At 41.0% G+C, this 57,671-nt stretch carries 53 protein-coding genes, 4 tRNA genes and 2 pseudogenes (2 of these 59 only partly in view); 37 read left to right on the top strand and 22 right to left on the bottom strand.

The genetic code is table 11. The annotated features are described in order from the left end of the window. Window positions 1-1,263, top strand: the 3' portion of a protein-coding gene (locus tag F896_RS17570) for a hypothetical protein (protein ID WP_016162382.1). It extends 450 nt beyond the left edge of the window; the window shows 1,263 of its 1,713 coding nt (coding positions 451-1,713); its start codon lies beyond the left edge, outside the window; the stop codon is at window positions 1,261-1,263. A 69-nt stretch (window positions 1,264-1,332) separates the two neighbouring features. Here the strand turns inward: F896_RS17570 and uvrA are convergent, their stop codons facing one another. Continuing rightward, window positions 1,333-4,164, bottom strand: coding sequence for an excinuclease ABC subunit UvrA (gene uvrA / locus F896_RS17575; protein WP_016162381.1), 2,832 nt, complete (start codon window positions 4,162-4,164; stop codon window positions 1,333-1,335). A gap of 244 nt (window positions 4,165-4,408) precedes the next feature. On the opposite strand from uvrA, the gene F896_RS17580 reads away from it, so the two are divergent. From F896_RS17580 to F896_RS17595, 4 genes are all read left to right on the top strand, one after another. Beyond that, window positions 4,409-5,011, top strand: a complete 603-nt coding sequence (locus F896_RS17580) for a TetR/AcrR family transcriptional regulator (RefSeq protein WP_016162380.1) — start codon at window positions 4,409-4,411, stop codon at window positions 5,009-5,011. Between the two features lie 3 nt (window positions 5,012-5,014). Then, the gene (locus tag F896_RS17585) at window positions 5,015-5,998 is read left to right on the top strand and encodes a zinc-binding dehydrogenase (protein WP_016162379.1); all 984 of its coding nucleotides are present in this window, start codon (window positions 5,015-5,017) and stop codon (window positions 5,996-5,998) included. 67 nt (window positions 5,999-6,065) lie between these two features. After that, window positions 6,066-6,419, top strand: coding sequence for a DUF1304 domain-containing protein (locus F896_RS17590; protein WP_016162378.1), 354 nt, complete (start codon window positions 6,066-6,068; stop codon window positions 6,417-6,419). 307 nt (window positions 6,420-6,726) lie between these two features. Continuing rightward, entirely contained in the window at window positions 6,727-7,461 is a 735-nt protein-coding gene (locus tag F896_RS17595) for a hypothetical protein (protein WP_016162377.1), read from the top strand. Between the two features lie 79 nt (window positions 7,462-7,540). On the opposite strand, the gene tenA is transcribed toward F896_RS17595, so the two are convergent. Then, window positions 7,541-8,209: a thiaminase II gene (gene tenA / locus F896_RS17600; RefSeq protein WP_016162376.1), complete on the bottom strand. Its 669-nt coding sequence runs from the start codon at window positions 8,207-8,209 to the stop codon at window positions 7,541-7,543. A gap of 172 nt (window positions 8,210-8,381) precedes the next feature. On the opposite strand from tenA, the gene F896_RS17605 reads away from it, so the two are divergent. The 3 genes from F896_RS17605 to ssb all read left to right on the top strand — a co-directional run bounded on the left by F896_RS17605 (window position 8,382) and on the right by ssb (window position 11,619). Then, a complete protein-coding gene (locus F896_RS17605; RefSeq protein ID WP_016162375.1) occupies window positions 8,382-9,464 on the top strand; it encodes a DUF475 domain-containing protein in 1,083 nt (360 codons plus the stop codon). A gap of 157 nt (window positions 9,465-9,621) precedes the next feature. After that, window positions 9,622-10,983: an MFS transporter gene (locus tag F896_RS17610; protein ID WP_016162374.1), complete on the top strand. Its 1,362-nt coding sequence runs from the start codon at window positions 9,622-9,624 to the stop codon at window positions 10,981-10,983. Between the two features lie 51 nt (window positions 10,984-11,034). Next, a complete protein-coding gene (ssb, locus tag F896_RS17615) occupies window positions 11,035-11,619 on the top strand; it encodes a single-stranded DNA-binding protein (RefSeq protein ID WP_016162373.1) in 585 nt (194 codons plus the stop codon). 67 nt (window positions 11,620-11,686) lie between these two features. Here the strand turns inward: ssb and F896_RS17620 are convergent, their stop codons facing one another. Beyond that, window positions 11,687-12,364: a hydrolase gene (locus F896_RS17620; protein WP_004657237.1), complete on the bottom strand. Its 678-nt coding sequence runs from the start codon at window positions 12,362-12,364 to the stop codon at window positions 11,687-11,689. A 136-nt stretch (window positions 12,365-12,500) separates the two neighbouring features. Here F896_RS17620 and F896_RS17625 point away from each other — a divergent pair, with 136 nt between their 5' ends. Further along, entirely contained in the window at window positions 12,501-13,421 is a 921-nt protein-coding gene (locus F896_RS17625) for a LysR substrate-binding domain-containing protein (protein ID WP_032882018.1), read from the top strand. Between the two features lie 7 nt (window positions 13,422-13,428). Here the strand turns inward: F896_RS17625 and F896_RS17630 are convergent, their stop codons facing one another. Both F896_RS17630 and ycaC read right to left on the bottom strand, forming a co-directional pair. After that, window positions 13,429-14,355: a LysR substrate-binding domain-containing protein gene (locus F896_RS17630; RefSeq protein WP_016162371.1), complete on the bottom strand. Its 927-nt coding sequence runs from the start codon at window positions 14,353-14,355 to the stop codon at window positions 13,429-13,431. Window positions 14,356-14,424: 69 nt separating this feature from the next. Beyond that, window positions 14,425-15,051, bottom strand: coding sequence for an isochorismate family cysteine hydrolase YcaC (gene ycaC, locus F896_RS17635; RefSeq protein WP_016162370.1), 627 nt, complete (start codon window positions 15,049-15,051; stop codon window positions 14,425-14,427). Between the two features lie 284 nt (window positions 15,052-15,335). Between ycaC and F896_RS17640 the strand changes: the two genes are divergently transcribed. From F896_RS17640 to F896_RS17655, 4 genes are all read left to right on the top strand, one after another. Continuing rightward, window positions 15,336-16,202 carry a pirin family protein gene (locus F896_RS17640; RefSeq protein WP_016162369.1) on the top strand — a complete coding sequence of 289 codons (867 nt, stop codon included), beginning with the start codon at window positions 15,336-15,338 and terminating at the stop codon, window positions 16,200-16,202. 433 nt (window positions 16,203-16,635) lie between these two features. Continuing rightward, window positions 16,636-17,934 carry an FAD-dependent oxidoreductase gene (locus F896_RS17645; protein WP_016162368.1) on the top strand — a complete coding sequence of 433 codons (1,299 nt, stop codon included), beginning with the start codon at window positions 16,636-16,638 and terminating at the stop codon, window positions 17,932-17,934. A 2-nt stretch (window positions 17,935-17,936) separates the two neighbouring features. Further along, complete coding sequence (locus tag F896_RS17650) at window positions 17,937-18,764, top strand: SAM-dependent methyltransferase (RefSeq protein ID WP_016162367.1); 828 nt, start codon at window positions 17,937-17,939, stop codon at window positions 18,762-18,764. A 7-nt stretch (window positions 18,765-18,771) separates the two neighbouring features. After that, complete coding sequence (locus F896_RS17655) at window positions 18,772-19,194, top strand: GFA family protein (protein ID WP_005201535.1); 423 nt, start codon at window positions 18,772-18,774, stop codon at window positions 19,192-19,194. A 9-nt stretch (window positions 19,195-19,203) separates the two neighbouring features. Here the strand turns inward: F896_RS17655 and F896_RS17660 are convergent. Then, window positions 19,204-19,279: transfer RNA gene (locus tag F896_RS17660), tRNA-Thr, on the bottom strand. Window positions 19,280-19,379: 100 nt separating this feature from the next. Then, on the bottom strand, window positions 19,380-19,706 hold the full coding sequence (locus F896_RS17665; protein ID WP_016162366.1) for a gamma-glutamylcyclotransferase family protein: 327 nt from the start codon (window positions 19,704-19,706) through the stop codon (window positions 19,380-19,382). 348 nt (window positions 19,707-20,054) lie between these two features. Between F896_RS17665 and F896_RS17670 the strand changes: the two genes are divergently transcribed. From F896_RS17670 to F896_RS17705, 9 genes and pseudogenes are all read left to right on the top strand, one after another. Beyond that, on the top strand, window positions 20,055-21,626 hold the full coding sequence (locus F896_RS17670; protein ID WP_016162365.1) for a type I restriction-modification system subunit M: 1,572 nt from the start codon (window positions 20,055-20,057) through the stop codon (window positions 21,624-21,626). Beyond that, window positions 21,626-22,117: pseudogene (locus tag F896_RS21425) on the top strand (restriction endonuclease subunit S); the annotation flags it as partial. The gene F896_RS17670 and the pseudogene F896_RS21425, both read left to right, overlap by 1 nt. Next, window positions 22,106-22,831, top strand: a pseudogene (locus tag F896_RS21420) (restriction endonuclease subunit S); the annotation flags it as partial. The pseudogenes F896_RS21425 and F896_RS21420, both read left to right, overlap by 12 nt. Before the next feature lie 71 nt (window positions 22,832-22,902). Continuing rightward, the gene (locus tag F896_RS17680) at window positions 22,903-23,361 is read left to right on the top strand and encodes a hypothetical protein (RefSeq protein ID WP_016162363.1); all 459 of its coding nucleotides are present in this window, start codon (window positions 22,903-22,905) and stop codon (window positions 23,359-23,361) included. A gap of 125 nt (window positions 23,362-23,486) precedes the next feature. Further along, window positions 23,487-24,605 (top strand): PD-(D/E)XK nuclease family protein, encoded by a 1,119-nt coding sequence (locus F896_RS17685; RefSeq protein ID WP_016162362.1) that lies wholly within the window; start codon window positions 23,487-23,489, stop codon window positions 24,603-24,605. 142 nt (window positions 24,606-24,747) lie between these two features. Continuing rightward, window positions 24,748-25,173, top strand: a complete 426-nt coding sequence (locus tag F896_RS17690) for a hypothetical protein (RefSeq protein WP_016162361.1) — start codon at window positions 24,748-24,750, stop codon at window positions 25,171-25,173. Between the two features lie 67 nt (window positions 25,174-25,240). After that, window positions 25,241-26,152, top strand: a complete 912-nt coding sequence (locus F896_RS17695) for a DUF5655 domain-containing protein (protein WP_016162360.1) — start codon at window positions 25,241-25,243, stop codon at window positions 26,150-26,152. 123 nt (window positions 26,153-26,275) lie between these two features. Then, on the top strand, window positions 26,276-29,191 hold the full coding sequence (locus F896_RS17700) for a type I restriction endonuclease subunit R (protein WP_016162359.1): 2,916 nt from the start codon (window positions 26,276-26,278) through the stop codon (window positions 29,189-29,191). Window positions 29,192-29,376: 185 nt separating this feature from the next. Then, window positions 29,377-30,330, top strand: coding sequence for a hypothetical protein (locus F896_RS17705; protein ID WP_016162358.1), 954 nt, complete (start codon window positions 29,377-29,379; stop codon window positions 30,328-30,330). 157 nt (window positions 30,331-30,487) lie between these two features. Here the strand turns inward: F896_RS17705 and F896_RS17710 are convergent. Next, window positions 30,488-30,577, bottom strand: a tRNA-Ser gene (locus F896_RS17710). 125 nt (window positions 30,578-30,702) lie between these two features. Here F896_RS17710 and F896_RS17715 point away from each other — a divergent pair. The 3 genes from F896_RS17715 (at window position 30,703) to F896_RS17725 (ending at window position 34,125) form a co-directional block, all read left to right on the top strand. Continuing rightward, the gene (locus F896_RS17715) at window positions 30,703-32,583 is read left to right on the top strand and encodes a potassium transporter Kup (protein WP_005209331.1); all 1,881 of its coding nucleotides are present in this window, start codon (window positions 30,703-30,705) and stop codon (window positions 32,581-32,583) included. A 157-nt stretch (window positions 32,584-32,740) separates the two neighbouring features. Beyond that, window positions 32,741-33,814 carry a DNA/RNA non-specific endonuclease gene (locus F896_RS17720; protein ID WP_032881988.1) on the top strand — a complete coding sequence of 358 codons (1,074 nt, stop codon included), beginning with the start codon at window positions 32,741-32,743 and terminating at the stop codon, window positions 33,812-33,814. A gap of 68 nt (window positions 33,815-33,882) precedes the next feature. Further along, window positions 33,883-34,125, top strand: a complete 243-nt coding sequence (locus tag F896_RS17725) for a hypothetical protein (RefSeq protein WP_016162356.1) — start codon at window positions 33,883-33,885, stop codon at window positions 34,123-34,125. A gap of 50 nt (window positions 34,126-34,175) precedes the next feature. On the opposite strand, the gene aqpZ is transcribed toward F896_RS17725, so the two are convergent. Beyond that, window positions 34,176-34,865 (bottom strand): aquaporin Z, encoded by a 690-nt coding sequence (aqpZ, locus tag F896_RS17730; RefSeq protein ID WP_016162355.1) that lies wholly within the window; start codon window positions 34,863-34,865, stop codon window positions 34,176-34,178. Window positions 34,866-35,041: 176 nt separating this feature from the next. Further along, entirely contained in the window at window positions 35,042-36,049 is a 1,008-nt protein-coding gene (locus F896_RS17735; protein ID WP_016162354.1) for an AraC family transcriptional regulator, read from the bottom strand. Window positions 36,050-36,164: 115 nt separating this feature from the next. On the opposite strand from F896_RS17735, the gene F896_RS17740 reads away from it, so the two are divergent. Then, window positions 36,165-36,818 carry a sterol desaturase family protein gene (locus F896_RS17740; RefSeq protein WP_016162353.1) on the top strand — a complete coding sequence of 218 codons (654 nt, stop codon included), beginning with the start codon at window positions 36,165-36,167 and terminating at the stop codon, window positions 36,816-36,818. 304 nt (window positions 36,819-37,122) lie between these two features. Here the strand turns inward: F896_RS17740 and hisF are convergent, their stop codons facing one another. Beyond that, window positions 37,123-37,881, bottom strand: a complete 759-nt coding sequence (gene hisF, locus F896_RS17745) for an imidazole glycerol phosphate synthase subunit HisF (protein ID WP_016162352.1) — start codon at window positions 37,879-37,881, stop codon at window positions 37,123-37,125. 101 nt (window positions 37,882-37,982) lie between these two features. On the opposite strand from hisF, the gene F896_RS17750 reads away from it, so the two are divergent. Genes F896_RS17750 through F896_RS17760 form a run of 3 tightly spaced genes read left to right on the top strand, consistent with a single transcriptional unit; the run spans window position 37,983 to window position 39,989 of the window. Next, window positions 37,983-38,933, top strand: a complete 951-nt coding sequence (locus F896_RS17750) for a homoserine kinase (RefSeq protein ID WP_016162351.1) — start codon at window positions 37,983-37,985, stop codon at window positions 38,931-38,933. A 9-nt stretch (window positions 38,934-38,942) separates the two neighbouring features. Then, window positions 38,943-39,560 (top strand): DUF1294 domain-containing protein, encoded by a 618-nt coding sequence (locus F896_RS17755; RefSeq protein ID WP_016162350.1) that lies wholly within the window; start codon window positions 38,943-38,945, stop codon window positions 39,558-39,560. Between the two features lie 33 nt (window positions 39,561-39,593). Beyond that, window positions 39,594-39,989 (top strand): DUF4870 family protein, encoded by a 396-nt coding sequence (locus F896_RS17760; protein ID WP_004657312.1) that lies wholly within the window; start codon window positions 39,594-39,596, stop codon window positions 39,987-39,989. A gap of 31 nt (window positions 39,990-40,020) precedes the next feature. Here the strand turns inward: F896_RS17760 and F896_RS17765 are convergent, their stop codons facing one another. After that, window positions 40,021-41,421 (bottom strand): LLM class flavin-dependent oxidoreductase, encoded by a 1,401-nt coding sequence (locus F896_RS17765; protein WP_016162349.1) that lies wholly within the window; start codon window positions 41,419-41,421, stop codon window positions 40,021-40,023. A 348-nt stretch (window positions 41,422-41,769) separates the two neighbouring features. Between F896_RS17765 and F896_RS17770 the strand changes: the two genes are divergently transcribed. Further along, window positions 41,770-43,020: an SfnB family sulfur acquisition oxidoreductase gene (locus F896_RS17770; RefSeq protein ID WP_016162348.1), complete on the top strand. Its 1,251-nt coding sequence runs from the start codon at window positions 41,770-41,772 to the stop codon at window positions 43,018-43,020. Between the two features lie 12 nt (window positions 43,021-43,032). After that, entirely contained in the window at window positions 43,033-44,292 is a 1,260-nt protein-coding gene (locus F896_RS17775; RefSeq protein WP_016162347.1) for an acyl-CoA dehydrogenase family protein, read from the top strand. 58 nt (window positions 44,293-44,350) lie between these two features. On the opposite strand, the gene F896_RS17780 is transcribed toward F896_RS17775, so the two are convergent. Next, a complete protein-coding gene (locus F896_RS17780) occupies window positions 44,351-45,259 on the bottom strand; it encodes a DMT family transporter (protein ID WP_032881986.1) in 909 nt (302 codons plus the stop codon). Between the two features lie 95 nt (window positions 45,260-45,354). On the opposite strand from F896_RS17780, the gene F896_RS17785 reads away from it, so the two are divergent. Then, window positions 45,355-45,906, top strand: coding sequence for a helix-turn-helix domain-containing protein (locus F896_RS17785; RefSeq protein ID WP_016162345.1), 552 nt, complete (start codon window positions 45,355-45,357; stop codon window positions 45,904-45,906). A gap of 65 nt (window positions 45,907-45,971) precedes the next feature. On the opposite strand, the gene F896_RS17790 is transcribed toward F896_RS17785, so the two are convergent. The 6 genes from F896_RS17790 to hisB all read right to left on the bottom strand — a co-directional run bounded on the left by F896_RS17790 (window position 45,972) and on the right by hisB (window position 51,122). Beyond that, a complete protein-coding gene (locus tag F896_RS17790) occupies window positions 45,972-47,429 on the bottom strand; it encodes a SulP family inorganic anion transporter (RefSeq protein ID WP_016162344.1) in 1,458 nt (485 codons plus the stop codon). A 227-nt stretch (window positions 47,430-47,656) separates the two neighbouring features. After that, complete coding sequence (hisA, locus tag F896_RS17795; RefSeq protein WP_005317559.1) at window positions 47,657-48,388, bottom strand: 1-(5-phosphoribosyl)-5-[(5-phosphoribosylamino)methylideneamino]imidazole-4-carboxamide isomerase; 732 nt, start codon at window positions 48,386-48,388, stop codon at window positions 47,657-47,659. A gap of 66 nt (window positions 48,389-48,454) precedes the next feature. Next, window positions 48,455-49,123 (bottom strand): 3'-5' exonuclease, encoded by a 669-nt coding sequence (locus F896_RS17800; protein ID WP_016162343.1) that lies wholly within the window; start codon window positions 49,121-49,123, stop codon window positions 48,455-48,457. A gap of 91 nt (window positions 49,124-49,214) precedes the next feature. Next, window positions 49,215-49,757, bottom strand: a complete 543-nt coding sequence (locus tag F896_RS17805) for a DUF805 domain-containing protein (RefSeq protein WP_016162342.1) — start codon at window positions 49,755-49,757, stop codon at window positions 49,215-49,217. 154 nt (window positions 49,758-49,911) lie between these two features. Next, entirely contained in the window at window positions 49,912-50,529 is a 618-nt protein-coding gene (hisH, locus tag F896_RS17810) for an imidazole glycerol phosphate synthase subunit HisH (protein WP_016162341.1), read from the bottom strand. After that, on the bottom strand, window positions 50,529-51,122 hold the full coding sequence (gene hisB / locus F896_RS17815) for an imidazoleglycerol-phosphate dehydratase HisB (RefSeq protein WP_004803817.1): 594 nt from the start codon (window positions 51,120-51,122) through the stop codon (window positions 50,529-50,531). The genes hisH and hisB overlap by 1 nt, the downstream gene beginning before the upstream one ends. A 104-nt stretch (window positions 51,123-51,226) precedes the next feature. Between hisB and F896_RS17820 the strand changes: the two genes are divergently transcribed. The 4 genes from F896_RS17820 (at window position 51,227) to F896_RS17835 (ending at window position 52,831) form a co-directional block, all read left to right on the top strand. After that, window positions 51,227-51,604, top strand: coding sequence for a GNAT family N-acetyltransferase (locus F896_RS17820; RefSeq protein ID WP_005147436.1), 378 nt, complete (start codon window positions 51,227-51,229; stop codon window positions 51,602-51,604). Window positions 51,605-51,704: 100 nt separating this feature from the next. Further along, window positions 51,705-51,780: transfer RNA gene (locus F896_RS17825), tRNA-Phe, on the top strand. Window positions 51,781-51,920: 140 nt separating this feature from the next. Further along, window positions 51,921-51,996 (top strand) — tRNA-Phe (locus F896_RS17830). A 97-nt stretch (window positions 51,997-52,093) separates the two neighbouring features. Continuing rightward, window positions 52,094-52,831 (top strand): class I SAM-dependent methyltransferase, encoded by a 738-nt coding sequence (locus F896_RS17835; protein WP_016162340.1) that lies wholly within the window; start codon window positions 52,094-52,096, stop codon window positions 52,829-52,831. A gap of 51 nt (window positions 52,832-52,882) precedes the next feature. Here F896_RS17835 and F896_RS17840 read toward each other — a convergent pair whose 3' ends face one another. The 3 genes from F896_RS17840 to ompR all read right to left on the bottom strand — a co-directional run bounded on the left by F896_RS17840 (window position 52,883) and on the right by ompR (window position 56,936). Further along, window positions 52,883-54,397, bottom strand: coding sequence for an acetyl-CoA hydrolase/transferase family protein (locus F896_RS17840; RefSeq protein WP_016162339.1), 1,515 nt, complete (start codon window positions 54,395-54,397; stop codon window positions 52,883-52,885). A gap of 302 nt (window positions 54,398-54,699) precedes the next feature. After that, a complete protein-coding gene (locus tag F896_RS17845) occupies window positions 54,700-56,154 on the bottom strand; it encodes an ATP-binding protein (protein ID WP_016162338.1) in 1,455 nt (484 codons plus the stop codon). Between the two features lie 17 nt (window positions 56,155-56,171). Further along, window positions 56,172-56,936: an osmolarity response regulator transcription factor OmpR gene (ompR, locus tag F896_RS17850; RefSeq protein WP_004657337.1), complete on the bottom strand. Its 765-nt coding sequence runs from the start codon at window positions 56,934-56,936 to the stop codon at window positions 56,172-56,174. A gap of 339 nt (window positions 56,937-57,275) precedes the next feature. On the opposite strand from ompR, the gene F896_RS17855 reads away from it, so the two are divergent. Next, window positions 57,276-57,671, top strand: partial view of a Tex family protein gene (locus F896_RS17855; RefSeq protein ID WP_016162337.1) — the beginning only. Its footprint extends 1,959 nt past the window's final position; the window shows 396 of its 2,355 coding nt (coding positions 1-396); it begins with the start codon at window positions 57,276-57,278; its stop codon lies off the right edge, out of view.

Genomic DNA, 57,671 nt, shown 5'->3' with positions numbered 1-57,671 from the left:
ATCAAAGATGTCATGGGTTTAGCCAATTACTTAAAATTAGAAAAAAATTGTCAGATCATTTTAATTTTGGATGAAGATAAAGCTGAAGGAGACAATAAGAAAAATTATGCTCAGTACAAGGAAAAGTTAATTGATGAAACGATTATTCTCAATTCTGTTGAGCCTTTAATTCGAGAGAATACAAAAGAATTTAAAGAGGATGAAGCTCTTGTGGAGCTTATGATTGAGTTCTCCGAAAAGCTAGAAATTCATAATTTCCGATTTTTTCAAAAAGTAATTAGGTTGTACCGAGATTTTAGAAAGTCCTTACCTAAAGTGGTTGCTGACTCAACGAAAGAAATTATTTTGATAAGAATTCTTCAAGGTTACTTAGTTCATGAATTTAGCCATTTAGAATATGGATGGGATGATTGTCAGTATTTTATAGAGAAGAAAAGAGAAAATTGGTCAGACAGGAAAAAGCAAACTTATGAAAGTTTACAAAAGGTATCTGATTCATTCAATCGTGAGGATGAGTGGTTAATTGAATTTAAGAAATGGTTTGAACAACGAGATAATATTAATTTTAAAGAATTAAGTAAGTTAGCGAATTCTGAATTAATTTCTAATGAAAATCAAAATATTAGAAATGAGCTTTGGAGAATTTTTGAGAAACGGCATGATTTGAAGTTGGAAGAGCAGGATCTCGAGTACATTGCGTCTTTGGGTCAAAAATGCATAGTGCTTGAAAGCTTTCACAATACTGCATTTATGTATGAGATTCTGCGAAAATATCTACCAGATGAAGTGCGAGCTGAGAAGTTTAAAGTAGAAATCATAGATTATATTGACTCTGACCCAACCAGATCGATTGTACGTGCGAATAAAGAGCGCCAATTATGGGGAAATAAAAATAATATTTTTTATACTTATGTTGATGATTTAGCTAGAGATCATGTTGAAGAAAAATCCTTAAAAAATATGGTATCCCACTTTTTACACTATGGTAATTTTGAGGGTGACAGTGATAAAGATCAATTACGAGCATTTCCATTAGATGAATGGTTTAAGTATTTGACAGAAGAAATTTATCAGGAATCTTTCTTTGTAGAGGAAAATGATAGCTTGATACAGTATTTAAAAAGGTTATATTTAATTCCAGTAGAAGATGATTCTATACGCTCAATAGTTGTAAGTGTTTTACAAAAAATTGGTGAAGAATCTGAATTTAAAAAACGGTATATGCAGGATATTATTGAAAATAATTTGCTAGAAAAAGCTTAAAATTTTAGATCATTTATTACTTCTAACCTCACCTTAGAAAATGAGGTTAGAAGAATTAGAGTTAGAAAATTACTTCAACAAAGGTTTTAAGAACTTCGCTGTATGTGAAATTTTAGATTTCACTACTTGCTCAGGGGTTCCTTCGGCAATAATTTGACCACCACCCGAACCGCCTTCAGGGCCAAGATCAATCACCCAATCGGCAGTCTTGATCACATCCAGATTATGCTCAATCACCACGATGGTATTCCCCTTATTGCGTAGCTCGTACAAAATGTCGAGTAATTTGGCAATATCATGGAAATGCAGACCTGTAGTCGGTTCATCCAAGATATATAAGGTTCGACCTGTATCGCGTTTTGCCAACTCACGTGCTAGCTTCACCCGTTGTGCTTCACCACCTGAAAGGGTTGTCGCTGCTTGTCCTAAACGAATATAACCAAGCCCGACTTGGGTCAAGGTATCTAAACGACGATGAATCACAGGAATGGCACTAAAGAATTCCGCTGCATCTTCCACGGTCATTTCCAGTACATCAGAAATGTTCTTACCTTTATAACCGACTTCTAAGGTTTCACGGTTATAACGCTTGCCGTGGCAGGCATCGCATGGCACATACATATCAGGTAAGAAGTGCATCGCGACCTTAATCATGCCATCGCCTTCACAGGCTTCACAACGACCACCTTTCACGTTAAACGAGAAACGACCTGCACTATAACCACGGGCTTTGGCTTCAGGTGTTTGTGCAAATAATTCACGAATAGGCGTGAATAAACCGGTATAGGTTGCAGGGTTTGAACGTGGGGTACGGCCAATAGGACTTTGGTCAATATCAACCACTTTATCCAAATGCTGTAAACCATCGATTGAATCAAATTTTTCCGCAGTCAGTGTAGTTGCACCATTCAGTTGAGTCGCAGCTAAAGGCAATAAGGTACGGTTAATCAGCGTAGATTTACCTGAACCTGAAACCCCTGTGACACAGGTCATGATGCCCAATGGGATAGTCAAATCCACATTCTGTAAGTTATGTCCGCTTGCGCCAGATAATTTGATGACTTCATCTGGACGCGGTGAGATGGTACGTTGTTTCGGTACTTCAATTTTGAGCTTGCCTGATAGGTATTGACCTGTGAGTGAGTCAGGATGACTGGCCAACTCATCATAAGTACCTTCAGCAATCACCGCGCCGCCATGGATCCCCGCACCTGGTCCGATATCAATAATATGGTCAGCCGCACGAATTGCATCTTCATCATGCTCAACCACCAATACGGTATTGCCCAGATCACGTAAACGAATCAGGGTTTGTAATAGGCGATCATTATCACGTTGATGTAGACCAATTGATGGTTCATCCAGCACATACATCACGCCCATTAAACCTGCACCGATCTGTGATGCAAGACGGATACGTTGTGCTTCACCCCCTGAAAGGGTTTCAGCTGAACGTGCCAAGCTGAGATAATTCAGGCCAACGCTGACTAGGAAATGTAAACGCTCACGAATCTCTTTAAAGATTTTATCGGCGATTTCACCTTTAGCCCCTTCAAGATTTAGGTCTTGATAATAGTGTTCAGCATCACCAATCGACATTTTGGTGATTTGGGCAATGGTCTTGTCTTTAACCCGAACATGACGAGAAATTTCATTCAGACGTGAACCACCACAGGCATCACATGCTGCATTGGATAGGTATTGAGCTAAATCATCACGTACATAATTTGATTCAGTTTCGCGGTAGCGACGTTCTAAATGTGGCAAAATCCCTTCAAATGCTTGCACACGGCTATGTTTACGACCACGTTCATCAATATAACTGAGATCGATTTTCTCTTTACCTGAGCCTTGTAAGAATTTCTTTTGCGTGTCTTTATCTAGTGTGTTCCACGGTTGATCAAGGTCAATATTGAAATGATCAGCCACTTTTTGCAGCATGGTGTAGTAATAAGGACGTTGTCGATCCCAACCACGAATTGCACCTTGGCTAATTGAAACTTCAGGATTTGGAATGAGTTTATCGGAACTGAAATGGCTGCGTGTACCCAGACCATCGCAGACAGGGCAGGCACCGAACGGGTTATTAAACGAGAATAGACGTGGTTCAAGTTCAGCCACGGCACGATCACATTCAGGACAAGAATGTTTTGCTGAGAACACTCGTTCAGGGTGCTCACCGTTCATCCACGATAGCACTGCAATATCACCACCTAAACGTAATGCGGTCTCAAACGATTCTGCAATACGGTTACCGAGATCGTCACGCACTTTAAAACGGTCCACCACCACTTCAATGGTATGTTTTTTCTTTTTGTCCAGCTCAGGTGGGGTATCGATATCAATGATTTCACCATCGACACGGGCACGCACAAAACCTTGGCCTTGTAGCTGTTCAAACAGTTGGGTGTATTCACCCTTACGCTCACGCACCACAGGAGCGAGCAACATCAGTGCAGTGCCTTCTTCAAGGCTTTTTACTGCATCGACCATTTCAGAAATGGTTTGTGCCACCATCGGTAGATCATGTTCAGGGCAGTAAGGTGTACCTACGCGCGCATAGAGCAAACGTAAATAGTCATAAATTTCAGTAATGGTACCCACGGTTGAACGTGGATTGTGACTGGTTGACTTTTGCTCAATCGCAATCGCAGGCGATAAACCTTCAATCGAATCGACTTCTGGTTTTTCCATTTGCGAAAGGAATTGACGCGCATAGGCCGAAAGCGATTCGACATAGCGACGTTGACCTTCGGCATACAAGGTATCAAAGGCCAAGGATGATTTACCTGAGCCAGAAAGTCCCGTAATCACCACAAACTTGTCACGTGGAATATCGAGTGACACATTTTTTAAATTATGGGTACGTGCGCCTCGAATACGGATATGACTTTGACTCATAAATACATCTCAATAAGCTGAATATGAAAACATGTATATGATAGCGATTTAAAATCGTTCAAGTGGTATAAAAATAATTAAAACGACAAATTGTGACGGTTAATGAACTGGTTCACATTTATCTCACGCCAAGCGCCTAGTATTTTTAGCATTCAATGCCTCAGATTACCATGTAAAAATTGATCACTTATTAAAATAGATATTTTACTAGACGACTGGTCTAATATTGATTTATAGTGTGGCTATGAAACGATCAAATAAAAGTGAAGCCACTCGACAACATATTCTCGATACCAGCTTTGAATTGGTATTACGTAAAGGTTTTGTTGGTGTTGGCTTGCAAGAGATTCTCAAGGCCTGTGATGTCCCGAAAGGGTCGTTCTACCATTATTTTGCTTCTAAAGAGGCATTTGGTTGTGCCTTACTTGAACAGTACATGGCGGATTATAAAATCCGTGTTGAGCAGCTTTGGCAGCAGACCGAACAAAGTGCTTATGCGCGTTTGATGGTGTTATGGCAGGCATGGATTGATGATCCTGTCTACGGCAGTTGGGCAGAGAATTGTCTGATTGTGAAATTGGCCGCAGAGGTTTCAGATTTATCTGAAGACATGCGCCAAATTCTCAACCTTGGTGTGCATCGACTGACACAACGCGTGGCGTTGTTACTGCAAGAAGGGCAACAACAAGGCTCGATTCCTGCCCATCTTGACCCACTCAAAACAGCTCAGGTGATGTATCAATTGTGGCTGGGTGCCGCCTTGATGACTAAACTGGCTCAAGACAAAGCGCCGCTACATTTAGCTTTAGAAACCACTCAACAACTGTTACAACCGATTAAGGAATAAAACATGCAAAGTATTATCCATCACAGTTTTGGTGAACCCGTCGATGTGTTGCAGTTGGGTGAGATGCCACAGCCTGAGCCGAAAGCAGGTGAGGTTCGTATTAAAACCATCATGTCTCCTATGCATAACCATGATGTTTGGACCGTACGAGGTAGCTATGGTTATAAGCCAACCTTGCCTGCAATTGGTGGCAGCGAAGCGGTGGGTATTGTCGATGCAGTGGGTGAAGGTGTTGATGCAAGTAAATTAGGACAGCGCGTTGCGGTCGCAGGGGTACATGGCAGTTGGGCGGAATATTTTATCGCGCCAGCAGCCAGTATCATCCCTTTAAATGATGCAATTGATGACCAAACCGCCGCACAACTAATTGGGATGCCGATCAGTGCGCTGATGCTCCTCGATTTTGTCAACGTACAAGCAGGTCAATGGTTGATTCAAAATACCGCAAATGGTGCGGTGGGTAAAACCGTCGCCATGATTGCTCAAGCGCGCGGATTGCAAGTGATTAATTTGGTTCGTCGTACTGATGCGATTGCAGAAATGCAGGCCTTGGGGATTCAGCATGTGGTTGCGACGGATCAGACAGATTGGAAACAACAGGTAAAAGCCATACATGCGGATCAGCCATTAATTGCTGGGGTGGATTCAATTGGTGGCAGTGCCAGCGGAGAAATGTTGAATTTACTTAGTGAAAATAGCCTTTTGGTTTCATTTGGCAGTATGACTGGCGAGACCATGCAGATCTCATCGGGTGATCTGATTTTTAAACAAGCCACGGTTAAGGGTTTTTGGGCCAGTGTGGTTAATAAAGAAATGCCAGCAGAGCGTAAAAAGGCTTTGTTTGTGGAATTACTAACACTCGCCACGCAGAAAAAACTGGTTCTACCCGTCGAAGGGGTTTTTAGTTTCGAGCAGATTAAAGCAGCGGCATTAAAAGCAACTCAAGGCGCGCGTCAAGGTAAAGTGTTGTTAACACCATCATTGTAAAACATATGAGGTCAGTCTAGGGGGATTGGCCTCATTAAACTCAAACACAATAAAAAGGAAAAATCGCATGTTGGGACAAGTACTGATCGGGTTGATTGCAGTATTGCACGTTTATATTTTGGTGCTGGAAATGTTTCTTTGGGACAAGCCTTATGGCCTTAAAGCCTTTGGCAATAGTCTGGAAAAAGCACAACTGACCAAGGTGTTGGCACAAAATCAGGGGTTGTATAATGGCTTTCTGGCGGCTGGATTGTTCTGGGTCTTGCTTGCACCTTCGAGCTATGCCACGGCGATTGCCAATTTCTTTTTAGCTTGTGTGCTGATTGCAGGGATTTATGGTGGCCTCACTGCGAGTAAAAAGATTATTTACATTCAGGCGGTGCCTGCATTGATTGCTTTAATCGTGGTGAATGTTTTTTAAGCGAGCAATAAAAGTAGGCATTTAATCTGATTTATGCTTTAATGCGCTCAGTTTGAGATGAGCCTCATACAGTATATCGGACGATACGATATACGACTAAGCCCCTTAATTGGGGCTTTTTTACGTCTCAAGGAAAATCTATTGTGCTGCCCACATCTTGATAGAGAGCAAGACTGGGAATTATGGATAAAGGACTGCCACAAGTTGCCATTTTTGGTCATCATGTGTGAATAAAATCAAAAAACATCTTCTGGAATTTAAAATAAATAGATTAAAATTAATAAGATAAAGAAAATGAGCAATAATAATGTTAAGAAAAATCGTGTTATTCGGATGTGGATTGTTTTTTTGTCTTGGGGTGGCAGCACAAGAGACAAAAATTCTTGGATTTGATCAGGTTTTTAATTTAAATCATGATGAGCTTTATGAGTTAGAGCTGCAAAATCTAAACCCAAGCTCTCAATTGTGGACTGCTTTTTATTTAATTGGTGTTCCAAAATCTGCAGCAATGAATACAAAAGCCGATTTTGTGATCAGTGGTGAGGGCGTTATTAATAAAGATCATCCGGCTAATCCAACTGAAGTTGTAAGTTTAGTCGCCAATAATTTACCAGCACGGCAAAACTATTCTTTTAAAGAGTTTGATGATTTGGTTGAAGAAATCGAAGATCAAACGGGAAAGAAAATACAAGACCCAGTATTGGGTGACGCGAGTAATGTTCGTGTTTATGGTCAAGTTATTGATTGGATTCCTGAATATAATTTACAAAAGCCCGCTAAAATTAGTTTTGGCATAGCAAACCAGCAAGATTTTGAAATCAAGGCTGCTTATTTGGTAATAGGGGACGGGGAAAAAACACCACAAATAATAGCTCTGAATATTCATCAAAAAATGGATGCTGAACAAATGCAGAATTCTTTCCAAAATAAAACTCGCAGTCATGAATTAAGTTTTGCCCGTTTCGAGGCTAAATTTCTTATCTTTTTAGTGATTATCGCGGCAACCATTTTTCTCAATTGGGGGAAATGGCGCAGAAATTAAATATTTGCATCAGTTTTTCTATGTGATGTTAAAAAGGAGGGCTTTCCCCTCCTTTTATAAGCGAATGGATCAGGAAAATTTAATCCAAGCCTAACCATTGGCGTTGCTGATAAGCACTGTCCCAGAACAGCCACTCCAGTTTTGCGCCCATGGTATAAGCCGCATGCATTTTGGCTAAGGTATCTGCATCACAACGGGCTGCTACTTTATCAACCGTCGCAATCACATTACGTACCGCGCTATTAAACTCCTCCCCTGCATAGGTATCGATCCATGCTTGGTAAGGATTGTTGGCAACGGACTGACTGACGATATCTTTACCCACTTCGGCATAAATCCAGAAACATGGCAATAATGCTGCCAGAATGACAGGATAGCTTTCTGACCAAGCAGTTGCTGTCAAAAATGAGGTGTAATGATGACAGGCAAGCGTGAGCGGCGTAGTTTCAAACTCAGTTTTGCTGATCTCAAATTCCTGCATAAAGTCACTGTGTAAACTGCGTTCTACAATAATGGCGATTTTAGCCGCCTCAGAAAATTGAATCACATCATCAGCTTCATAAGCTTTTGCCGCAGCCACAGCAAGGGCACGACCATAAGCCAATAAGTAATGCGCATCTTGAATCACATAATGACAAAAGGCTTCACGGTCTAATGAACCTGCTGCAAGTTCTTGATTAAACGGGAGTGCTAATATTTTTTGATATAAATCTTGATTACGTTGCCAAACATCTTGAGAAAACGTCATGGATTGAACCTATTAAAGCAAGCCGAAAAGAAATCTGTCAGCACTATAACAGAGTCTTGCTGTGATAATTTTTTCTTCAAAATAAGTGCAACAATCTTTTGTCTATTTCAACTAAAACTCGCCTACAATAGACGCATTTTTATAACCCTACGATTTGAATAAAAGGTTGCTCATGAAGCATTTCCGTTTCTCAATATTTTTTACGGTAGTGTGCTTAGCACTATCTGCCTACTGGGGCTATACGCATGGTCCTGAAGCAGGCGTAGCAACCATGCTGAAAGCATTGACGATTACAGCAATTTTAGCAGTGATGGAAGTTTCTTTATCATTTGATAATGCGGTCGTAAATGCATCGGTATTACGTGGTTGGGATCATTTCTGGAAGATGATCTTCTTAACGGTTGGTATCTTGATTGCCGTATTTGGGATGCGTTTAATTTTCCCAGTCGTGATTGTGGCTGTGACTGCAGATATGGGCATGATTGAAGTGGCTAAATTGGCACTGAATGATCCTAAAACCTATTCAGAACGTTTAATGGCACATCATGCTGAAATTGCAGCATTTGGTGGTACCTTCCTGTTATTGGTGTTCTTAAACTTCTTCTTTGACGATGGTAAAGAAACCCATTGGTTTAAGTGGTTAGAGGCGAAACTGGCGCATTTGGCGAGTGTGCCTGCCATGTCGGTTTTCCTTGCATTAATTGCGATGATTATCATGGCTGCAAACGTGGAAGAATCGGCACGTTTGGCGGTGACCATGGCAGGTATCTGGGGCATCGTGGTCTATATCGGTGTACAGGTCTTAAGTCATCTGTTGGGTGGTGAACCTGAGATTGATGAGAATGGCAATGCAGTGACCCATGACTCAAATGGTGCAGCTACAGGTGTGGTGAAAGCAGGTTTTGGTGGTTTTCTTTATCTTGAAGTACTTGATGCATCCTTCAGTTTCGACGGTGTGATCGGTGCCTTTGCAATTACCAGTGATGTCGTGATCATCATGCTAGGTCTGGCAATTGGTGCGATCTTCGTTCGTTCGATGACCATTTATTTGGTTGAGAAAGGCACTTTGGATGCCTATATCTTCTTGGAACATGGTGCGCATTATGCGATTGGTGCCTTGGCATTCATCATGATCGCCAGCGGTACTGGCTTACATGTACCAGAAATCGTGACAGGTTTAATCGGCGTGGCCTTTATTGTTTGGGCAGTCATCGCCTCAATCCAATATAGCAAGCGCGAACAGCAAGCCCCTTAAGTTTGCTTTCAGCTTGATTCGATATGATAAATAAAGGAGCGAACATCGCTCCTTTATTGTTTCTCCGAAGAAAGATTGTGTTTTTCATAATCTACTTACAATCTTTGCAGGCGAATGGCTTATAATTCGCTGAGCCAGTTATAGTGTCTTATCAACAATGAATGCTTTAGAACGCCGTTCAACCTTTGCCTTAAGTAGCATTTTTGCCTTGCGCATGTTGGGCTTGTTCATGATTATTCCTGTGTTTTCAGTCGCAGGGCAATCCTATCAATATGCCACGCCAGCGTTAATTGGTCTTGCGGTTGGGGTATATGGCTTAACCCAAGCAATTTTACAGATTCCATTTAGCTTATTGGCCGATCGCTTTAGCCGTAAGCCTTTGGTGGTTTTGGGCTTATTGTTATTTGCCATTGGCGGTGCCATTGCCGGTCTATCCGACACCATTTATGGTGTGATTATCGGTCGAGCGATTGCAGGTGCAGGTGCGGTATCGGCTGTGGTGATGGCTTTACTGGCCGATGTGACCCGAGAAGAACAGCGTACCAAAGCCATGGCCGTAATGGGCATGAGTATTGGCTTATCTTTCGTGGTGGCATTCAGTTTAGGGCCTTGGCTCACCAGTTTAGTTGGCATTTCGGGCTTATTTTTTGTGACCACGATTATGGGCTTGGCTGCGATTGCAATGCTATTGCTTGTCCCTAAAGTCACGCGACATCATCGAAATTATCAGCAAGGCTATCTGCATCAGCTCAAGCAAGTCATCCAAATGGGCGAGTTAAATCGTCTGCATGTCTCTGTTTTTGCACTGCATTTATTGCTGACTGCCATGTTTATTTATGTGCCTTCACAGCTAATCGAATATGCAGGAATTCCATTGGCGAAGCATGGTTTAGTCTATTTACCATTATTGGTCATCAGCCTGTTTTTTGCTTTTCCAAGCATTATCATTGCTGAAAAATATCGCAAAATGCGCGGCATTTTTCTCACTGCGATTGCAGGGCTTATCGGCGGTTTGCTGATTCTAATCTTTGGCTATGAGTCTAAATATGTATTGCTGGCAGGACTAGGTTTATTCTTTGTCGCCTTCAATGTCATGGAAGCATTATTACCCTCTTGGTTATCCAAAGCAGCTCCGATCCAATCCAAAGCCACTGCCATGGGCGTGAATGCCAGTAGCCAGTTTTTGGGTGCATTCTTTGGCGGAACCTTGGGTGGGCAGCTTTTGATGTTACAGAATACTGCGCTCGGGTGGAGTGTGCTGACGGGGATTGCTATAATATGGCTGCTGATTAGTTTTGGTCTGGCTCAGCCGAGATATTTATCTTCTATAGTGTTGCCTTTACCTCAGGCGGTACAAACAGATGAATGGACTTCAAAACTGTTGGCGATTCGTGGTATTGAAGAAGTCGTGGTGATGCCAGAACAGCAAGTTGCGTATATTAAAGTCGATAAACAGAGCATTGATGATGCCGGGCGACAAGATTTAACGCACTTGATTGGCAAAGAGGTAGCCATTTAATCATAACTCTTATAAAGTAAAACGTAGAAATATATAGGATGAAGACAGCTAATGCGTGGTGTGAATAAAGTTATTTTAGTAGGTACTTTAGGTAAAGATCCAGAAACTAAAACCTTTCCAAATGGTGGATCATTAACTCAATTCTCGATTGCAACAAGTGAATCGTGGATGGACAAAAGTACGGGTGAGCGTAAAGAGCAAACAGAATGGCACCGTATCGTGTTACATAACCGTTTAGGTGAAATTGCGCAGCAATATCTACGTAAAGGCTCAAAAGTGTATATCGAAGGTTCATTGCGTACCCGTCAATGGACAGACCAAAATGGTCAAGAGCGTTACAGCACTGAAATTCGTGGCGATCAAATGCAGATGCTGGATAGCCGTCAACAAGGCGAGCAGAGCGGTGGCGACTTTAACCAACCCCGTTTTAACAACAATAATAATAACCAAGGTGGCGGTTACCAAAATACTGGTTATAACAATAACAACAACCAAGGTGGTTACGGTCAAGCTGGCGGCAACCAAGGCAATTATGCGGGCAGCCCGCAAGCAGGTAATGGTTTTAATACACCAAAAGCAGCGCCGCAACCGGCAGCCGCAGCACCTGCTGATTTAGACGATGATTTACCGTTCTAAATCCGCGTAGTCGGCATAAAAAAAGGCATAAAACAGCGTTTTATGCCTTTTTTTATTGGCGTTGATTTTATCGCGCAGAGTCCAAAGTTTCGTGGTTAGTCACCACTTCTTGAGCTTTGCTGTAACTTTCAATCAGAAGCTGATAAGCAGGGAAAATCTGGGTGTAGACCTGTGCCCATTCCAATGCATCGTCACGATTCCAGGTGCGCTGGATTTCTGATGCCACAGCCGCGGTATCCATTGGCACCACGCCGGCTTGCACCACACGAGCTAGGGTAATTTCTTCTGCCATTTTGCTATAGGTTCCAGAAGCATCAATCACGGCAAAAACCTTATAACCTTCGGCAACAGCACTGATCGCTGGGAAGGCCATACACACGCTGGTAATGGTTCCTGCAATAATCAGGGTATTACGGCCTGTCGCTTTAACAGCATTGACAAAGTCTTGGTTATGCCATGCATTGATCTCACCTTTACGTGCCACATATTGGGCATGAGGGGCATTGGCATGGATTTCAGGGATTAAAGGGCCATTGGGGCCTTGTGGTACAGACGCGGTGGTGATCACTGGAATGTTGGCCAAACTGGCAATCTTAGCCAAGGCTGCTGCACGTTGACGTAATTCAGGCATTGGCATATCGCCGACGGTTTGGAATAAACCACTTTGGTGGTCAATCAAAAGCATCACGGCATCATTGACATCGATAACAGGTGCTTGACCATTGAAGTTTGCTGGCATTGTCATTGTTGTATCCTCATCTTGTCTTAGGGGGTATGATTGATGATATAGACAGGACGATGAGTTAAAAATATCTGTAATAGGATATATTGTCATGTCAAAAGAACAATTGTGGTCATCATTGACGGATCGAGCAAATAACATGAAAGATTTAAATGACTTATATTTCTTTGTGAAAGTGATCGATTGTGGTGGCTTTTCGGCGGCCAGCCAAGAATTGATGGTGACTAAGTCTTTACTGAGTCGTCGTATTGCCGAATTGGAAGATCGACTGGGGGTGAAGCTGATCAATCGAACCACCCGACAGGTGTCAATTACCGAGGTGGGTAAAATTTATTATCAGCATTGCAAGGCCATGTTGATTGAAGCTGAAGCTGCCGAAGAAGCAATCGAATTTTTAACGGCCGAGCCGCGTGGATTGATCAAGCTGTCTTGCCCGACCAATTTATTACATATCAATATCAGTCAAATGTTGAATGAGTTTTTGCAACTTTATCCCAAAATCAGTCTGCATGTGGAAGCCACTAATCGACGTGTGGATTTAATCAATGAACGGTTTGATTTGGCCGTGCGGATTCGTCCTTTACCTTTGCCGGACAGCGATTTAATTGTGCGTGAGTTGGCTTTGGCACGGCAGTTTATTGTTGCGAGTTCAGACCTATTACATCAGTTTTATTCAATTAATGAGCCGCAGCAACTGACCCAATTTCCCGTGCTCATGATGGAATCCTTTGCCCCTGAATATTATTGGCAATTATTTTCACAGGATCAGCAAGAACAAAAAGTGCAGTGCCACCCACGTTTGACCACTACGGATTTGACTGCGCTCAGAGACGCCACGCTGCAAGGCTTGGGCGTGGCAAAATTGCCAGAGCTGGTGGTTGCGGAAGATATTAAACAAGGACGTTTAATTCATATTTTACCAGAATGGCAGCCTAAACCTGAGCTGATTCACCTCGTCTATACTTCTAGACGCGGATTACTGCCGTCGATGAAATTATTGATCGATTTTCTGGTGCAAAAATTTGCGCAACTGAAACAGCACAATTCGGTGCTTTATTAATACTGCACTATAACGAATAGCCATTGTCAGTTTTTGCCAATTCTCTTAGGCCCTCCATGAGGGTCTCGATCAGCTTTTCGACCACCAAACGTTGACCTTTGCGCGAGGCATAGACCAGCTGTACGGTGCCCCGATTAGATTTCCATTCGGGTAATAAGTGAATCAGTTTACCTTTTTGGATATCAGCTTGCACTGTGAGATAAGGCAGATCCGCAATGCCCAAACCATCATGGACCGCATAATAGACCCCAGCCAAATCATTGCTTTTGACCCGCGGTTGATAAGGCACATCTACAGTTTCGTCACTGTTGACATGACATAAATGCCAATAATATTGATGTTTTTGAATGCCCAAAGCCACGCTTGGATAGTGCTGTAATTCTGAATAATGAGTAATACTTTTGCCTTGTAGTAATTCAGGTGCAGCAACCAGACAATGCTCAGTTCGGATCACATCACGGACGATTAAACTGGAATCCTGATTCGGTTCAAAACTGGTACGGATGGCGATATCAATATCATCATGTAGCACATCGACACGACGGCTAGTCAGTTCTAAAGAGATTTCAACTTTGGGATAGGCTTTTAAAAACTGATTGAGTAATTTCCGAATCTGGAAATGCATCATTAACGGGGGGCAACTGATTTTGACCATGCCTTGTGGTTCATTTTTCTGCTTGAGCAAGACATTTTCGGCACATTCAACTTGTGCAATCACTTTGCAGCATTCTTCATAAAACTCTTGACCTAAATCCGTGACTTTAAAATGACGGGTGGTGCGTTGAATCAGACTGACATTAAATTTATGTTCAAGTTCAATGATGCGACGGCTGAGCTTGGATTTGCTGATATTCTCAGCCTCGCTGGCCGCACTAAATCCGCCGTGTTTCACCACCAAATAGAAATAATGAAAGTCATCAAATGAGTTGATCAAGGCAAAGCGAATCCGATAAATATGACAAGATTAGAATAGCATTAACTATCCTAATCTTGATATGACGGTTTATTTTTCTGAGGTATTGGTGAAATAACTGGTCATCAAGTTGCGATAATCCGGAATATGATTCGAGAATAATGCGCCTAAGCCTTCAATATCATTGCGCCAGTCACGGTGCAGTTCACAGGCCATACCAAACCATGTCATCAATTGTGCGCCTGCTTGAGACATACGATCCCACGCAGCATCACGAGTTAAGGCATTGAATGTTCCCGAAGCGTCGGTAATGACGAATACCTCAAAGTCCTCTGCCAGTGCAGACAAGGCAGGGAAAGCCACACAAACTTCAGTCACGACACCCGCGATAATCAGTTGTTTTTTACCTGTTGCTTTGACTGCTTTGACAAAGTCCTCATTGTCCCAAGCATTGATTTGGCCTGGACGAGCGATATAAGGGGCATCTGGGAACAGTTCTTTCAGTTCAGGGACCAGTGGACCATTTGGGCCATTTTCAAAGCTGGTGGTGAGAATTGTCGGTAAGTTGAAGTATTTTGCGGCATCTGCCAATGCCAAAACATTGTTTTTAAATTTGTCTGGATCAATATCCCGAACCAATGAAAGTAGACCCGCTTGGTGATCGACCAAAAGTACGGCTGCGTTGTCTTTGTCTAGGCGAATATAGTCTTTAGCCATTGTTGTATCCTCATGTTTTTGTAAAAGAATACGGAAAAGAAAGTGAATTTCCGTAGTGCTTGAAATTATGCTAGTTAAATTTTTAATACAGATGAAGTCTAAAAAATGAGATAAACAATATCAAAAATAGGATGATTGATAATGTTTAGCGATTAATTCGGTTTTTAACTTTGAATTGTCCTATATGTAGAATAATGTGTTGCCATTCTGAGGCTATAAGCACGCTTACTTGAGGCGTAAAATAGATCCCAAGAACAGAACTTCTACTCTATAGGAGAAACCAAATGAAAAAAATTCTTGGTGTGTATCAAAACAAACACATGCACTGGGTCGGTGATGGTTTTCCAGTTTATAACTTGTTTTCCTATGACCGTTTAGGACAAAGTATTAGCCCATTCTTATTATTGGACTATGCTGCACCTTATCGTTTTGATCCAACCACAGCACAACATGGCGTCGGTTCACATCCACACCGTGGCTTTGAGACAGTCACGATTGCCTATAAAGGTGAGGTGACGCATAAAGATTCGAGTGGCGGTGGTGGTACCATCAAAACAGGTGATGTGCAATGGATGACAGCAGGTGGCGGTATCTTGCATCAAGAATTCCATTCGCCTGAATTTGCCCATCAAGGTGGCTTGTTCGAAATGGTACAGTTATGGGTCAATCTGCCAGCGCATTCGAAAATGACGCCAGCAAAATACCAAGCCATTGAAGCAGATCAAATTCAGCATATTGCATTGGATGATGCCGGTAGCGAAATGCGTGTGATCGCGGGTCAATATCAAGACACTGCAGGCGCAGCAACGACTTTTAGTCCAGTCAATGTTTGGGATGGCACCATTGTTCAAGGTCAAGCACATACTTTTTATGTAACTGAAGGGCATACCACTTTGTTGGTATTGCTATCAGGTCAGGTGATCTTAAATGAAAGCCAAAGTATAGAAGCACCGAGTTTGGTGGTGTTGAGTCGTGAGGAAATTGACTTTAGCATTAAGGCCGAACAGGACAGTAAGTTCTTAATTTTGACGGGTCAGCCATTGAATGAACCGATTGAAGGTTATGGGCCTTTTGTGATGAATAGCAAAGCGGAAATCATGGAAGCAGTTCGTGATTTCAATAGTGGTAAATTTGGTTCGATGGAAGCTTAATTGCTAAGTTAAATCAGTAGTTTATATAAGAAAGCCTATCACTCCGTTAGAGTGATAGGCTTTCGTTGTAAGGGTCCTCTATTGATTTTTTTAATATTATGTCACTTATAATTATTCAGCTTGTTATGTGACTTTATTCTCGTTCTTGTTCAATAAACATAGCACCGAATTAGGGCGATGGGAAGTCGATAAAGTGCTGAAAATGAAAAAATATAGAATGTTCTGTATATTTTTGTGTCCTAAAATGTAATAAGTTTAATTTTTTCATCATGTTAAGATTGAAATGTAATTTGTGATAAAATGTAACAATAATCCAACAACGATATTACGACAAAAGTCTGGCAGAAGCCCGCAATCTGGTATTTTTTAATACCGCGTTTCGCTTAACTATCGGTCATAATCAAGAAAAATCATCAACTGATGGGACATAATTTTGGATATTGCAATTATTGGCAGTGGAATGGCAGGACTTGCCTCAGCCAGAATCCTACATGATGCAGGACATAAGGTGACTATATTCGAAGCACTCGCAGGTCGAGGCATGGATAGTCATAGTGTTGATTTTGATGGTGGTATTATTGATGCACCTTTAAGGGTGATGAATCCAAAACTTTGGAAAAATACGTTAAGTTTAGCCAGTTACCTTGGGATTGAAACTTTCCCAGTCCGTACCTTTATGGCTTGCAGTTGGTTGTTTGAAGATAAAACCGATACATGGCTAACGACATCACGTAGTCGTATTGGTAATTTCCCGATTATTAATAATCGTAAAGGCATTCAGCAATATGGCTGGCGCTTGGTCAAAGGTATGTTGCAGCTAAAAACTGCGGTGCATCAATTCTTTAAATCAGATAATCAAGACATCACTTTAGCTGAGTTCATGAATCAATATCATATTGAGGAAGTATTTTGGCATGGTACGGTGATGCCTGTGCTGTATACCATTTGTACCTGCCATCCTAAAACCATTGGTGAATGGCCAGCCAAACCGCTATTGGAATTTATTCGTCAGCTGACTGAAGGTGAAGCCTTATTACGAATGAAAGGTGGAACACCTGCGTTGGTGAATCGTCTGATTGATGGCATTGAAATTCACAGCGGATCCGCGGTTGAAAAAGTGGAAGAGCAGGGCGAAAAAGTTTTGGTGGAAAATGCGCAAGGTGAGAGCCAGTTATTTGACCGTGTGGTGATTGCGACACCAACGCCAGTGATTGAAGATTTTCTCAAGCAACCACAATTTGCTGAAGATATTGCCTTACTGAAAAAATTCCGCTTTGAACAAGGCGATTTAGTGATTCATACCGATCCAATTGTGATGCCACAACGCCGTAAAGATTGGGCGGTATTAAGCTATATGATGGATCGTAAATTTACCCGTCAGCAATTTACCGTGTGGATCAATGCGATTGAGCCGAGCTTAGTCGGTAAAAATGCGGTGTTCCAGACTTGGTGTCCAGTGATTGATATCGATCCGAAGAAAATCATTTCCAAGGTGAAACTTACCCGTGCGGTGGTCGATTCAGAAACCGTGGCTTTGAATAAACAAATTCAGCAACGTCATTTGGATTTAAACCGTAAAATATTTTACTGCGGTTCATGGTCGTGCGATGGTTTACCAATTTTGGAATCGGCAGTGACCTCTGCGATGCATATTTCTGAAATTTTAGGTGCAGCCGTTCCCTTTGTTGGATTAAAGCCAAAAGTCAAAGTTGCGCCTGAACTCGGTTATTAAGCATGACCACCTTCAAGCAAGCACTGATTGAAAAAGTCATTGGGCATAAATATGCAATTGATGCCAAGCGACTCGGTGATGATGCATGGCTTGCTTGGAGTAATTTAGGTTTTTGGCAAGGCCAACAGTATAATTATCCACAGGCCTGCCAAAGTCTGGCTGATCAAATTGCGCAATCAATTCAACTGAAATCCACAGATTGTGTTTTAGATCTAGGCTGTGGACAAGGTGCCAGTCTGTTGCACTGGACTCAACATTATCATATTCAACAACTCAGTGCAGTTGAGTTACAGCCCGAATGTGTCAAACGAATTCAAAAACAATTACCACAGGTTCAAATTCATTGTGGCTCTTTTTTGAATTTAAAAACACTCGGACTTTTGAATTCATTTGATGTAGTGCTGTGTATAGATGCGGCTTATCACAGCGATTTGAATTCATTTCTCAATTCAGCATCTTCAGTTTTGAATTCAAAAGGCCGCATCGCGTTTCACACATTAATGTGGTCGGAAAATTGGCGACAGTGTTCTGCTCTACAAAAACAAAAATATCGCTATCTGTTAAAAAGTGCGGATGTGAATTGGCAACAATTAATGGAGCAGCAGCAGCTTGCGCAGACTTTAGCGCAGCAAGGTTTTACTGATATTCAAATTCAGGATTTTTCCGAACCCGTATTGAATGGTTTTGCTGAATATATCGAAACACGGGAAATTGAAAAATCAGCGTTTGATTTGGCCCAACTCAAAATAAACATGACTGCCAAGTTGTGCCGAAAACTCTATCAAGATGGATTAGTACGTTATATTCAAGTCAGTGCAGTAAAAAAGTGAGAACAAGATGCCAAATGAATATAAAGGTTCATGCCTGTGTGGGGCAGTGAGCTATCAGGCGGAGGTTGCGCCACGTTATCGTTTTAATTGTCATTGTCGTGATTGTCAGAAAGCTACAGGCAGTGCTTATGCACCGATTGCCTTCTTTCATCAATCCGAATTGAAAATTAATGGTGAATTAAAATATTTTGAGTCTTTGGGATTATCAGGTAAGCCGATTCGCCGTGCATTTTGCCCAAACTGTGGTTCGCAAATGTTCGGTCTGCCGGAATTGGTGCCTGAGATGATTTCGATACGTGCAGGAACATTGGATGATCCAAATTTGTATCAACCGCAAGCAGAATGTTTTGTGAGTCATGCAAATGAATGGGATCTGTTAAATCCGAATATTTCGCATTTTGAAAAAATGATGGGGAAGAAACGAGAGTAAAGCGAGAAATGGTGCCGGCACACGGATTCGAACTGTGGACCTACTGATTACAAGTCAGTTGCTCTACCAACTGAGCTATGCCGGCAACGTGGCGAGAATTCTACAGAATCTGTTTAAAAAAACAAGCGAAAAAATGAGCAATCAGATAAATTTAATTCGTTTGTCGAATTTTCGCCAATTTCAGCTTAATTATTCAGTGCATAGACAAAGGAATCAATCACTTCACCTGTACTTAAATGGGCTTTGACAGGAACACGTTGATAGCCTGCACCCTCAAATTCATCCAGTGCTTGCCAGTGCTGTTCGAGATTGTCTGAGAAAAACACAAAGCCAGATACCTTGTTGTCACTCTGATCGAGCACAATACCGGGAAAGCCCAATTCAGCGCCCCAGCCTTGTTGTTTGAGTGTGCCAAATACATGTGCTTCTGCCCATGTGCCACCGATATTTTCCATAACATGAGCATTGGGACGGTTTGGCCCTAGAGTACCGTAAACAAATAAACTGAGCATAGTGAAAGCTAGAAAAATAAAAGAAATAGAGTAGCAAAATAATAGGCTAAGAGTTTTATGAATACCGAATAAATATGAGTTTTTATTTTTGGTAAAATTGAAAGAAATTATTCATGATGTAAATGAAACAAACTTTGAATGAAATTGATACGTAGTTTGAAAGTTTCTAGGAGTTGCTTAAGATAAATGATCACAAATGCTATTTAGGTATATCTCTAATTATTATTTGTATTGGAAGGTCCTGCAGGCATCAGATGATGTTGGTTTGATAAAATATGACTTAAAAAAAAATGATAAATATGCCAAAGTATCCACATTCTAAAATGATGATTTTGGTTACTTTTTAACATGACTCAAGTACAGCTCCAAGAACTGCAAAAACAACTATGGAATATTGCCAATACTTTGCGCGGCAAAATGGGTGCAGATGAATTTCGTGACTATATTTTGGGGCTTATTTTCTATAAATATTTGTCTGAGAAAGTCTTAAACAGTGCCAACGCCGAGCTTGTAGATGAGGGTATTCAATTTACAGATTTAGATACGAATAATGAAGAACACCAAGAATTTTTAGAAGCCCTTAAGCAAGAAAGCTTGCAAAATATGGGGTACTTTTTAGAGCCGAGTCAGTTATTTCATAGCATTACAGAGCGTGCTGAAAAAGAAGAATTTATTTTAGATGATTTAATTCAGACCTTAAAAAGTATTGAACAAAGCACGCAAGATGCTGACTCCGCGGATGACTTTGCCCACTTATTTGAAGATCTCGATTTAACTTCGACCAAATTAGGCAACAATGCCAATGATCGCAATGAATTGATAGCCAAAGTCATCATTCATTTAGATGCGATTGATTTTGATATTTCAAATACAGAATCGGATGTCTTGGGTGATGCCTATGAATACTTGATTGGTGAGTTTGCATCTGGTGCTGGGAAGAAAGCAGGGGAATTCTATACTCCACAAATGGTTTCAACTTTACTTGCGCGTATTGTTACTCAAGGTAAGGACCGTTTACGTAGTGTCTATGACCCGACTTGTGGTTCAGGTTCTTTATTGCTACGGGTGAAGCGTGAAGTGGGCAATCATGTCGATGCGATTTATGGGCAAGAAATGAACCGCACCACGTATAACTTGGCGCGTATGAACATGATTTTGCATGATGTGCATTTTTCTAAGTTTGATATTCGTCAAGAAGATACCCTCAGAAAGCCGCAGCATTTAGATAAAAAGTTTGATGCAATTGTGGCGAATCCACCATTTTCAGCAAAGTGGTCGGCAGATCCACTATTTATGAATGATGAGCGCTTTAAGTCTTACGGTAAGCTTGCACCAAGTTCTAAAGCGGATATGGCTTTTGTACAGCACATGCTGTATCAACTGGATGAGCACGGTACAATGGCAGTAGTACTTCCGCATGGGGTATTATTCCGTGGTTCAAGTGAGGGACATATTCGTCAGTTTATGATTGAGCAGATGAATGTGATTGATACCATTATTGGTTTACCTGCCAATATTTTCTATGGCACGACTATTCCGACTTGTATTTTGGTGTTGAAGAAAAACCGTACGTATAAAGACAATATTTTGTTTATTGATGCCAGTAACGAGTTTGAGAAGCAGAAAAATCAAAACAAGTTATTGCCTGAGCATTTAGATAATATTATTGGCGCATTTGAAAACCGTCAGGATATTGATAAATACGCCAAAGTAGCTTCTCTCAAAGAAGTGAAAGACAACGATTACAACCTCAATATTCCGCGTTATGTCGATACTTTTGAAGCTGAGGACGAGATTGACCTCAATGCAATTGCACAAGCCTTGCAGGCTTTGGAAGTTGAGAGTCAAAAGACTGATGCCATCATAACTGAGTTTTGCAAAGAGCTTGGGATTGCTTCGCCATTTGCGGAGGTGAAGTAATGTCTGTACCAGAATTACGATTTAACGAATTCGATGAAAGTTGGTCACAAGTTATTTTGGATGATTTAGCTGAGGTTGAACGAGGAAAATTTTCAGTTCGCCCTAGAAATGATCCGCGCTACTTTGGTGGAAAGATGCCATTTGTTCAAACTGGTGATGTAACTGGTTCAGATGTGTATTTGAAAGGCTTTAGTCAAACTTTAAATGAAGATGGTATCAAGGTTAGTAAGGTTTTTCCTGAAGATACTATTTTGATTACGATAGCTGCAAATATTGGTGATACAACAATTACCCAGTATCCTGTTGCTTGCCCTGATAGTGTTGTAGCAATACAACCCAAAAAAGAATTAACCAATACAATTTTTTTGAAGAATGTTATCGATCTTCAAAAGGATTTTTTAGATTCTCAAGCAACTCAAAATGCTCAGAAGAATATTAATTTACAAGTCTTAAAACCTTTAGAATTAATAGTTCCGAGTTTAAAAGAACAAACTAAAATCGCCTCTTTTCTATCCGCAGTCGATGAAAAAATTAGCCAACTTACTCAAAAACATGAGCTACTCAGCCAATATAAACAAGGCATGATGCAGAAGCTATTTAGCCAGCAGATTCGTTTTAAAGCGGATGATAGTAGTGAGTTTGGGGAGTGGGAGGAGGTTACTTTAAGTAAGGTTTCAGATGTTCGGGATGGAACGCATGATTCTCCGTCTTATGTTAAAGACGGTTATCCACTTATTACTTCAAAAAACCTTAAGAATGGAAAGCTTGATTTAACTGATATCAATTTAATTTCTGAAGATGATTATTTAAATATTAATAAACGTTCAGCAGTAAATATTGGTGATATTATTTTTGGGATGATTGGAACAATTGGTAATCCAGTACTTTTAAAATCAGATGGTTTTGCTATAAAAAATGTAGCACTCATAAAAGAGAAAGATGAACTTTTAAATATTTATCTAATCCATTATCTAAATAGTAGTTTTTTTGCAAAACAGGTAGCTTTGCTGAATACAGGAAATACGCAAAAGTTTTTGGCTTTGGGACAAATTCGTTCATTATCAATTCACAAGCCACAATTAGCTGAACAAACTAAAATCGCTAATTTCTTATCGAGCATCGACCAAAAAATTGAAGTCGTAGTGCAGCAAATTGAACAAGCCAAACAGTGGAAAAAAGGCTTGTTACAGCAGATGTTTGTTTAATATTTTCATATCAGTAAAGTGAAAAGTCACTTTGCTTTTTAATACTTTATAAAACCTAAAACAGGATCATGATGAAAAAACTTATACTTGTTGCTTTAATGACATTGCCAATCTTGGCACAAGCACAAACTTTTAAATATCAAAAAGATATTTCTGGTTTTAAGCACTATAAAGGAAGTGTGACCTTAACAGGAACTTACTCACGTACTTTAGACCCTGAATATTTAGACTATATGGGTGATGCGATTTGCTTTGAACCAAACAAAACATCTTCTGCGCTTATTCCTCGTCCAAAAGGTGATGAGCGAACCGCATGGTTCTGCTTTAGCAATTTTGAACAAGCCAAAAAAACATTTAAATTGCCCGATAGTATTAAAAAAGACTATTGCAAGTATGAAGGTAAGGCAACCATTACCATTAAAGACTACAACTTGTTCGTGGAAGAAACAGAAGGTTTTGATTTAACCCAACTTGTTTCAGCAAAAAATATTACACCTGCGAAAGCAGTTAAATGTGAAACCAATAATTAAATTTCATTGCCTATATTGGTGACGGGAAAACTAAATTTTAGGGGAATATTTTGAGCTGATACTAAAATTATTAGTTCAAAATATATAAAAATCTGTGATAGCAGATAGGGACATAGAGCAAAAAAATGCAGGAAATAGAAGACCAACTGATTCAAAAATATGAGAATTTATTGCTTAAAGCCCAGCAATATAAAAAACCTGAACGGGAAATTACGATTTTTGATACAGCATTGAACAATCACCATGAAAACCCAATCACTGAACTATTGGCTTTCTTTCTCAATCCAAATGAGAAACATCAACTAGGGGATAGTTTTCATCAAGGTTTTATTGCCGCTCTAAAACAGTATGAGCAATATCAAGACTTTGAGTTTGGAGAGTTTAAGCAACTCTCTACACAACAGGTGACAGATCAAGGCAAATTTATTGATTTATGGGTGGAGACCGATAACGCTTTAATCATTGTAGAAGTGAAAGTGTATCATCATCAAAATAATCCTTTTAAAGAATACGAAGCTTGGGCAAATAAGAAAATTGAGTATCAAAATCGACAAGATCAGGAAAAACGTCTCATCAGCATTGTCTTATGCCCGAATGGTAAATGTACGATAGCGAATTGGTTAGGCTTGTCCTATACCCAACTGACGACATCTATTAGACCGCATGTATCACAATATGCATTTAATCAAACTCTAAATAAATGGGCTGTTTTTGCCCGCGATTTTTTATTACACCTAGATAGCTTTAATCATTTATTGGACATAGATATGAGTCGTTTAAATTTTGTTGTCGATAATATGTATAAAATTCAAGAATTGATTGATTTAAAGCAGAGCGTTTTTCAAGATATTATTAGGCATATTAATACACAACTACAGATCGCATTAGGTGAAAATTATCAAGCAGAAGCAAAGGAAAGAACTTGGCCAAATGGTCCAGCTTTCTATTTTAGAGGGCAAAATTGGAAAGCTGCTTCGAGTTCAATCTTATATTTACGCTTAAATAATAAGCCAATGAGTTGTTCTGTTCGTATGTACGTTCACAAACCTACGAGCGAATTACGAGAGCAGATTAAAGTATTGTTAGATGACTCTAAATACATGCTTTCAGGTGAATGGGATGAACAAAATAGTAAATGGTGGTGTCTGAAGTGGGATTTTTCAGAATTTGATTTAGATACAGTCACAGATCATATTATCTTTACGCATAAAATTTTAAATCATGTTGAGCTTGAGTGGAAGTAACAGTTTTTTTAATCATTTAAACTGATTGGTGGAAATTGAGAAAAATGACTATACAAAGCGAATATCAGTTTGAAGATGAGCAGATTGCACACCTGCTAGGCTTGCTGCAGCAGATGTTTGTTTAATTATTAGGGCTAGGATCATGAAAAAATTATTGAAAAAAGTAACTTGGCTCGCAACGTTCCTTTTTATGAGCAATCTAAGTTTTGCCGATACCTTTAATTTCGAAAAAATAAACATTACTCAAATTAATCTCAATGAGATAATGAAAAATGTCTATAAAATGAAAGAGAATGACTATCAAACGACCAAAAAAGTGAATCAAGTGCTGATAAAGAGTAGTCCTGAAGTGCTATTGACGATGCGACCTACTATTGAATATGAGAATATTCAAGGCAAAACGCATTATCAAGTGGTTATTGATATTGATGAATTAGTAAATGGAAAACCTAAAAAATATGCTAAGAGTATAGATGCATTTACTTTTTCAAAAGATATACAGCAAGGAAAATACACTTTGATTGGAATGATATTACAAGGTTCAGTATGTAGTTTTGATGATAATTAATCATTATTATTTAAAAGTATAGAAATCTTTAGATATACAATGAGTCATTTTAAGGCGAACGGGAAATATGCAAATTTATCAATCACACGGTCAAAAACTTGTTGAATTAATTGAACAGCCATTTCGCTTAGAGAAAGAAATTCAAACCATATTTGAAAAAAACTTAGATGAGTTTACAGGCTTAGAGTTCATTAAATCAGAGTTTACGATTAAAAGTAACCGTATTGATACGCTCGCGTTTGATCCTGAAAGCAAAGCCTTTGTAATCATTGAATACAAGCGTGAACGCAACTTTAGTGTGATTGATCAAGGCGTTTCTTATCTCAATCTGATGCTTGAATACAAAGCTGACTTTATTGTCGAATACAATGAAAGTCAGGCTAAAAATCTAAAACGCCAAGACGTAGATTGGTCACAAAGTCGAATTATCTTCGTTTCACCAAGTTTTACTGATTTTCAGAAACAATCGACCAACTTTAAAGACCTAGGCATTGAGCTGTGGGAAATAAAACGCTATCAGGGCGATATTCTTTCCATTAATCCGATGCAAAAAACCAAATCAGCGCCGTCGATTAAACAGGTTCAAACTGACAATTCTAAGGAAATGAAAACGATTTCCAAAGAAATAAAACAATATGATGAGGATTATCACCTTGCAGATAAGTCGGATGATATTAAAGAACTATATGAACAGTTTAGAGATTCAATCTTAGGATTAACTTCTGATTTAGAAGTTAATCCCAAAAAAATGTATATTGCATTACGTAAAGGAAAGCGCAACTACGTCTATATGAGTATTGGCACAAAACAAATCCGTATTTGGTTAAATATGCCTTTCGAAGAGTTAGATGATCCAAAACAAATTGCAAGAGATGTCAGTAATATCGGGCATTGGGGAAATGGTGATTGTGAAATTGTGGTCTCTGATACAGAAAACTTAGAATATATTTTGAGTCTGATTAAACAACTTTTTCGATGATTATTTCTAATTGTAGGCATTTTCTCTTAGATCAATATAGAAGAGCGCTTCAATAAATGTTATTTTTACATGATTAATTTGATACAGATCAAAAATTTATAAACAAATTTAAGAGATTGTAGCGTGACTATCCAAAAAGAGCTTGAGCTAGAAGCATTATTAATCGAACAATTACAGACTTTAGGTTATGAACGGGTCCAGCTCCGTAATGAAACAGCTTTATTGGATAATCTTAGACAAAAAATTCAACAGCTTAATAAAATTGTAAAACCTTTTTCTAATGCAGAATGGCAGCAAATCTGGCATTACTTAAGTAATGAAACGACCGTTTTTAAAAAAGCAGAATTATTACGCAATCGCTGCCCTGTCAACTTTGATGAAGGGACGGTGAAACACGTACATTTTATAAGTGAACAAACTCAAGAAAATATCTTTCAAGTGTCTAACCAGATCGTGGCTGATCACCGTGATTTAAATGGACATAGCAGTCGTTTTGATGTGACTTTATTGGTCAATGGCTTTCCACTGGTACAAATTGAAGTCAAAAAGCGTGGCGTCGAAATTAGCCAAGCCTTTAAACAAACTTTGGAATATGCCAAAACAGCATATAAATCAGGGCAAGGACTTTTTGGCTTTATTCAGTTCTTTGTGATTAGCAATGGCGTGAATTGTTTGTACTATTCCAATGGCACACAAAATATTGAATTTGCTTTTCCGTGGGCAGATGAAAATAATAAAACAATTAATGATCTAACCCAGTTCACTGCTGCATTTTTAGGAACACAACATCTGACAAAAATGCTGACGCAATATATTGTCATGCATCAGTCCACTGATAGTTTGATGATTCTACGACCTTATCAGATTTATGCAGTAGAAAAAATTATTGAGTATGTCAAAACAGCACAAGAAAATGCTTATATATGGCATACCACAGGGTCGGGCAAAACACTAACGTCTTTTAAAGCCAGTCAACTACTCATCAAAATTCCAGAAATTCAACGTATTATTTTTGTGGTAGACCGAAAGGATCTAGATGGACAAACAGCAGAAGAATTTAATAAGTTCCGTGAAAACAGTGTCGACAGCACGACCAATACTGCAAATTTAGTCAGACAACTAAGGTCTTTAGATAACCGTTTAGTGGTTACAACCATTCAGAAACTCAATAATGCGATCTCGAATGAACGTTATGAAACTGAAATGGCCGCTTTAAAAGATCAAAAGGTCATTTTTATTTTTGATGAATGTCATCGTAGTCAGTTTGGTGAAACTCATCAGAAAATTAAAAAATTCTTTAAAAATGCACAAATGTTTGGTTTTACGGGAACACCAATTTTTGACGATAATGGACATAAAGTTGCTGGTGAAAAATTTACGACTGAGTATTTATTTCCAAAGCTTTTACATAAATATGTCATTGTAGATGCGATTCATGATGGTAACGTGTTGCCATTTCACATTGATTATCTAGGACGTTTTGTTCATCAAAACCCAGGTGAGTCCGAACAAGAAAAAATAAAAGCGATTGATAAAAAAGAATTATTTGAAAATGAGAAGCGAATTGAAAAGATCGTTCGCAAGGTAATTGACATACATTCAAACAAAACCAAACAGCGTCAATTTAACGCTATGCTTTGTGTATCCTCAGTTCCAGCCTTGATTCAATATTATGATAAGTTTGTACAAGTACAAGCAGAGCTTTTAGAGCAGGCGCAGCAAAATAATGAACTTTATCAACCCCTCAATATTGCAACCATCTTTTCCTATGCACAAATGCCGTCGCAACAAGACAGTGAAGCAGACGAGGATTTTGTAGCTGAAGAAGAAGTCGATGCCCCTAAACAAGCTGATCCTTTTGCTGAGAAAAAATTAACGCAATATATCGCAAATTATAATCAACTTTTTAATACCAACTTTAGCTTAGGCGCGGGTTTTTACGATTATTATCAAAATATTAGTAGTCGGTTTAAAGCTTATGGTACAGATAAAAACAAAGGCAAAGAAATTGATATTCTGCTTGTCGTAAATATGTTTTTAACAGGGTTTGACTCAAAGCTTCTCAACACACTTTATGTTGATAAAAACTTAAAACATCATGGACTTATTCAGGCATTCTCACGAACCAATCGGATCTATGGTGAAGCGAAGCCTTTTGGAAATATTGTATGCTTCCGAAATCTTAAGCAAGCAACTGATGACGCATTGATTATGTTTTCGAATAAGGAGGCAAAAAATGTCGTTATTGTCAGTCCTTATGAACAAGTGATACAGCAATATGAGGCGGCAGTCAGCACCTTATTGAATATTGTACCTACATGTCAGTCAGTCGATGAATTATATCGAGAAAGTGAAAAACTGTCGTTTGTGCATGCTTTCCGTGAAGTAATGAAGCTGAACAACCGTTTAAAAATGTATTCTGAATATGATCAGGAGAAAACATCTTTAACCAGACAAGATTTTGAAGACTATTCATCAAAATACAAAGATTTAGCTTTTAAATATCTCAAATCTAATGATCAGTCCTCCGTAGCGAAGCATTCTGTATTGGATGAAGTCGACTTCCAGCTTGATTTATTGTTTAGTGATCGCATCAATGTTGATTACATCATGGATCTAATTGAGTTGATCATGAAGACAAAACGTCAGGATCAGCGAGAGAAGAGAATTAAACAACTTACAGAAATACTGAATACTGATGCTTCTTTATACGATAAACGTGATTTGATTGAAAAGTTTATCAATGAGCAAATTCCAAAGATGGTAACAGGGCAAACCATACAGGAAGCATTTGCAGCATTTTGGGATGCTGAAAAACATCGTGCTTATGATATTTTTTGTGATGATGAACAGCTTAAAAAAGATGAGTTCAGTAAAGTTTCTGATAATTTTGAATTTACTGAGCGATTACCCCTTATACATGAAATTAAAGAGTTACCGATAAAAAAGCCGCCGCTAGGTAGAAAGCGCACAATGTATTATGCCGAATTGCATGCTAAAACTACAGATTTACTAAATCGCTTTGATTTAAAAATATAGTAGCTTTGTATTATCCGTTTTAAAAACTTGAAAAGATAAGCATATTTTAGTAACTCAACAACATGCTAGTCTGATTTCATCTATTTTTTATTGTTAAAAGCGAAGATACTAGGCCAATTAAGGCTATTTAGGTGTTTTGGGGGAAGCTCATTTTAAGGGCATTATAAAAATTGGTTTAATAAGCAATGAATGATTTAACAACAAGATTTTTAAATAATTTTAGTCAGTGGCATGAAGTAGGGCTAACAACTATAAAAGCAATTATTTCGATTGGAATATTGTGCTTGGTTGCCTATCTGCTCACAATTGGTTATATCCCTTCAGAAATTAGCTTTGGCGATACACTTATTTTTCTATTGATTTTTGTTGCCTGTTCAATTGTCTATGCTGGATTAAGCATGGTACTGTTTTTCTTTGGAATTTCTTTAATGCCTATGGTCTATCTAATTCTTAGTACTGTAGATAAGTATTTGCCACAGCATACACGAATAGGCAAAAAACTTCCCTTCCCAAAGATAAGTATTCTTACATTGATTGCCTCCCTATATCTCTTATATACCATTCGTGGTTTGTTGTTATTACATTGGAAAATCAGCTTTTATGTAGCTCTTACTTCGGCCTTTATTTCGCTATTCTATTATGCTTTTTATATTAATAGACAGAAGATCAAGGAGTTTGGCAATAAGTTTGAAAATTTAAAGGATATTATTGATGATCCTGATGCCAGTGAAAATCTTAAAACATTTGCCAGAGCTAAATTAAAGAGATTAGAAACACATATCAAAGACAGTATACAAATATCGTTCTTTCTTATCCTAATTCCTCTTGTACCTATGTTTTTTATTGGAGATATTGGCAAAGTATTCTTAGATTTCACGATGCAAAAAACAGGTGTCAGTATAGAAAAAGCGACACTGTATATTAAAGCCCCTTATGCCAACTTAATTGATTTACCCAAAACAACAACTCCTGAGCTAAGTGAACATCAAACCTTTATTTTTAAGAATGTAAAAGTTTTATTCCAAGGTATTGGTAAAAACACTCTGATTGCTTACAAAGTTAAAAAGGTTGAGAAACAGATCGTTATTCCAAATGAGTACATTACGATTGAGAGAGTTCGGAAAGTTGATGAAAACTAGATTTAAATTATTAGATAATTTTATTATAAATATTTGTTTTTATTTATAATATATAGTTTTTATTAAGATTGATTGAAAAACATAAGGCAATAAAAAAAGCTTAAACCCTTTGGATTTAAGCTTTTAGGACTCTATGAGATATCATAGAAAGTAAACTTGGCGGTGAGAGAGGGATTCGAACCCTCGATACGCGCAAACGTATACACACTTTCCAGGCGTGCTCCTTCAGCCACTCGGACACCTCACCAAGGTGTGCGATAGTACCCAAAAAAATGCACGCTGCCAAGTTGTAGTCGAACAGATTTGCAGAAAAACTTTTTGGCTAGTGATAATATTGCGCCATATAACGTTCAATTTTGAAGACAACATCATATGCAAAGTACTGCAAAAAAAGCCGCATTGCCCGCGATGACGCTGGCAGCATTAGGGGTGGTATTTGGAGACATTGGAACAAGCCCACTCTATGCAATACGGCAATGCTTTGTCACAGGACATGTTGATATCAGTGAAGGTTCGATTTTAGGTATTCTTTCGCTGATCTTCTGGTGTATGAACCTAACCATCAGTTTTAAGTACGTCTCAATGATCATGCGTGCGGACAACAATGGTGAAGGCGGGATCATGTCATTGCTCGCACTGAATCTGCGCTCCTCCGTTTTTAGTAATAAAAATAAAATCTTTCTGATTGCATTGGGCTTTATCGGGGCATCACTGTTCTTTGGTGACGGGATCATTACCCCAGCAATTTCAGTACTGTCTGCGATTGAAGGTTTGAGTCTGGTGACACCCGCTTTAGATCGTTGGCTGGTTCCGATTGCTTTGGGTATCCTCACGGCATTATTCATGGTGCAACGACATGGTACTGCCACCATGGGTAAATTCTTTGGACCGATTACACTGCTATGGTTTGCTTCAATCGGTTTGATTGGACTCTGGAGCATCATCCAAACGCCTTATGTCTTGATGATGGTCAATCCGTATTGGGCGTTCCATTTTGTCTTTGATCAACCGACAGTTGCCTTTATCACCATGGGTGCAGTGATTCTGACCATGACCGGTGGTGAGGCGTTGTATGCCGACATGGGTCATTTTGGGCGTGTGCCGATTAAATTGGCGTGGTTCTTGGTGGTACTGCCTTGCTTACTTCTAAACTATGCAGGACAAGGCGCATTACTGTTGCGTGATGCCAAAGCCATTGAAAACCCGTTCTATTTATTAGTGCCAGATTGGGCTTTATTCCCAATGATTGGCTTAGCAACAGCCGCAGCCGTGATCGCCTCTCAAGCAGTGATTACTGGCGTATTTTCGATGGCGAATCAAGCCATTCAATTACGCTATTTACCACGCTTAACCGTGCACCATACTTCGGATGTGGAACAAGGGCAGATCTATTTACCGTTCATTAACTGGGTGCTGTTTATCTCGGTGGTGATTCTGATTTTACTGTTTGAAAGCAGTGCAGAGTTGGCGAGTGCTTATGGTGTAGCCGTGACCATGACCATGCTCTGCGGTACAATTTTGATCTCGACCTTAGCCTATGGGGTATGGCGTTGGCCGTTGTGGAAAGTGGCCATATTTGCAGTGCCGTTCCTGATTATCGATCTAATTTTTGTGGGTTCAACCTCATTAAAAATCTTGTCAGGTGGTTGGGTGCCGATCTTGATTGGTGTGGTGGTATATACCATTTTGATGACGTGGAAACGTGGTCGCGAAATCGTCTATAACCGTATGGAAACCAATGCTTTGCCAATTGAATTATTTATCAAAAGCATTGGCATGAGCAAAGAAACTCATTTCGTACCAGGCGAAGCAATTTTCTTAACAGGTACACCGAATATTGTGCCGCATGCGATGTTACACAACATTAAGCACAATAAAGTGCTGCATGAACGTAATGTGATGGTCACGGTGTATACCCAAGATATTCCGTATGTGGCTGAAGCAGATCGCTTAAAAGTTGAAAAACTGGATGAGCATTTTTATCGAATCTATATGTACTACGGATTTAAAGATCAGCCGAATGTACCGAATGCATTAGAACAAGCGTATAAGGAGCTTGGTTTTGAATTCGATATGATGCAAATGAGCTTCTTTATTTCACGTGATCGTATTGTGCATACCGTGGGAGATGGCATGTCGCCGTGGCGTGAAAAGTTATTCATCTCGATGCAGCGTAATACCAGCCCTGTCAGTGACTTCTATCAGATTCCAACCAACCGTGTGGTCGAGCTGGGTAGTCAGATCGAAATTTAATAAAACTAGAGAAAAAGGCACTTTCGAGTGCCTTTTTTATTGTCTGTTGACTGAGTGTACAGATTTGCGACATAAAGTGTCGCTCTGGGCTGGAACTCAATATACACAGGGCTTTTGAGTTGTTAAGCTGCGCGTTCATATTGATTTTGATGTAGTTATGGCAAAGAGACCAACCCGAAAGAGTAAAAGCCCATTTGCTTTTTTGAGCCAAAATGTTGGAAAAATGATGTTGGCACTGGTCGCAACAGGGAGTTTTGCGATCGCTTTTGGCAGTGAAAAAATTTCCAAGTTCATCCCATTTCAATCCAGTAATACAGGTTGTTTAAAACAGTTTTATCGTGATGTTCCGCCTTTACTCAGCAAAGACAGTCTGAAAAAAGACAGCTATGCGCTGTGTTTTAATGATTTTAATGTGATGTACTCAGGTATTTCCAAGACCCCATTATGGACGGCAGAATATCTGACCCCAGAACGCTTGAGCGTCAAAATTAAACGGGAAGATAATTTCCACGAGGAAACACGAGTAAAGCCCGCTCATCGTGCTTTATTGTCGGACTATCGTGGTTCGGGCTATGACCGTGGTCATATGGCGCCGAATGGTGATATGAATAATACTGCGGCGCAATATGACAGCTTCTCATTGGCCAATATGGTGCCGCAAGCGCCTAAAAATAATCAGGAAGTGTGGCGTAAATTAGAAGAAGCTGTGCGTTCGATGGTGACCAAGCAGCATAAAGATGCCTATGTGCTGACAGGTCCAGTCTTTGAAGGCAAACGCCTTAAAACCATTGGCAGTGGTGTGATTGTACCGACTGCGGTGTACAAAGCGGTGTATTTACCCAAGCAGGGGATTATTGGGGCCTACTATGCGCCAAATAATAATTCTCAGCAGGTCAAAGTGGTGAGTGTGTGCTATTTGGAAGAGAAACTGGGAATTAATTTATTTCCGCAGTTGACGGAACAGCAGAAGCGCAATGTCTATCAACTGCCTGTGTCTGCGCAGCAAGTGAAGCCGAATAAAGACATTAGCTACTCACATTGGGATGGTCAGAGTCAATGTGCTGAAGATGCTAAAACCGATGCGATTCAAGCGCAGCAGCGTGACTTTAGTTCAAAACCGACCAATGCCACTGAAAGTAAATTCCCGCAAATTGATGAAGAAACCAAGCAAGCTTTGATTAATCAATTGGTGAATGCTTTGGTGCAGTATTTCTTACAAATCTTGCGATAAGTACAGCTTGCAAAGTCAGCCTGCTTGGCTCATGTTGTGGGATAGACAAGAACAATGAGAGGGAAACGATGTTTAAACCTTTTGAACAGGGTGATGAGTCTTCGGCAATTTATGATCTGACTTTGGAAAATCAGGTCGATTGCGTCAGTCTTTATGGCAATTTGCAGATTACCAAAGATCAGGCAGGTCTGAAAACCGCCAAGGCATTGCAAAGCTTTATCAATGACGTAGTTGCCGCTTTGGAAAAAGAACAACTTCCTGAGCAGATTGAGCGAAAACCTGAGCAGGATATTGAAAATCCATTCCTATAAATAAAAAAAACAGCCGTTGCAGGCTGTTTTTTTTATGGGATATATCGCGCTTAGTCTTTCTCGCTGCCCACAAATTTGTAGATCACTGCACCAATGATGGCACCGATGATTGGCGCAACCCAGAATAACCAAAGTTGGCTGATTGCTGCTGTTTCAGCAAATAACGCAACCGCAGTACTTCGTGCAGGGTTTACTGATGTGTTGGTGACTGGAATACTGATCAAGTGGATCAATGTTAATGCCAAACCAATTGCGATTGGTGCAAAGCCAGCAGGCGCACGACGATCCGTTGCACCCATGATCACGATCAAGAAAAATGCAGTTAAAACAACCTCAATCAAGAATGCTGAAGCGACAGAGAAATGGTTTGGAGAGAGTTCACCATAACCATTGGTTGCGAAACCGCCAGTACCAGCAAAACCAGCTTGACCTTGGACAATGATGTACAGCACGAATGCTGCAAGCGCGCCACCAATCACTTGAGACACGATATAAGGGACTAGATCTTTAGAATCAAAACGTCCACCGACCCATAAACCAACACTGACGGCTGGGTTAAAGTGACCACCAGAAATATGACCGAAAGCGTAAGCACCTGTTAAAACAGTTAAACCAAATGCTAATGCAACACCTAAGAAACCAATGCCAAGTTCTGGGTATGCAGCTGCAAGCACAGCACTACCACAACCACCAAAAACAAGCCAAAAGGTCCCGAGAAATTCTGCTAAATATTTGTTCATTGTTATCACCACATCAGTTATAAAAAATAAAAAAGCAAGCATCCAAAATTTATTATGGATATGTTTAACCCTCGTGAAAAAATTGTGAACTAATTCACATAGGTATATAGGCTCTTATATAAAACGTGCAATGAAACTGATCTGTTGTGAAACCGTTAGTTCTTCAGTGTTTTTTATTAAGAACTGTAAATTGTGTTGTTATTCCGCCACTGTTGCGGGGTTTGTCCCGTCCAGATCTTAAACGCACGCTGAAAAGCACTTTGTTCAGAATAACAGAGCAGTAGCGCAATTTCTTGCAAACTCAGATGAGGGTCTTTTAAATATTCGGTTGCCAGCATAAAACGGACCTGCTGTACCCGTTCTTGAAAAGTGGTGTCTTGTTGTTGTAAATGACGCTGTAATTGGCGCACGGACAGACCTAGTTTTTCGGCGATAAAATCGATTTGATATTGGTTCTTTTGTAGCCCAGTCAAAATGGCATGTTGAAGGCGTTGATCCAGTTGGGTCGAATTAGGCAGTTTATCTAGCAAGGCTTGGGCTTGCTGCAACAACAGTTGTTGTAAGGTGTGATCACCTGTTTTGAGTGGCTTAAAAGCTTCGCTGACTGGTAATAATAATTGTGTTTTGGGCTGTTCAAAACGCACTTTACAGTGGAAATACTGCTCATAAATGCTGATGTTTTTTGGCGCTGCATTGACGAAATGCACTTCATGCAGATGAATGGTGTCACCCGACATAAACAGTTTAAGGAACTGCACCATCAAGGCAATCGCGATTTCATCGGTCAATTGGGTCGGATGTGGTTCAGGAGCTTCCCAACGAATTGATGCATAAGGGTGATTAAATTCAACCACCAAAGGGCTACCATCATAAATCAGGCGATGGAAGTCATGATAACGAGATAGTGCTTCACCTAGGTTTTCACAGGACAGGGCCAAATAGGCAATGATGCCTAAGTGTTTAGGTTGCACGTATTCTGCGATCTCCAAGCCTAAACCACTCTTCGGATGCAGTCGATTCAGGTCTTCTAGCAGGTCTCGCCAAATCACATAATCAAAGCGCTCTAGGTTTTGAACCTGTTGTAATTGTTCAGGAATGCTGATGCTCTCTGCTTCACAATAGGCTTTTAATAAATGCCCCAAACCACCAAAAACAGAGCCTGTATAGTTCTTGAGTTGAGACATCCTGTCTACCTTTTATCTTGTCGTGTTTTGTCAATATAAATATATCGCATCGTCAATACTTCGCCTACAAAAATTTATATCTTGAATAAAAATAAGGAAACATTTGGAGAAAACCATGATTAAGGGTTTTATCGCAGGTTTGGCTGTTGCAAATGCATTTGAATGGTTTGCGCATAAATACATTTTACATGGGGTACATCGTTCAGGGCAGCCACGTTATAGCCCTGTGCCGAAAAGCATGGAATCGCACTGGGCGCATCATCGTGAAGTACGTAAACAGCAGTTTTCGGATGATTGTTATGTTGAGGGTGTGGAGCATTGGCGTACCCGTAATGAAATCATGTCATTGGCAGTGGTGGCAGGGGTTGCCAGTGTAGCGTTTTATCCAATCTCAAAAGGCATGTCTTTGGCGGCGCTGTATAGTGCGGGCAATTATTATTATGTGCATCGCCGTGCGCACTTAGAACCCGATTGGGCAAAACGAACCATTCCTTGGCATTATGATCATCATATGAACTCCAACCAAGATGCCAACTGGTGTGTGACCCGTCCATGGTTTGATTATGTGATGGGTACCCGTGTGGTGTCTTCTGCGGATTTAAAAGAGGCCAATCCATTGGGTATTCCTTTACCTGCAGCGTTGTCTAAAGTTTTGACGCAAGCGATTGAATCTGTATTCCCTGCAAAATGGGTCGAGCAGAAACCAAAATTGGTAGAGGCGCCTGTAGCTGAGCAACCGCAAAAACAATCGCAAGAATCGGTGGCCTAAATTCGATTGATCTAGCGGGCTGAGCAGGCTTTTATTGACAAATCATGACGACAAAAATAGGGGGATGTCGTGAATTGTCAATAAAATTGGTTTTTAATGTCAATATCTTTACTCATTTTCTCGCTAATTTAGCTCAAGCATTTTAAATGCTCAGAATTTGTTCAAAATAATGATATTGTGCTTACCCTCTAGCGTTGTATAACGCAGTTTCCATACCTTGCTTAGCAAGGTATTTTTTTGTCTACATGTTGCTATTTTTAAATAAAAAAACCTCTCGCTTGAGAGGTTTTTATGGCTCATCTCATTAAAGACGCATCTCAATACCTTGTGCGGCAAGATATTGTTTTGCTTCTGGAATAGTGTGTTGACCAAAGTGGAAAATAGAAGCAGCAAGTACTGCATCTGCACCACCTTTTAAGATGCCATCTGCTAAATGTTGTAAGTTGCCTACACCACCCGAAGCGATGGTCGGGATATTGACGCGATCATTGATCTGACGCATTAAGGCAATGTCATAGCCTGCTTTTGTACCGTCAGCATCCATACTGGTAATCAGTAGTTCACCTGCACCGTAGTCGGCCATTTTCACCGCCCATTCAATCGCATCAATTCCTGTTGGCTTACGACCGCCGTGGGTAAAAATTTCCCACTTGTTCTCGCCAGTTTTTTTCGCATCAATCGCGACCACGATGCATTGTGCACCAAAGCGTTGCGAAGCTTCTTGGACAAATTCAGGGGTAAATACCGCAGCCGAGTTGATGCTGACTTTATCGGCACCTGCATTCAACAATAAACGGATATCTTCAACTTTACGGACACCACCACCCACAGTTAAGGGCACAAAAACGCTTTCTGCCATGCGTTCTACGGTACGGTAAGTGGTGTCGCGTCCATGATGGGTAGCAGTAATATCTAAAAAGGTAATTTCATCGGCACCTTGTTCGTTATAACGACGCGCCACTTCAACAGGGTCGCCTGCGTCACGAATATCAAGGAATTGAACGCCTTTGACGACTCGACCATTATCAACATCTAAGCAAGGGATAATACGTTTTGCGAGCATAAAATTTTCCAAAAAATCGCCAATAAAGAAAGGGGTGCTACACCTTCATGGAGGGAACAGGTATTCTATCAAACTTCACAGCTATTTTTTGCAGGTTTTCCATGTCGGTTTATACCCCGTTGAGTTTAGAAGAAGTTCAAGCCTTTGCTGAGCCCTATGGTTTAGCGGTGATTGACCTGATTCCAATCCAAGGCGGTATTCAAAACACCAATTATTTTTTGGTGGATCAATCAAAGAAACAATATGTTTTAACGGTTTTTGAAGAATTAGATGCTGAAGGGGCAGGTGAACTGGTACCTGTACTGGATTGTTTGGGTGAGGCAGGTGTGCCTGTGGCAGTGCCGTTAAAGCACAGTGGGCAGGCCATTCATAGTATTGCAGATAAGCCTGCACAAATTGCGCCGCGCTTGATGGGTGAGCATCCAGAAGACGCCAGTATTATCCAAATTCAAGCGATTGCACAAGCACAGGCAAAATTGCATTTGGCCTTACAAGGCTTTCCTTTAGAACGGGATTTTAATCGTAATCATCAATATTGGTCAGATGTTGCTGAGCAACTTAAGCCACAAATGAATGCGCAAGATCAGGCATTATTGGCGCAGGTGTTCCAGCATTTTGCTGCCATTACCCAACAGCATCCAGACCGTCCTACGGGCTTTATTCATTCGGATCTATTTCGGGATAACACCTTGTTTGAAGGCGATCAACTACAGGGTATTCTTGATTTTTATGAATTGAATCAAGATGAATGGTTGTTTGATATTGCGATTAGTATCAATGACTTCTGTACTGCCTATCCACAAGCACATTTGGATCAAGCCAAGGCCGATGCCTTTCTTGCAGCCTATCAAAGCATTCGTCAACTGACCGTTGATGAGTTGGCCTGTTTAAATATCTTCTTGGCGATGGCGGCGTGCCGTTTCTGGAGTATGCGCTTACAAGTGGCGCAGAAAAATGCTGAGCAAGGGCGTACAGGCGATGATATTTTGCAAAAAGATCCGCTGGAAATGCGCATGATGTTACAAGACCGTTTACAACGAATCACAGCTTAGGAAATAGACATGCGAGATCAAGGTCGTTTAGTTGAATGGTTTGATGATAAAGGCTATGGCTTTATCCAACCCAATGACACAGCAAAAGATCGTGTCTTTATCCATATCAAAGACTTTGCTCGCACAGGTCCGCGACCCTTGGTCGGTTGTGCCTTGGAATATGGGGTGATTCTGGATGAGCGCGGTCGTTACCGCGCTCAACAGGCGACGTATTTGAAAGCATCCCAAGTGATTGAGCATCGTGCTCGTCCGAGTCAGCCTACAGCGTCGAAACGCTGGTCTGCGATGCAGATTGGCATTGTGATTTATATAGTCTTTATGCTGATCGCAAGCTTTAGTAAATTGCTACCGCCGTATACCTTATTATTTGTCAGCTTGATGAATGTGTTGAGTTATTGGCTGTATGCGCAAGACAAAGAAGCAGCACAATTGGGTAATCGACGTATTCCAGAGCAGACTTTGCATATCGTGGATTCTTTGGGTGGATGGTGCGGTGGTTGGCTTGCTCAGCAAAAACTGAGACATAAAACACAAAAACAACCGTTTCGTAAGATTTATTTCTGTACCATAGTCTTCCATATACTATTGATATGTTGGCTAATTTCTCCGCTCAATGTGTTCTATTGATTGAGGGAGTTTGTTTCTGGAGATTAAATAAAAATGAATTATTCCGTTGATCAAGATCCAAACCGTACTTTAACTTTAGTGCTGTATGTGCTTTATATCATTGCGATTTTTACTGGTGGTCTGTTGGCAATCATTGCCTTGATCATCAACTATGTCAAACGCAGTGATGTCCAAGGCTCGATTTTTGAAAGCCACTTTACGTGGCAAATCCGCACCTTCTGGTGGTATTTGGCTTGGAATATTATTGCTTTTATTCCGTTCTCTTTCCTGTTCTTTACTGGTGATAACGGGACGGCCTTTGCAGGTGTTGCAGTTTCTGCAACCACCTTTGCCTTTGCGGTGATTTTTGGGGCATGGGTGTGGATCGTGTATCGTGCCATCCGTGGTTTGATTGCCTTGAATGACAATAAACCGATGTATCAAGACTAAGATCGACCAGAACTCGCTGTGGTGTATCAACCTAAGCGAGTTCTATATTGTTGTTGGTTTTCGCTGTTGAATGATAGCGATAGCTTGCCCCACGGTGCTGCTCTGTTAATAACGGACCTTGGCCAAACAGCTTCTCTCGTAACGTCCCTTCGGTATATTCAGTTGGATACACGCCACGCTGCTGTAGTTCTGGCACCAGAAAGTCCACCACATCCTCAAAAGTTTGATGCGCCAAAATATAGGCCAAGTTAAAGCCGTCAATATCGGTTTCTTCGGTCCATGCCTGTAGTTGATCGGCCACAGTTGTAACTGAGCCCACCAGTACTGGGCCATTGCCACCGATACTAATAAATTTCGCAATCTCTTCAATGGTCCAGATTCGATTCGGATCGGCTTTTACATAAGAATCCAGCATCGATTGAATCGCATCGGTATGAATGTATTCAACTTTGTCTGCTGCATGAAATTGCGAGAAGTCGACTCCTGACCAACCTGATGCCAAAGTGAGTCCGCCGTGATAGCTGGCGTAGCTTTGATAGTCTTTAAATTTTGCTTGCGCTTTTGCATCGGTTTCATCCACCACGATGGATAGCATGGTATAGATTAAAATCGAATGTGGGTCTTTGCCTTGTTCAAGCAGTTTGGAGCGAATACCTTGTACCAGCTTTTTAACTGCGGCTTTGGTGGGCGCTGAAATAAATACACATTCAGCATTTTGGCTGGCAAATAATTGCCCACGACTGGATGCACCTGCTTGATAGAGCACAGGGGTACGTTGCGGTGATGGTTCGCAAATATGAATGCCGGGAACGCTAAAATACTGACCTTGATGATTGATGGGATGAACTTTGCGATGGTCGGCAAAGATGCCTTTTTCTTTATCACGCAATACAGCATCTTGTTCCCAAGAGCCTTCCCAAAGCTTGTAGAGAACCTCTAAATATTCATCAGCGATGTCATAACGTCGATCATGACTGACTTGAGTTTTAAGACCTAAATTTTTTGAGCCACTTTCCAAGTATGAGGTGACGATGTTCCAACCAATGCGGCCTTTGGTCAAATGATCCAAGGTACTCATGCGCCGTGCAAAGGGATAAGGGTGTTCAAAAGAAATCGAGGTGGTCAGGCCAAAGCCTAAGTGTTTGGTCACCGCAGCCATGGCAGGTACAATTTGTAAAGGGTCATTCACCGGAACTTGTACGGCACCTGTGAGCGCATGTACTGCTGATTGATGATAAACATCATAAATGCCTAAAACATCAGCAATAAAAACCCCATCAAACTTGCCGCGCTCCAATATCTTGGCCAAATCGGTCCAATATTCGAGGTCTTTATATTCAGTCGAGCGATCCTGAGGGTGACGCCACAATCCTGGCGATTGATGCGCAATACAGTTCATTTCAAAGGCATTAAATCTAATTTGCTTGCTCATTGTTCTTTACTAAATTAAAGGTTTTTATTGATCTTAATCAAAAAAGATTGAATTGATTAATCATAAAAAAATCAATGTTTATCATGAATCTATTTAACGATTTTTTTGATTGTATTTTTACCGATTATTTTTATTAAATTCAAAAGGTTGTTTTATTTCTGCTCTGGTTAGATGTGCTGAGGTGTGAGTTAACCCTTAGGGAGTTGCTGATTTTAAATGATTTTTTAAATCAATAAGTGATGGTTTGAGTTTATTTTAAATAAAAAGATTAGTTTCTATATTTAACTTATAAATATGCAATAAAAATAGTGCTAGTTTATTTTTATAACTGGAAAATGAGTATTTATAATGACCTCAAAAATAGAAATAAAACTGGAAGATGCACAGAGTATTCCGCAAGATTTTTACTTGAATAATACGCCAGCACATGTGATTGCTTCAGATCAAGAAGCGATTGCTGTGGCCCATCGCGTAGCGGCTGCTTTTGCCAAAGAGGCAGCAAAGCGTGATCATGAACGCAAGCTGCCATTGCAAGAAATCCAGCAATATTCTGCCTCGGGTCTGTGGGGGATCAACATTCCGAAACAGTTCGGGGGGGCAGGGGTAAGTTATAAAACCCTTGCTGAGGTGGTGACCATTATTTCCAGTGCAGATTCATCTTTAGGGCAGATTGCACAAAATCATTGGGCCTTTTTAGAACATATCCGTTTGGATGCGTCATTGGAACAGCAGCAGTTCTTCTTCGAACAAGTGCTGCAAGGTAAGCGTTTAGGCAATGCATTCTCTGAAAAAAACTCGAAAACAGTCGCGGATTTGACCACCAAAATTGAATTTAAAGAGGATTATGCGCTGATTAGTGGTCAGAAATTCTTTGCCACAGGTGCTTTATTGGCACATTGGATTCCTGTGGTTTCAGTCAGTGACGAAGGCAAAGTATTTGCAGCACTGGTACCACAACATAGTCCAGGTTTGACCATTGTGAATGACTGGAGCAGTTTTGGTCAGCGCACCACAGCCAGTGGCAGCGTGCAGCTCGATCATGTGCGAGTCGATTTAAAATATGTGGTGCCGATTCATCAGGCTTTTGAACGGCCAACAGCAGCAGGTGCAATTTCGCAAATTATTCAGTCCGCTGTCGATGCGGGGATTGCGCGTGGGGCCATTGAGGAAACCATTCGCTATGTGCGTGAGCATGCCCGCCCTTGGATTGATTCAGGTTTGGAACACGCCAGTGAAGATCCCTATACCATTAGCAATATTGGCGAGCTAAAAATTAAACTACGTGCCGCAGAGGCGGTTTTAGCTTTGGCAGGTGAAGCGATTGATCGTGCTTTGGCCAATCCAAGCGAAGACAGCGTAACAGAAGCAACTTTACTCACGGCTGAATCGAAAGTGCTGACCACTGAAATCGCACTCTTGGCAGCCAATAAATTATTTGAGTTGTCGGGTACCCGTTCCACCTTATCCGAGTTGAATCTGGATCGACACTGGCGCAATGCACGCACGCATACCCTGCATGATCCGGTACGTTGGAAATACAATCTGGTGGGTAATTATTATTTGAATGGTGTGGCACTGCCACGTCATGCGTGGAGCTAAGAGGACGCTATTATGACCAGTCAAAGCAATCAAAATCTCTCCTTAGGCGCACATTATGAACAGGTGGCGGGCAAGTTCCGTCCGATCTTCGAGCGGATTGCGGAAGGTGCTTTAGTACGGGAACAAAACCGAAGCTTGCCCTATGAACCGATTCAGTGGTTAAAACAGGCTGGTTTTGGCGCTGTACGCGTGCCTGTGGCATTTGGTGGTGATGGGGTTTCGCAAAAGCAGCTATTTCAGTTATTAATTGAACTTGCTCAGGCCGACTCCAATGTGGTTCAGGCCTTACGGGGGCATTTTGCCTTTGTCGAAGACCGTTTAAATGCCCAAAAAACGGCAGCACAGACCTTATGGTTTGAACGCTTTGTCCGTGGTGAGATTGTGGGGAATGCGTGGACCGAAATTGGTAAAGTTGAAATAGGAGATGTGGCGACTCGGGTTACGGCAGCGCAAGATGGCAAACTCCGTATCAATGGTCAGAAGTATTATTCTACAGGCACGATATTCGCAGACTGGATTGACCTGTTCGCATTGGATGAAGCCACCAATCAGCATGTGATTGCTGCGGTGTCCACACAAGCAGCAGGCATTGATATTGTGGATGATTGGGATGGCTTTGGACAAAAAACCACGGGCAGCGGTACACTGACCTTAAACAATGTGGAGATTAGCCGAGATCATATTTTGGTATTTGAAAACCGATTTAAATATCAAACCGCATTTTATCAGGTAGTGCATCTCTCGACTTTGGCAGGCATTGCACAAAGTGCAGTAGCGACTTTTAAACAGGAAGTGCGTCAGCGGACGCGGATTTATAGTCATGGCAATGCCAGTCTGGTACGTGAAGATGCACAAATCCTGCAAGTGATTGGTAAAGCTTCTGCACAGGCCTATGCCGCGCAAAGTATTGCATTAAGTACTGCTGAAGCTTTAGATGTTGCTTATCTTCAGCATTTTCAGAACGATGAACAGGCTGAGTTAGAGGCCAATGAGCGGGCTGAATTGGTGTCGGCGCAGGGGCAGGTAGTAATTGCGGAGTTGGTCTTGAGTCTGAGTACCGAGCTGTTTAATGCCTTGGGTGCATCGGCCAGTAGCACCGACAAGCAATTGGACCGTTTTTGGCGCAATGCCCGTGTGGTCTCATCACACAACCCATTGGTCTATAAACAGAAAGTGATTGGGGATTGGGAGGTCAATCAAACGCCATTGCCTTATGTCTGGCAGATTGGCAATAGTCCTGTTGCTGTGAATCAAAAAGAAGTCCCAGCTTAGCGATCTCAGCGCACCACAGCTTTTATTGAAAGAAAAACTGTGGTGCGCTTTCCGATATTTATTTATTTTCTGGCAGTTGTTTCTTCGCAAAGAATTTAAATTTTAATTCGCTGACTAAAACCCCAAGCACCACTAATAGTCCCCCAAACAATGCAACTAAGGGGAGCCGCTCTCCTGCAATACGGCCGATCACACCTGCCCAAACGGGCTCACCCGCATAAATAATCGCAGCACGCGTCGGATCGACCATACGTTGCGCCCAGTTCATTACAAACTGAATTAACGCACTGGCTAAGCCGAGCGCCACTGCGATAATCACTAATTCCCATGAAAAGTCAGGAATACTGTGTTCACCAACCAAGGGCATACTGGCGAATGATAAGAATGAGGCGACCGCCAATTGAATCACTGTGACTCTTCTTAGATTAACTTTCCCAGCAAAATAACCAATCAGGATAATTTCTAAAGCGATAACAAAAGCACAGATCAAGGTCAGTGTTTGTCCATAACTGAAATTAATACTGGCAAAGCCATTACCTGTTAACAAGACCAACCCAGTAAAGGCCAGTGCAGTACCCACCCAAGTCATCATAGAAGGCATCTTTTGGAAGATCACCCACATTAAAATGGGGACTAAGGGCACATACAGTGCGGTTAGAAAAGCGGATTCGCTACTCAGAATACTTTGTAGGCCAATGGTTTGAGTGCCATAGCCAATTGCAATCACAATTCCGATGGCTGTACCTGCCAAGCTCTCTTTTAGGGTTAGGCCACGCATGGATTTGATTGAGATCAAAAAGATTACCAAGGCCGCGACTGCAAAACGGCAGCCGACAAAAAACATTGGGCTACTAAAATTCAGCGCATATTGCACGGCTAGAAAGGTGCCACCCCAAATCATGGTGATAAAAATAAGCGCGAATTGTGCGGCTTTAGGAGATTGAGATAAAGCGGTCAACGCAGCCATCCTCATGAGTGAAGTGCAATATACTGCACATATTGCATTGCTTGTTGGTCTTGTGCAATATATTGCGCAGATTTTTATTTTCATTGTAGGAATGAATGAGTCATTCAGAGACGGTATTGCAAGATGTGGGACAGAATATTCGTCTGTTTCGTACCGAACGTCAGCTCAGCCAGCAAGACTTGGCGGATCGAGCAGGCGTCAGTCGCCGTACCATTGCTGCTTTGGAAACAGGTCAAGTCAATATTAGTTTGGCCAAGCTCGATGCGATTGCAACGGCTTTAGCGGTCGATTTTAAAAAGTTGGTCAGCCCATCTGAGTTGAGTGAATCTGCTATCGTCAATACCTTAGCGTGGCAAGGCCAACAGGCTGAAAGTCAGGCCACGCTGTTGGCTGCAGTGCCAACCCAGACACAAGTTGAATTGTGGACATGGTCTCTGGCTGTGGGGGAGGTGTATCAAGCAGAGCCAGATCAAACAGGCTGGCAAGAGTTGATTTATGTGGTTGAGGGCGAATTGACGATTTCGTTTGAACATGAAGATCGAGTGCTTCAGGCAGGTGAGTCGATTTTATTTGAGAGTTCTGTCAATTATCGTTATCTCAATCAGGGCAATCGTAGCGTTCGTTTTATTCGAAACGTGATTTATTAAGTCTAAAAAAGCGCTTAAGTCGGTTCTTAAACGCTTTTAAAGCTGTTGATTATTATGATGCAAGCTTAGCTTGAGCTTTGATGAGTCCCATATTTATCAATCATGATCGAGCTGGCTTCATTCAAACCTCGTACCATGACATGAATACCTTTGCGCTGTAATTTATGTACCACACTGTCGATCATTGCGACTGAAGTGACATCCCAAATATGTGAATGGCTTAAATCAATAATGACTTGTTTTACATCTTCATTGAAGTCAAAACTTTGCATAAATTTTTCTGAAGAGCTAAAGAAAATCTGACCTTTGAGATCATAAACGCGTGCCTGATTTTCAAAATATCGCTCAACTCGAATGTCCTGTTCTAATTTATTGGCAAGGAATAAAGCCGACAGTAACACGCCTGTGAGTACGCCCAAGGCCAAATTATGAGTCGCAACCACCACAACCACTGTTGCAAGCATCACGATATTGCTACTGATTGGATTCTTGCTAAAACTACTGATGGATTTCCATTCAAAGGTACTGATCGAGACCATGATCATCACGGCAACTAAGGCAGCCATGGGAATCACCTTTAACCAGTCGCTGATAAATACGACTAAGATGAGGAGGAATATTCCCGCTGAAAAGGTCGATAATCGAGTCAATCCACCTGATTTGACGTTAATCATCGATTGCCCAATCATGGCACAACCGGCCATACCGCCCATAAAGCCAGAAGCGATATTGGCGATACCCTGACCCTTACATTCTTGAAATTTATCGCTTGGGGTATCGGTCATCTCATCAATAATCGTCGCCGTCATCATCGACTCAAGCAAACCGACTGCAGCTAAAGCAACAGCATAGGGAAAGATGATTTTTAAGGTTTCAAAGTTAAGGGGAATATCAGGAATTAAGAATACGGGAAGCGTATCGGGTAATGAACCCATGTCTCCCACTGTACGAATATCAATGCCGAAGTAGATTGCCAGCAAAGTCACGGTGATGATACAGACCAAAGGAGAGGGTAATAATTTTCCGATCTTCGGAATCAGTGGAAATAAATAGATAATGATCAGGCCCAGTAATACCAAGGCATAGACCTGCCATGTGACGTTGACCAGTTCAGGCAGTTGCGCCATAAAGATCAAAATCGCCAGTGCATTGACGAATCCAATCACCACAGATTTGGATACGAAACGCATGAGTTTGGCGAGTTTTAGATAGCCCGCGATAATTTGCAATACACCTGTGAGCAAGGTGGCAGCCAGTAGATATTGTAAGCCATGTTCTTTAACTAAACTGGCCATGACTAAGGCCATAGCGCCTGTTGCTGCTGAAATCATGGCGGGGCGACCACCAACGAAAGCAATTACCACGGCAATACAGAATGAAGCGTATAAACCGACTTTGGGGTCGACTCCCGCAATAATAGAGAAAGCGATGGCTTCAGGGATCAGTGCCAAACTGACAACCAGCCCAGCCAAAATATCCGCACGGATATTGGAGAACCATTGCGCTCGAATATTGGAAAACATAGAAATAGCCTATTTTTTAGGAATTTTTAAAGGCTAGTGATGTGATATACAGACACACAACTACACCACATCACTAGACAGTGATGAGTTACTACATAGGAAATGTAAAACTTAAGGTGGCGTAAGCATCATGTGAGGAGAGAGGATATTGAGTTGAACTGGGGCAAGCATAGCACCCAAGTTGATAAAGCTCTAGCGATTGTTACAATAACTAGAGCTTGAAATGCTTAGAGTGATTGTTGGTCTAGCAATAATTGCGCTTCACGAAGACTTAAAGTGCCTTCATAAATGGCACGACCTGTAATCGCACCTAAAATCCCTTTTTTGTCTTTTAGGTTGCGCACATCATCCAAATTGGTCACACCGCCAGAAGCAATTACAGGTAGACCTGAATAGTTGGCCAAGTTCACAGTTTGTTCAACGTTCACACCTTGCATCATGCCATCACGTGCAATATCGGTATACACAATGCTGGATACACCCGCATCGGCAAAACGTTTAGCCAGGTCAGTTGCTTTTACATCAGTCACATTGGCCCAACCATCAGTTGCCACCATGCCATTGATTGCATCAATCCCGACAATGATATGACCGGCAAAGCGTTTACATGCTTGGTCAACAAACTCAGGCTCTTTGACTGCTTTGGTGCCGATGATCACGAAAGAAACACCTGCTTCTAAATAGTGTTCAATCGTTTCCAGTGAACGGATACCACCGCCGATCTGAATTGGAAGCTCAGGTTGCGCACGTGCAATCGCTTCAACCACTGGCTTATGAATTGGCGTACCTGCGAAAGCACCATTTAAATCGACTAAATGTAAACGACGTGCGCCTTCATCCACCCAATGTTGTGCAGTTGCCACAGGGTCTTCAGAGAAAACGGTATCGTCTTCCATACGTCCTTGTTTCAAACGGACACATTTACCATCTTTCAGGTCAATTGCTGGGATGATTAGCATGCTTTCGCTCCTTGCATCATCATAGAGTTTAAATTGGCTACATATTAGCAAAGTATTGATCAATCGCTAAGCCTTGTCTGTTGAACCCTCCAGTATTTTCATGATTTGTTGCAGTAAATGTGTTGTGAGCAATTGTTGCTGATACAGTTGTTCAAAGCACAGTAGCGCAGCGTAAGCATCAGCTGTGGCATAGTTGATTTGTTGCGGACTGAGATTTTTAACCGACCAGTTTGAAGTACTGACCTTTTTGCTTTTGGCAAAATAACGCTGGAAAAGTAGAGCAACCGCCGTTTGGATGCCGACTTGGCTGCGATAACCAAAACTTGCAAAGCTCTTGGATAGGTCAATCATTGCATTGGGCTGGATGTCTTTACGACGGAAGATATGTGCATCATTTTTTAGTCCAAAACCAACCTTGAGTTGTTGCTCATTTTCGATAATCGGTTTGAGGAAGTCTAAAATATCAGAGCTGACTTGGAACAGATAAGCTTGGTTTGCTGTTGCTAGCTGGATCAGGTGGGGTCCAGTCGATTTTTCTCCAACTTTGAAGGTCGGTTTAGATTCGGTGTCGAAACCAAAAACTTGAATAGAAGCGAGTTCAGCTTGAATGGCCTGGCACTGTTCAAGCGTTTGGATCACCAAGATACGATCTGTGCTTAGATTCTGAAATGCAGGCAAAGCGCGAATGTATTCTTTGCTTAAAGGAGGAGTGTATTGAGGCGTATCCATTTGCATTAAAAGCTCAAAGCGTTTGATTGAGCTTAAAGGGTTTTATTGAAATAAAAAAGCCAAGTGGAAACTTGGCTTAGTAACAATGACGTATTTATTAAGCTTGACTGATCTGTTGCCCAATCTGAGTTTGTTGTTTTTCTAATGTGATTTCTTGATTGCTAGGTATTGCAATCACAGCAACAATAGCGATAACCAAACTAGCGACTATTAATAAAATATAAATCCAGCCTAAGATTTTTTCCCATCCGGCTGTTGTTCTAACTGGGCCAAAATTATTCGTTGCTTCTGTACCTTTTACACAGAATAAATAGATCATAAACAAGATGTTCAGAAAAGGAACGATATATAATAGTGATAACCATCCGCTAAGATTTCTATCATGTAGGCGGCGAATAGTAAAAACGAAAGATAAATATAAAAATATAATATAAATTATGCCGAATATTATCATCGCAGCTAGTGGGAAATCTGGAATTTCAGCGTTTTGACCATTTAATATCCCAGAAGAGAATCCAATAATTACAATGATAATCATCGCGATGATTGAGCTTAAAAATGTCCAGGCTGCATAGGATAGTCGGCCAAAACGACCTTTAGGACTGAGCGGATGATCCACGGTTTGAGTTGATGAATTCATTGTTATTCCTATCTAAGTGTTTTTATGGGATTGTAAAAGTTGAAAAATGTATCGTTTAGAATAATAAAGAAAATTTTTTTAAATTAAAGCTTAAATTATTTTATCAGTTGCAGATCAAGTGATAACTAAAAACTTGATCTGCATCGAATGATTCTTAAATTTTCCATTCCACAAAGTTTTTCAGCAACTGTAAACCCGCTGTATGACTTTTTTCAGGGTGGAACTGCGTTGCAAATAAATTGTCTTTGTGAATCGCAGCGCAAAAATTCACACCATAATCACAGGTTGCTGCAGTGACGGATGAATCTTTTGGCTCGACATAATAGCTGTGCACAAAGTAGAAGCGCGCATCTTGCTCAATGTTGTTCCACATTGGATGACTTGGATCAAGTTGATGCACTTGGTTCCAGCCCATATGTGGCACTTTTAAATTGGGAATTTCAGGGAAGTGTTTCCCCACACCCTCAAAAATACCCAATGCATCTACGCCACCATTTTCTTCCGAACTTTGTAACAAGGCTTGCATGCCTACACAGATGGCTAAAACGGGTTTGTTGAACGCGGCTTGATGCACCACGTCATCAATCCCTGCCTCACGCATACCTTGCATGCAGTCACGCATAGCACCGACACCCGGGAAAACAATTTTATCGGCTTTGGCAATTAGTTTCGGGTCATTGGTGACATCAACCGTCGCACCAACATGCTCTAGGGCTTTTGCCGCAGAGTGTAGATTGCCCATGCCATAATCAAGTAAAGCAATACGGGTCATTACAAACTACCTTTGGTTGAAGCGATGGTGTTTTCTGCGCGTGGATCAATTTCACAGGCCATACGCAATGCACGTGCTAAAGCTTTAAACACACTTTCAATCTGGTGGTGACTATTTTTGCCTTTCAGGTTATCAATATGCAATGTCATCAGCGCATGATTGACAAAACCTTGGAAAAATTCTGAAAATAAATCGACATCAAAGGTTCCGATGCGGGCACGTGTATATGGAATATCCATAAACAAACCTGGACGACCAGATAGGTCAACCACAACACGAGACAGTGCTTCATCTAATGGTGCATAAAAATGCCCATAACGACGTAAGCCTTTTTTATCGCCTAAAGCTTGCGCAAACGCTTGCCCCAAGGTGATTCCACAGTCTTCGACGGTGTGATGGTCATCAATTTCTAGGTCACCATCGCAATGAATGTCGATATCAAATAGACCATGGCGCTTGATTTGATCAATCATATGGTCTAAAAATGGAACTCCAGTGTTGAGTGTGCCTTGACCAGTACCATCGAGATTGAGACGAACTCGAATTTTTGTTTCGTTGGTATTTCTTACCACTTCACTGATACGTTGCGTCATGGACACGTTCCTCAAAAAACGTCAAAAATGATTGAATTAAAAACCAATAGTTTCGCTGTGACGAAAAAGTGACAGCATCATAGTTTGCTCAGGAGGGTTAATCAATGCCTATTACCGTACATGCTTACAGTTCTCTGGATAATCTAGGAATTCGTACTCAGCTAGAGCGACTTTACGATACCAGCCCAGAGTTTGGCGATGGGCAAGATGCAATGGAACAACTTGAACAAAATCTCCAGCAATATACCACAGTTTACACTGCTGAATTTAACACCAAAATTATAGGTGCAATTTGGGCGACAGGACAAGGTGAAAGCCGTGTTTTGGAATATATTGTGGTACATCCAGCCAATCGCGGGCGTGGGGTTGCAGAACGCTTGGTTGAAGAGGTGTGCCGTATGGAAGAAGAGCAAGGGGTTAAACAGTTTGAACCGGGGTGTGGGGCGATCCATCGCTGTTTATCACATATTGGCAAAATCTAAGACTTAGATTGCTACTTTGGAGCAAAATTAAGCGCTTAAGAGAAAAATCCACAAATTTGCTTGACGGGCTTAGGCAAACATTGTTTAATACGCCCACTTTGGCGTGATAGCTCAGTAGGTAGAGCAACGGATTGAAAATCCGTGTGTCCCCAGTTCGATCCTGGGTCTCGCCACCATAAATTTGTATTTTCAATCCCTGATCCCATCAGGGATTTTTTTTGCCCTAAAAATGATTGCGTGAAAAATGTGCATTCAAATCAAAAGCTCATGATAATTATTGACTATTCGGCTGAGATACGGCTTAATACACCCCATTGGCGTGATAGCTCAGTAGGTAGAGCAACGGATTGAAAATCCGTGTGTCCCCAGTTCGATCCTGGGTCTCGCCACCATATTCAAAAAGCCTCAAACGAAAGTTTGGGGCTTTTTTTATATTTAAAATATTTTGCTATATTAATGCTGAGTCAAAAATTTTAAGAATAGACCAGTATGAAAGACTTATTTTCTGAGCAAAGTGAACTTTATCAACAGGCGCGGCCAACGTATCCACAAGCGTTAGTAAACTGCTTAATACAACAGCTCAATGGCTTGGAGTGTGCGTGGGATTGTGGGGCTGGTTCAGGTCAGTTGACTCGACTGATTGCTCCTTATTTTCAAACTGTAATTGCTACAGACCTCAGTCAAAATCAGTTAGATCAAGCACCTGCATTGCCGAATGTGCAGTATTTACAACAAGCCGCTGAGCAGACCTCTTTTGCAGATCAGTCTTTTGATTTAATTACGGTTGCCCAAGCGATTCACTGGTTTGATTTTGAAAAGTTTTATGCAGAAGTAAAAAGAACATTAAAGGCAGATGGGATTTTTGCAGTCATCGGCTATGGTTTGTTAGAGCTTGATGATCAGGATTTAAATGAGCGAGTAGGGTGCCTCTATTTTGAGACTTTAAATGGCTTCTGGGATGCAGAGCGACGTTATATTGACGAGCAGTATCAAACGATTCCATTTCCCTTTGAGGAAATCGCAATGCCGCAGTTTCAGATCGAGTTAGGTTGGACGGGGTTGCAGTTGTGGGATTATCTCAATACTTGGTCTGCAGTAAAGCATTACCAAGATCAGCTACATGTCAGCCCTTTGGCGAGCTTACAAGACATCTTACAGATAAAACAGACGATTGGTGTCAGCTTTCCGATTTTGCTGAGAGTTGGACGTTTATCTCATTTAAAATGAAACAATAAAAAAGCATGCCGAGGCATGCTTTTTTATTGAAATCTGTTTTGCTTATGCAGATTTAGCCACAGCCACTTTCTCTAACATCTGGCCTGTTTCTTCAAAGTTAGCATGCCAAGACAGCGCTTCACGAAGAATGTGCGGGGTATGGCCGCCACGCTCGCAAGCACGATCAAAGTAATCGTTTAAAGCACCTTGATACATTGGATGTACGCAGTTGTCGATAATCACACGTGCGCGTTCACGTGGTGCTAAGCCGCGCAGATCTGCAAGACCCACTTCCGTTACGAGAATATCAACGTCATGCTCATTGTGATCGACATGGCTGACCATTGGCACGATTGATGAGATATCACCACCTTTGGCAATTGATTTGGTCACGAAGATCGCAAGGTGCGCGTTACGGGCAAAGTCACCTGAACCCCCAATACCGTTCATCATCTTGGTGCCGCAAACGTGGGTTGAGTTCACGTTACCGTAAATATCAAACTCAAGTGCAGTATTGATGCCGATAATACCTAAACGACGCACGATCTCTGGATGATTAGAGATCTCTTGTGGACGTAATACCAATTTGTCTTTGTAGTGTTCAAGATTACCGAAAACACGTTCGCCACATTGTGCTGATAAGGTGATTGAGCTACCTGAAGCAAACTTCATTTTACCTGCATCAATCAGTTCAAAAGTACAATCTTGTAGGACTTCTGAATACATGACCAAGTCTTCAAAATTCGAATCTTTAAGTCCCGTTAAAACAGCATTGGCAATTGAACCGATGCCTGCTTGTAATGGACCTAAATTTTTGGCTAAACGACCTGCAGCCACTTCTTGTTCGAAGAATTTAATCAGGTGGTTGGCGATGCCTTGAGTTTCAGCATCAGGTGGAGTCACTGTTGATGGTGAATCTGCTGTGTCATTGAATACGATACCCACGATTTTTGCTGGGTCGATTGGAATCGCAGTTGAACCAATACGGTCATCCACTTGCGTTAATGGCAATGGGGTACGGGTAGGGCGATAGGTCGGGATATAAATATCGTGTAAACCTTCAAAGTTCTCGCTCAGTGATGTATTGATTTCGACAATTACTTTTTCTGCAAAAATCGCAAAGCTTGCTGAGTTACCGACAGAAGTGGTTGGAACGATATGACCATCTTCGGTAATGGCAACCGCTTCGATCACCGCAACATCAGGACGTTTCAGTTGCTGGTTGCGCATTTGTTCAACGGTTTCAGACAAATGTTGGTCGATAAACATCACTTCGCCGTTATTAATGGCACGACGCAAAGTATTGTCGACTTGGAATGGCATACGACGTGCAAGAACACCTGCTTCCGTCAATTGTTTGTCTAAGTCATTGCCGAGGCTTGCACCGGTAATTAATGTGATTTTTAACGGATTTTTTTTGGCTTGTTCAACCAATGCTTGTGGGACTGCTTTCGCTTCACCAGCACGGGTAAAACCGCTCATACCAACCGTCATATCATTTTTAATAAACTGAGCTGCCTGCTCTGCACTCATCACTTTGTCATGCAGTGCTGCAAGACGAATACGACTTAAAGACATCATCCATTCTCAATATTGCTTTTCATTGGATATGGAGTTTAGCGCTAAAACATGAAAAGTGAATTGAAATAAGGCTAAGGTCTAATACAGCTGCATACGCTTTATTCATCTGCTTTTTAGTTGCTTATTTTCTGTGTGATATTTGCTTGAATTTATACAGGAAAGGAACATCGGGGAAGGGCGATTTTTAGGTTTTAATCAGTGTAAAACCGAACTAAAGCCATCAATCCAGTATAGATTGGAGTGAAGACTTTAGTCGAAGAGTTCTTAATAGAGGATAAGAGGCTGCTGATTGCGTAGCCTTAAAAATGCCCTGTTAGGGTTTGCTTTATTTTGTCGATAGCATTGTTTTGTGGTTCGTCACTGGGTGCTGTGGGAATGGGGAGGGAAATCACGACTTCCAAACCACCTTGTTCACGATTACGAATGTTGATCTGTCCTTGATGAATATCGACAATACGTTTCACAATTGCTAAGCCTAAACCACTACCTTGAATCGTTCTTGCTGAATTACCACGAACAAAAGGTTGCATTAACTCTTCTACTTGATCAGGTGGAATACCCTCACCATGGTCGGCAACCGTAATCATAATATGATCATCGACATGGCTGGCAGACAGTTCAATCGGTTCTGCACCATAACGTTTGGCATTATTAATCAAATTGGCAATCAGGCGTTTTAAAGACAAGCTGCGTGCTGGAATGATGGGTAACTCTTGCGCTTCAAAACGAATGTCCAGCGGTTTGAACTGTACCACCAGTTCCTGCAACAGCGTATTTAGGTTGGTTTCTGTGAGTTCTTCATCAGAGCCATCCCGCATGTAGGAAATGAACTGATTTAGGATCGCATCCATGTCATCTACATCGTAGATCAAACCTTCACGGAAGAACTCATCAGGGAGCATTTCTGCGGTCAAACGAATACGCGTCAACGGTGTGCGCAAATCATGTGAGATACCCGCCAACATAATCTGACGATCACGTTCGGTTTGTTCAAGCGTATATACCATATGGTTAAAAGCTTGGTTCACTTGACGGATTTCGAGTGGCCCATGATTGGTGTCGAGATAAGGGGCTTTGCCTGTTTTACTATAATTATTGGCTGTGTTTTGTAAGCGACGCAAAGGTCGGTTCATTTGTCGAACCAAAATTAAGATAATAATGGACGACACAATTGGAACACCAAATAACCAGCCGGCAATCAGTTCAACACTATAGTTGGTATAGGTTTTTAACGGTTCTCTAACCCAGTTCCCGTTCATTTCTGGAGTTTGAATCCAGATGCGTGGGATCGGTTTAAATTTAAAATAAACAGTGACGTTTTCTACACCCAACTCTTTAGCGAGTTTGGACTCAATTTGATTGGTAAACAGTTCTGCTAAGAATTTATCTTCAACTTTAGGGAATTCGTTTGGGTCAGTCACATATTCAATGCCGATACGATTTTTTAACCATGTATCGACATCTACTTCGCTATCGCGATGCAGAATACGGATATCTGGATTGTTGACCAGTTCCAATTCAATCGCGAGGTAGCGGGCATGTTGCTGTAATTCAGGAAGATAAAGTGTGCGCCAAAAGAACCACAAAGACATAAACAGGCTAAAAAACACCATGAACAGGACCAGAATGGTGGTGCGCATGGCAGCGGAACGCGGTTTAATTTTATCTAAAAAACGTTCCCATTTGGTTCTAGGCCTTTCGGAATAAGCCGAAAAGTCCGTAAATTCTTGTGGATCAATTGGTTCAAGTTTCAACGTTTAATTTCCCAAGCTTATTCAGCACCATCTGGAACAAAAACGTAGCCTACACCCCAAACGGTCTGAATATAGCGGGCACGGGCAGGGTTATCTTCAATTAAACGGCGTAAACGAGAGACTTGGACATCAATTGAACGTTCCATTGCACCCCATTCACGGCCACGTGCTAAGTTCATTAACTTATCACGCGTCAATGGTTCACGAGGATGCTGAACCAGTGCTTTCAATACGGCAAACTCACCTGTTGTTAGTGTTACAACTTGGCCTTCACGAGTTAAAGTACGGGTTGATAAATCCAAAGACCATGGACCGAAGCTGACCACTTCAACTTGTTGACTTGGTGCACCAGGTACTTCACGCACTTGACGACGCAATACCGCGCGGATACGTGCCAGCAATTCATTTGGATTGAATGGTTTTGGTAAATAATCATCTGCGCCCGCCTCAAGACCCGCAATACGATCAGAGTCACTACCACGTGCTGTTAGCATAATAATCGGTGTATCGATATTAGACTGGCGTAAACGACGACAGATGCTTAAACCATCTTCTACAGGGAGCATAAAATCGAGCACGATAAGCGAGAACAATTCACGTTGTAGTAAACGGTCCATTTGAGTTGCATCATGGGCAGTTTTTACCACAAAGCCTTTGTCTTCTAAAAAGCGTTGCAACAGCGTACGCAAGCGCACATCGTCATCGACCACTAAGATGCGTTCGACCCGGTCTGTCTCATGGTGTACAGTTTCCGTCGATTCGGCAGGTACAACTAAACTCATGATGTGCTCCTTTATCGTTTATTGTCATCGTCTTTATGCAATGCGATTGTGAAATATCAATAGACCTTTGAGTATACGATTCATTGCACAGTTTTGGCTATGTTATAAAGCAACAAATATTGCCAATAAAATCAAGAGATAGATACCAAATATATACAGGCAAAATTATGACAATCAATCTATTTTTCAATATTTAGGCGAAAAAATCTTGGTATTTTAGAAACATTCAGCGATTTGCATAAACTACTTGCACAATATTCAAAAAAACAATGGTGGATTTTATAGCCATGAACTTTATAATCAGTGCTTTTAGACTTAACCCTTGTGGAATCAATCACGATGACTGACTTAGTTCAGCAGTTGGCAAATGAACTTGCCGTACGTCCAAACCAAGTAGAAGCTGCTATTCGTTTAATTGATGAAGGTGCTAGCGTTCCTTTTATTGCACGTTACCGTAAAGAAGTCACGCAAGGCTTAGACGATACGCAATTACGTCAACTCGATACACGTTTAACTTATTTACGTGATTTATTTGAGCGTCGTGAGAAGGTGATCCAATCTTTACAAGAACAAGATAAATTAAGCGATGATTTATTGGCGCGTGTAAATGCAGCTGAGACTAAAAATGCATTAGAAGAAATTTACGCACCGTATCGCCCGAAACGTACCAGTAAATCATTTAAAGCAAAAGAAGCAGGCCTTGGCGCTATTGCTGAAAAAATTATTGCAGACCAA

This window comes from Acinetobacter genomosp. 15BJ (assembly GCF_000400715.1).
GTDB lineage: Bacteria > Pseudomonadota > Gammaproteobacteria > Pseudomonadales > Moraxellaceae > Acinetobacter.
This window is presented reverse-complemented; position numbering and strand designations above follow the sequence as displayed.

What these genes read in the sequence shown, in the direction of transcription:
- uvrA (WP_016162381.1), bottom strand. Translation starts at nt 4,164, where the DNA reads ATGAGTCAAAGTCATATCCGTATTCGAGGCGCACGTACCCATAATTTA.
- F896_RS17580 (WP_016162380.1), top strand. Translation starts at nt 4,409, where the DNA reads ATGAAACGATCAAATAAAAGTGAAGCCACTCGACAACATATTCTCGAT.
- F896_RS17585 (WP_016162379.1), top strand. Translation starts at nt 5,015, where the DNA reads ATGCAAAGTATTATCCATCACAGTTTTGGTGAACCCGTCGATGTGTTG.
- F896_RS17590 (WP_016162378.1), top strand. Translation starts at nt 6,066, where the DNA reads ATGTTGGGACAAGTACTGATCGGGTTGATTGCAGTATTGCACGTTTAT.
- F896_RS17595 (WP_016162377.1), top strand. Translation starts at nt 6,727, where the DNA reads ATGTTAAGAAAAATCGTGTTATTCGGATGTGGATTGTTTTTTTGTCTT.
- tenA (WP_016162376.1), bottom strand. Translation starts at nt 8,209, where the DNA reads ATGACGTTTTCTCAAGATGTTTGGCAACGTAATCAAGATTTATATCAA.
- F896_RS17605 (WP_016162375.1), top strand. Translation starts at nt 8,382, where the DNA reads ATGAAGCATTTCCGTTTCTCAATATTTTTTACGGTAGTGTGCTTAGCA.
- F896_RS17610 (WP_016162374.1), top strand. Translation starts at nt 9,622, where the DNA reads ATGAATGCTTTAGAACGCCGTTCAACCTTTGCCTTAAGTAGCATTTTT.
- ssb (WP_016162373.1), top strand. Translation starts at nt 11,035, where the DNA reads ATGCGTGGTGTGAATAAAGTTATTTTAGTAGGTACTTTAGGTAAAGAT.
- F896_RS17620 (WP_004657237.1), bottom strand. Translation starts at nt 12,364, where the DNA reads ATGACAATGCCAGCAAACTTCAATGGTCAAGCACCTGTTATCGATGTC.
- F896_RS17625 (WP_032882018.1), top strand. Translation starts at nt 12,501, where the DNA reads ATGAAAGATTTAAATGACTTATATTTCTTTGTGAAAGTGATCGATTGT.
- ycaC (WP_016162370.1), bottom strand. Translation starts at nt 15,051, where the DNA reads ATGGCTAAAGACTATATTCGCCTAGACAAAGACAACGCAGCCGTACTT.
- F896_RS17640 (WP_016162369.1), top strand. Translation starts at nt 15,336, where the DNA reads ATGAAAAAAATTCTTGGTGTGTATCAAAACAAACACATGCACTGGGTC.
- F896_RS17650 (WP_016162367.1), top strand. Translation starts at nt 17,937, where the DNA reads ATGACCACCTTCAAGCAAGCACTGATTGAAAAAGTCATTGGGCATAAA.
- F896_RS17655 (WP_005201535.1), top strand. Translation starts at nt 18,772, where the DNA reads ATGCCAAATGAATATAAAGGTTCATGCCTGTGTGGGGCAGTGAGCTAT.
- F896_RS17665 (WP_016162366.1), bottom strand. Translation starts at nt 19,706, where the DNA reads ATGCTCAGTTTATTTGTTTACGGTACTCTAGGGCCAAACCGTCCCAAT.
- F896_RS17670 (WP_016162365.1), top strand. Translation starts at nt 20,055, where the DNA reads ATGACTCAAGTACAGCTCCAAGAACTGCAAAAACAACTATGGAATATT.
- F896_RS17680 (WP_016162363.1), top strand. Translation starts at nt 22,903, where the DNA reads ATGAAAAAACTTATACTTGTTGCTTTAATGACATTGCCAATCTTGGCA.
- F896_RS17685 (WP_016162362.1), top strand. Translation starts at nt 23,487, where the DNA reads ATGCAGGAAATAGAAGACCAACTGATTCAAAAATATGAGAATTTATTG.
- F896_RS17690 (WP_016162361.1), top strand. Translation starts at nt 24,748, where the DNA reads ATGAAAAAATTATTGAAAAAAGTAACTTGGCTCGCAACGTTCCTTTTT.
- F896_RS17695 (WP_016162360.1), top strand. Translation starts at nt 25,241, where the DNA reads ATGCAAATTTATCAATCACACGGTCAAAAACTTGTTGAATTAATTGAA.
- F896_RS17705 (WP_016162358.1), top strand. Translation starts at nt 29,377, where the DNA reads ATGAATGATTTAACAACAAGATTTTTAAATAATTTTAGTCAGTGGCAT.
- F896_RS17715 (WP_005209331.1), top strand. Translation starts at nt 30,703, where the DNA reads ATGCAAAGTACTGCAAAAAAAGCCGCATTGCCCGCGATGACGCTGGCA.
- F896_RS17720 (WP_032881988.1), top strand. Translation starts at nt 32,741, where the DNA reads ATGGCAAAGAGACCAACCCGAAAGAGTAAAAGCCCATTTGCTTTTTTG.
- F896_RS17725 (WP_016162356.1), top strand. Translation starts at nt 33,883, where the DNA reads ATGTTTAAACCTTTTGAACAGGGTGATGAGTCTTCGGCAATTTATGAT.
- aqpZ (WP_016162355.1), bottom strand. Translation starts at nt 34,865, where the DNA reads ATGAACAAATATTTAGCAGAATTTCTCGGGACCTTTTGGCTTGTTTTT.
- F896_RS17735 (WP_016162354.1), bottom strand. Translation starts at nt 36,049, where the DNA reads ATGTCTCAACTCAAGAACTATACAGGCTCTGTTTTTGGTGGTTTGGGG.
- F896_RS17740 (WP_016162353.1), top strand. Translation starts at nt 36,165, where the DNA reads ATGATTAAGGGTTTTATCGCAGGTTTGGCTGTTGCAAATGCATTTGAA.
- hisF (WP_016162352.1), bottom strand. Translation starts at nt 37,881, where the DNA reads ATGCTCGCAAAACGTATTATCCCTTGCTTAGATGTTGATAATGGTCGA.
- F896_RS17750 (WP_016162351.1), top strand. Translation starts at nt 37,983, where the DNA reads ATGTCGGTTTATACCCCGTTGAGTTTAGAAGAAGTTCAAGCCTTTGCT.
- F896_RS17755 (WP_016162350.1), top strand. Translation starts at nt 38,943, where the DNA reads ATGCGAGATCAAGGTCGTTTAGTTGAATGGTTTGATGATAAAGGCTAT.
- F896_RS17760 (WP_004657312.1), top strand. Translation starts at nt 39,594, where the DNA reads ATGAATTATTCCGTTGATCAAGATCCAAACCGTACTTTAACTTTAGTG.
- F896_RS17765 (WP_016162349.1), bottom strand. Translation starts at nt 41,421, where the DNA reads ATGAGCAAGCAAATTAGATTTAATGCCTTTGAAATGAACTGTATTGCG.
- F896_RS17770 (WP_016162348.1), top strand. Translation starts at nt 41,770, where the DNA reads ATGACCTCAAAAATAGAAATAAAACTGGAAGATGCACAGAGTATTCCG.
- F896_RS17775 (WP_016162347.1), top strand. Translation starts at nt 43,033, where the DNA reads ATGACCAGTCAAAGCAATCAAAATCTCTCCTTAGGCGCACATTATGAA.
- F896_RS17780 (WP_032881986.1), bottom strand. Translation starts at nt 45,259, where the DNA reads ATGGCTGCGTTGACCGCTTTATCTCAATCTCCTAAAGCCGCACAATTC.
- F896_RS17785 (WP_016162345.1), top strand. Translation starts at nt 45,355, where the DNA reads ATGAGTCATTCAGAGACGGTATTGCAAGATGTGGGACAGAATATTCGT.
- F896_RS17790 (WP_016162344.1), bottom strand. Translation starts at nt 47,429, where the DNA reads ATGTTTTCCAATATTCGAGCGCAATGGTTCTCCAATATCCGTGCGGAT.
- hisA (WP_005317559.1), bottom strand. Translation starts at nt 48,388, where the DNA reads ATGCTAATCATCCCAGCAATTGACCTGAAAGATGGTAAATGTGTCCGT.
- F896_RS17800 (WP_016162343.1), bottom strand. Translation starts at nt 49,123, where the DNA reads ATGCAAATGGATACGCCTCAATACACTCCTCCTTTAAGCAAAGAATAC.
- F896_RS17805 (WP_016162342.1), bottom strand. Translation starts at nt 49,757, where the DNA reads ATGAATTCATCAACTCAAACCGTGGATCATCCGCTCAGTCCTAAAGGT.
- hisH (WP_016162341.1), bottom strand. Translation starts at nt 50,529, where the DNA reads ATGACCCGTATTGCTTTACTTGATTATGGCATGGGCAATCTACACTCT.
- hisB (WP_004803817.1), bottom strand. Translation starts at nt 51,122, where the DNA reads ATGACGCAACGTATCAGTGAAGTGGTAAGAAATACCAACGAAACAAAA.
- F896_RS17820 (WP_005147436.1), top strand. Translation starts at nt 51,227, where the DNA reads ATGCCTATTACCGTACATGCTTACAGTTCTCTGGATAATCTAGGAATT.
- F896_RS17835 (WP_016162340.1), top strand. Translation starts at nt 52,094, where the DNA reads ATGAAAGACTTATTTTCTGAGCAAAGTGAACTTTATCAACAGGCGCGG.
- F896_RS17840 (WP_016162339.1), bottom strand. Translation starts at nt 54,397, where the DNA reads ATGTCTTTAAGTCGTATTCGTCTTGCAGCACTGCATGACAAAGTGATG.
- ompR (WP_004657337.1), bottom strand. Translation starts at nt 56,936, where the DNA reads ATGAGTTTAGTTGTACCTGCCGAATCGACGGAAACTGTACACCATGAG.